General features: G+C 63.7%; 67 protein-coding genes, 2 pseudogenes and 1 riboswitch (1 of these 70 cut by a window edge). Of the genes and pseudogenes, 36 read left to right on the forward strand and 33 right to left on the reverse strand.

Annotated elements, in window-relative coordinates; all coding sequences use genetic code 11:
- Positions 1–296 precede the first annotated feature (296 nt).
- From CK230_RS03615 to CK230_RS03640, 7 genes and pseudogenes are all read right to left on the reverse strand, one after another.
- A complete protein-coding gene (locus CK230_RS03615; protein ID WP_095816393.1) occupies positions 297–2,270 on the reverse strand; it encodes a GGDEF domain-containing phosphodiesterase in 1,974 nt (657 codons plus the stop codon).
- Between the two features lie 153 nt (positions 2,271–2,423).
- A complete protein-coding gene (locus CK230_RS03620) occupies positions 2,424–3,329 on the reverse strand; it encodes an alpha/beta hydrolase (protein WP_095815857.1) in 906 nt (301 codons plus the stop codon).
- Positions 3,330–3,645: 316 nt separating this feature from the next.
- A pseudogene (locus tag CK230_RS32305) lies at positions 3,646–3,762 on the reverse strand (alpha/beta hydrolase); the annotation flags it as partial.
- Positions 3,763–3,772: 10 nt separating this feature from the next.
- Complete coding sequence (locus tag CK230_RS03625) at positions 3,773–4,456, reverse strand: alpha/beta hydrolase (RefSeq protein ID WP_095815858.1); 684 nt, start codon at positions 4,454–4,456, stop codon at positions 3,773–3,775.
- A 45-nt stretch (positions 4,457–4,501) separates the two neighbouring features.
- Complete coding sequence (locus CK230_RS03630) at positions 4,502–5,221, reverse strand: alpha/beta hydrolase (RefSeq protein ID WP_095816394.1); 720 nt, start codon at positions 5,219–5,221, stop codon at positions 4,502–4,504.
- A gap of 217 nt (positions 5,222–5,438) precedes the next feature.
- Positions 5,439–6,320 (reverse strand): AraC family transcriptional regulator, encoded by an 882-nt coding sequence (locus CK230_RS03635; RefSeq protein ID WP_095815859.1) that lies wholly within the window; start codon positions 6,318–6,320, stop codon positions 5,439–5,441.
- A 93-nt stretch (positions 6,321–6,413) separates the two neighbouring features.
- Entirely contained in the window at positions 6,414–7,292 is an 879-nt protein-coding gene (locus tag CK230_RS03640; RefSeq protein WP_095815860.1) for an AraC family transcriptional regulator, read from the reverse strand.
- A 221-nt stretch (positions 7,293–7,513) separates the two neighbouring features.
- Between CK230_RS03640 and CK230_RS03645 the strand changes: the two genes are divergently transcribed.
- The 5 genes from CK230_RS03645 to CK230_RS03665 all read left to right on the forward strand — a co-directional run bounded on the left by CK230_RS03645 (position 7,514) and on the right by CK230_RS03665 (position 10,467).
- Complete coding sequence (locus CK230_RS03645; protein WP_095815861.1) at positions 7,514–8,662, forward strand: amidohydrolase; 1,149 nt, start codon at positions 7,514–7,516, stop codon at positions 8,660–8,662.
- 76 nt (positions 8,663–8,738) lie between these two features.
- Positions 8,739–8,948 carry a hypothetical protein gene (locus CK230_RS03650; RefSeq protein ID WP_095815862.1) on the forward strand — a complete coding sequence of 70 codons (210 nt, stop codon included), beginning with the start codon at positions 8,739–8,741 and terminating at the stop codon, positions 8,946–8,948.
- 3 nt (positions 8,949–8,951) lie between these two features.
- Positions 8,952–9,383: a type II toxin-antitoxin system VapC family toxin gene (locus CK230_RS03655; protein ID WP_095815863.1), complete on the forward strand. Its 432-nt coding sequence runs from the start codon at positions 8,952–8,954 to the stop codon at positions 9,381–9,383.
- Positions 9,384–9,530: 147 nt separating this feature from the next.
- Entirely contained in the window at positions 9,531–10,082 is a 552-nt protein-coding gene (locus tag CK230_RS03660; RefSeq protein ID WP_095815864.1) for a DNA-3-methyladenine glycosylase, read from the forward strand.
- 85 nt (positions 10,083–10,167) lie between these two features.
- A complete protein-coding gene (locus tag CK230_RS03665; RefSeq protein WP_176479998.1) occupies positions 10,168–10,467 on the forward strand; it encodes a DUF2934 domain-containing protein in 300 nt (99 codons plus the stop codon).
- Positions 10,468–10,558: 91 nt separating this feature from the next.
- Here the strand turns inward: CK230_RS03665 and CK230_RS03670 are convergent, their stop codons facing one another.
- Positions 10,559–10,873, reverse strand: coding sequence for an EthD family reductase (locus tag CK230_RS03670; protein WP_095815866.1), 315 nt, complete (start codon positions 10,871–10,873; stop codon positions 10,559–10,561).
- 198 nt (positions 10,874–11,071) lie between these two features.
- Between CK230_RS03670 and CK230_RS03675 the strand changes: the two genes are divergently transcribed.
- Positions 11,072–11,431 (forward strand): hypothetical protein, encoded by a 360-nt coding sequence (locus CK230_RS03675; RefSeq protein WP_095815867.1) that lies wholly within the window; start codon positions 11,072–11,074, stop codon positions 11,429–11,431.
- A 16-nt stretch (positions 11,432–11,447) separates the two neighbouring features.
- On the opposite strand, the gene CK230_RS03680 is transcribed toward CK230_RS03675, so the two are convergent.
- Entirely contained in the window at positions 11,448–12,059 is a 612-nt protein-coding gene (locus tag CK230_RS03680; RefSeq protein WP_095815868.1) for a dihydrofolate reductase family protein, read from the reverse strand.
- Between the two features lie 7 nt (positions 12,060–12,066).
- Positions 12,067–12,591: a cupin gene (locus CK230_RS03685; protein ID WP_095815869.1), complete on the reverse strand. Its 525-nt coding sequence runs from the start codon at positions 12,589–12,591 to the stop codon at positions 12,067–12,069.
- Positions 12,592–12,670: 79 nt separating this feature from the next.
- Between CK230_RS03685 and CK230_RS03690 the strand changes: the two genes are divergently transcribed.
- A complete protein-coding gene (locus CK230_RS03690) occupies positions 12,671–13,192 on the forward strand; it encodes a hypothetical protein (RefSeq protein ID WP_141245980.1) in 522 nt (173 codons plus the stop codon).
- 160 nt (positions 13,193–13,352) lie between these two features.
- Here the strand turns inward: CK230_RS03690 and CK230_RS03695 are convergent, their stop codons facing one another.
- The 3 genes from CK230_RS03695 to CK230_RS03705 form a co-directional block, all read right to left on the reverse strand.
- The gene (locus tag CK230_RS03695) at positions 13,353–13,685 is read right to left on the reverse strand and encodes a hypothetical protein (RefSeq protein WP_141245981.1); all 333 of its coding nucleotides are present in this window, start codon (positions 13,683–13,685) and stop codon (positions 13,353–13,355) included.
- Positions 13,686–13,845: 160 nt separating this feature from the next.
- The gene (locus CK230_RS03700) at positions 13,846–14,577 is read right to left on the reverse strand and encodes an SDR family oxidoreductase (RefSeq protein ID WP_095815872.1); all 732 of its coding nucleotides are present in this window, start codon (positions 14,575–14,577) and stop codon (positions 13,846–13,848) included.
- A gap of 36 nt (positions 14,578–14,613) precedes the next feature.
- Positions 14,614–15,099: a VOC family protein gene (locus CK230_RS03705; protein ID WP_095816395.1), complete on the reverse strand. Its 486-nt coding sequence runs from the start codon at positions 15,097–15,099 to the stop codon at positions 14,614–14,616.
- 131 nt (positions 15,100–15,230) lie between these two features.
- Between CK230_RS03705 and CK230_RS03710 the strand changes: the two genes are divergently transcribed.
- The 3 genes from CK230_RS03710 to CK230_RS03720 all read left to right on the forward strand — a co-directional run bounded on the left by CK230_RS03710 (position 15,231) and on the right by CK230_RS03720 (position 17,045).
- A complete protein-coding gene (locus tag CK230_RS03710; RefSeq protein WP_095815873.1) occupies positions 15,231–16,118 on the forward strand; it encodes a transcriptional regulator GcvA in 888 nt (295 codons plus the stop codon).
- A gap of 203 nt (positions 16,119–16,321) precedes the next feature.
- Entirely contained in the window at positions 16,322–16,615 is a 294-nt protein-coding gene (locus CK230_RS03715) for a GYD domain-containing protein (protein ID WP_095815874.1), read from the forward strand.
- A gap of 229 nt (positions 16,616–16,844) precedes the next feature.
- Positions 16,845–17,045 (forward strand): hypothetical protein, encoded by a 201-nt coding sequence (locus CK230_RS03720; RefSeq protein WP_141245982.1) that lies wholly within the window; start codon positions 16,845–16,847, stop codon positions 17,043–17,045.
- Between the two features lie 45 nt (positions 17,046–17,090).
- Here CK230_RS03720 and CK230_RS03725 read toward each other — a convergent pair whose 3' ends face one another.
- Positions 17,091–17,441, reverse strand: coding sequence for a hypothetical protein (locus tag CK230_RS03725; RefSeq protein ID WP_245429811.1), 351 nt, complete (start codon positions 17,439–17,441; stop codon positions 17,091–17,093).
- Positions 17,442–17,506: 65 nt separating this feature from the next.
- Entirely contained in the window at positions 17,507–17,710 is a 204-nt protein-coding gene (locus CK230_RS03730) for a DUF768 domain-containing protein (protein ID WP_095815876.1), read from the reverse strand.
- Positions 17,711–17,899: 189 nt separating this feature from the next.
- Here CK230_RS03730 and CK230_RS03735 point away from each other — a divergent pair, with 189 nt between their 5' ends.
- The 6 genes from CK230_RS03735 to CK230_RS03760 all read left to right on the forward strand — a co-directional run bounded on the left by CK230_RS03735 (position 17,900) and on the right by CK230_RS03760 (position 22,233).
- Positions 17,900–19,240: a phospholipase D-like domain-containing protein gene (locus CK230_RS03735; protein ID WP_176479999.1), complete on the forward strand. Its 1,341-nt coding sequence runs from the start codon at positions 17,900–17,902 to the stop codon at positions 19,238–19,240.
- A gap of 168 nt (positions 19,241–19,408) precedes the next feature.
- The gene (locus CK230_RS32985) at positions 19,409–19,897 is read left to right on the forward strand and encodes a hypothetical protein (protein ID WP_176480000.1); all 489 of its coding nucleotides are present in this window, start codon (positions 19,409–19,411) and stop codon (positions 19,895–19,897) included.
- Between the two features lie 147 nt (positions 19,898–20,044).
- A complete protein-coding gene (locus CK230_RS03745) occupies positions 20,045–20,272 on the forward strand; it encodes a hypothetical protein (protein WP_095815877.1) in 228 nt (75 codons plus the stop codon).
- Between the two features lie 189 nt (positions 20,273–20,461).
- Positions 20,462–20,764, forward strand: a complete 303-nt coding sequence (locus tag CK230_RS03750; protein ID WP_095815878.1) for a DUF982 domain-containing protein — start codon at positions 20,462–20,464, stop codon at positions 20,762–20,764.
- Positions 20,765–20,790: 26 nt separating this feature from the next.
- Positions 20,791–21,075: a DUF982 domain-containing protein gene (locus tag CK230_RS03755; protein ID WP_095815879.1), complete on the forward strand. Its 285-nt coding sequence runs from the start codon at positions 20,791–20,793 to the stop codon at positions 21,073–21,075.
- A gap of 159 nt (positions 21,076–21,234) precedes the next feature.
- A complete protein-coding gene (locus CK230_RS03760) occupies positions 21,235–22,233 on the forward strand; it encodes a L,D-transpeptidase (RefSeq protein WP_095815880.1) in 999 nt (332 codons plus the stop codon).
- A gap of 41 nt (positions 22,234–22,274) precedes the next feature.
- Here the strand turns inward: CK230_RS03760 and CK230_RS03765 are convergent, their stop codons facing one another.
- Together CK230_RS03765 and CK230_RS03770 are read right to left on the reverse strand one after the other, a co-directional pair.
- The gene (locus CK230_RS03765) at positions 22,275–23,273 is read right to left on the reverse strand and encodes an NADP-dependent oxidoreductase (RefSeq protein ID WP_095816398.1); all 999 of its coding nucleotides are present in this window, start codon (positions 23,271–23,273) and stop codon (positions 22,275–22,277) included.
- Between the two features lie 78 nt (positions 23,274–23,351).
- Positions 23,352–24,167 carry an oxidoreductase gene (locus CK230_RS03770; RefSeq protein WP_095816399.1) on the reverse strand — a complete coding sequence of 272 codons (816 nt, stop codon included), beginning with the start codon at positions 24,165–24,167 and terminating at the stop codon, positions 23,352–23,354.
- A 98-nt stretch (positions 24,168–24,265) separates the two neighbouring features.
- On the opposite strand from CK230_RS03770, the gene CK230_RS03775 reads away from it, so the two are divergent.
- The 4 genes from CK230_RS03775 (at position 24,266) to CK230_RS03790 (ending at position 29,196) form a co-directional block, all read left to right on the forward strand.
- Entirely contained in the window at positions 24,266–24,832 is a 567-nt protein-coding gene (locus tag CK230_RS03775; RefSeq protein WP_095815881.1) for a TetR/AcrR family transcriptional regulator, read from the forward strand.
- A gap of 244 nt (positions 24,833–25,076) precedes the next feature.
- On the forward strand, positions 25,077–27,515 hold the full coding sequence (locus CK230_RS03780; RefSeq protein ID WP_095815882.1) for an FAD-dependent oxidoreductase: 2,439 nt from the start codon (positions 25,077–25,079) through the stop codon (positions 27,513–27,515).
- 55 nt (positions 27,516–27,570) lie between these two features.
- Positions 27,571–28,680 (forward strand): mandelate racemase/muconate lactonizing enzyme family protein, encoded by a 1,110-nt coding sequence (locus CK230_RS03785; protein ID WP_095816400.1) that lies wholly within the window; start codon positions 27,571–27,573, stop codon positions 28,678–28,680.
- A 192-nt stretch (positions 28,681–28,872) separates the two neighbouring features.
- Complete coding sequence (locus tag CK230_RS03790) at positions 28,873–29,196, forward strand: DUF2934 domain-containing protein (RefSeq protein WP_095815883.1); 324 nt, start codon at positions 28,873–28,875, stop codon at positions 29,194–29,196.
- Between the two features lie 16 nt (positions 29,197–29,212).
- On the opposite strand, the gene CK230_RS03795 is transcribed toward CK230_RS03790, so the two are convergent.
- A complete protein-coding gene (locus CK230_RS03795; RefSeq protein ID WP_245429812.1) occupies positions 29,213–30,193 on the reverse strand; it encodes a phosphodiester glycosidase family protein in 981 nt (326 codons plus the stop codon).
- A gap of 174 nt (positions 30,194–30,367) precedes the next feature.
- Here CK230_RS03795 and CK230_RS03800 point away from each other — a divergent pair, with 174 nt between their 5' ends.
- Positions 30,368–30,652, forward strand: a complete 285-nt coding sequence (locus CK230_RS03800) for a photosystem reaction center subunit H (RefSeq protein WP_095815885.1) — start codon at positions 30,368–30,370, stop codon at positions 30,650–30,652.
- 317 nt (positions 30,653–30,969) lie between these two features.
- Here CK230_RS03800 and arsC read toward each other — a convergent pair whose 3' ends face one another.
- Together arsC and CK230_RS03810 are read right to left on the reverse strand one after the other, a co-directional pair.
- Positions 30,970–31,383 (reverse strand): arsenate reductase (glutaredoxin), encoded by a 414-nt coding sequence (gene arsC, locus CK230_RS03805; protein WP_095815886.1) that lies wholly within the window; start codon positions 31,381–31,383, stop codon positions 30,970–30,972.
- Between the two features lie 100 nt (positions 31,384–31,483).
- Entirely contained in the window at positions 31,484–31,834 is a 351-nt protein-coding gene (locus tag CK230_RS03810) for a metalloregulator ArsR/SmtB family transcription factor (RefSeq protein WP_095815887.1), read from the reverse strand.
- Positions 31,835–31,876: 42 nt separating this feature from the next.
- On the opposite strand from CK230_RS03810, the gene CK230_RS03815 reads away from it, so the two are divergent.
- A complete protein-coding gene (locus tag CK230_RS03815) occupies positions 31,877–32,398 on the forward strand; it encodes a DUF6428 family protein (RefSeq protein ID WP_095815888.1) in 522 nt (173 codons plus the stop codon).
- 239 nt (positions 32,399–32,637) lie between these two features.
- Here CK230_RS03815 and CK230_RS03820 read toward each other — a convergent pair whose 3' ends face one another.
- Positions 32,638–32,910 carry a PilZ domain-containing protein gene (locus CK230_RS03820; protein WP_095815889.1) on the reverse strand — a complete coding sequence of 91 codons (273 nt, stop codon included), beginning with the start codon at positions 32,908–32,910 and terminating at the stop codon, positions 32,638–32,640.
- A gap of 363 nt (positions 32,911–33,273) precedes the next feature.
- Here CK230_RS03820 and CK230_RS32990 point away from each other — a divergent pair, with 363 nt between their 5' ends.
- Positions 33,274–33,642: a hypothetical protein gene (locus CK230_RS32990; RefSeq protein WP_176480001.1), complete on the forward strand. Its 369-nt coding sequence runs from the start codon at positions 33,274–33,276 to the stop codon at positions 33,640–33,642.
- 133 nt (positions 33,643–33,775) lie between these two features.
- Here the strand turns inward: CK230_RS32990 and CK230_RS03830 are convergent, their stop codons facing one another.
- Positions 33,776–34,348, reverse strand: a complete 573-nt coding sequence (locus tag CK230_RS03830) for a histidine phosphatase family protein (protein WP_095815890.1) — start codon at positions 34,346–34,348, stop codon at positions 33,776–33,778.
- A gap of 85 nt (positions 34,349–34,433) precedes the next feature.
- Positions 34,434–34,578: riboswitch (adenosylcobalamin (AdoCbl) riboswitch) on the forward strand.
- Between CK230_RS03830 and CK230_RS03835 the strand changes: the two genes are divergently transcribed.
- The 3 genes from CK230_RS03835 (at position 34,578) to CK230_RS03845 (ending at position 36,467) form a co-directional block, all read left to right on the forward strand.
- The gene (locus CK230_RS03835) at positions 34,578–34,787 is read left to right on the forward strand and encodes a CbtB-domain containing protein (protein WP_095815891.1); all 210 of its coding nucleotides are present in this window, start codon (positions 34,578–34,580) and stop codon (positions 34,785–34,787) included. It overlaps the preceding riboswitch by 1 nt.
- A 195-nt stretch (positions 34,788–34,982) precedes the next feature.
- Complete coding sequence (locus CK230_RS03840) at positions 34,983–35,723, forward strand: CbtA family protein (RefSeq protein ID WP_095815892.1); 741 nt, start codon at positions 34,983–34,985, stop codon at positions 35,721–35,723.
- Positions 35,724–35,873: 150 nt separating this feature from the next.
- Positions 35,874–36,467: a hypothetical protein gene (locus CK230_RS03845; protein ID WP_245429813.1), complete on the forward strand. Its 594-nt coding sequence runs from the start codon at positions 35,874–35,876 to the stop codon at positions 36,465–36,467.
- Between the two features lie 66 nt (positions 36,468–36,533).
- Here CK230_RS03845 and CK230_RS03850 read toward each other — a convergent pair whose 3' ends face one another.
- Complete coding sequence (locus tag CK230_RS03850; RefSeq protein ID WP_095815893.1) at positions 36,534–37,166, reverse strand: TetR/AcrR family transcriptional regulator; 633 nt, start codon at positions 37,164–37,166, stop codon at positions 36,534–36,536.
- 105 nt (positions 37,167–37,271) lie between these two features.
- Here CK230_RS03850 and CK230_RS03855 point away from each other — a divergent pair, with 105 nt between their 5' ends.
- Complete coding sequence (locus CK230_RS03855) at positions 37,272–37,676, forward strand: VOC family protein (protein ID WP_095815894.1); 405 nt, start codon at positions 37,272–37,274, stop codon at positions 37,674–37,676.
- 196 nt (positions 37,677–37,872) lie between these two features.
- Here the strand turns inward: CK230_RS03855 and CK230_RS03860 are convergent, their stop codons facing one another.
- From CK230_RS03860 to CK230_RS03875, 4 genes and pseudogenes are all read right to left on the reverse strand, one after another.
- Positions 37,873–39,198 (reverse strand): cation diffusion facilitator family transporter, encoded by a 1,326-nt coding sequence (locus tag CK230_RS03860; protein WP_095815895.1) that lies wholly within the window; start codon positions 39,196–39,198, stop codon positions 37,873–37,875.
- An 8-nt stretch (positions 39,199–39,206) separates the two neighbouring features.
- Complete coding sequence (locus tag CK230_RS03865) at positions 39,207–39,464, reverse strand: metal-sensing transcriptional repressor (protein WP_095815896.1); 258 nt, start codon at positions 39,462–39,464, stop codon at positions 39,207–39,209.
- 112 nt (positions 39,465–39,576) lie between these two features.
- Positions 39,577–40,401 (reverse strand): Ku protein, encoded by an 825-nt coding sequence (locus CK230_RS03870; protein ID WP_095815897.1) that lies wholly within the window; start codon positions 40,399–40,401, stop codon positions 39,577–39,579.
- A gap of 72 nt (positions 40,402–40,473) precedes the next feature.
- A pseudogene (locus CK230_RS03875) lies at positions 40,474–40,631 on the reverse strand (helix-turn-helix domain-containing protein); the annotation flags it as partial.
- A gap of 131 nt (positions 40,632–40,762) precedes the next feature.
- Here CK230_RS03875 and CK230_RS03880 point away from each other — a divergent pair.
- Complete coding sequence (locus tag CK230_RS03880) at positions 40,763–41,098, forward strand: hypothetical protein (protein ID WP_095815898.1); 336 nt, start codon at positions 40,763–40,765, stop codon at positions 41,096–41,098.
- A gap of 62 nt (positions 41,099–41,160) precedes the next feature.
- Here CK230_RS03880 and CK230_RS03885 read toward each other — a convergent pair whose 3' ends face one another.
- Positions 41,161–41,310: a hypothetical protein gene (locus CK230_RS03885; protein ID WP_095816402.1), complete on the reverse strand. Its 150-nt coding sequence runs from the start codon at positions 41,308–41,310 to the stop codon at positions 41,161–41,163.
- Positions 41,311–41,553: 243 nt separating this feature from the next.
- Between CK230_RS03885 and CK230_RS03890 the strand changes: the two genes are divergently transcribed.
- From CK230_RS03890 to CK230_RS32995, 3 genes are all read left to right on the forward strand, one after another.
- Positions 41,554–41,736: a hypothetical protein gene (locus tag CK230_RS03890; RefSeq protein WP_176480002.1), complete on the forward strand. Its 183-nt coding sequence runs from the start codon at positions 41,554–41,556 to the stop codon at positions 41,734–41,736.
- Between the two features lie 62 nt (positions 41,737–41,798).
- Positions 41,799–42,170, forward strand: coding sequence for a YkvA family protein (locus CK230_RS03895; protein ID WP_095815899.1), 372 nt, complete (start codon positions 41,799–41,801; stop codon positions 42,168–42,170).
- Between the two features lie 289 nt (positions 42,171–42,459).
- Positions 42,460–42,621: a hypothetical protein gene (locus CK230_RS32995; RefSeq protein WP_176479997.1), complete on the forward strand. Its 162-nt coding sequence runs from the start codon at positions 42,460–42,462 to the stop codon at positions 42,619–42,621.
- Positions 42,622–42,734: 113 nt separating this feature from the next.
- Here the strand turns inward: CK230_RS32995 and CK230_RS03900 are convergent, their stop codons facing one another.
- Positions 42,735–42,887 (reverse strand): hypothetical protein, encoded by a 153-nt coding sequence (locus CK230_RS03900; RefSeq protein ID WP_176480003.1) that lies wholly within the window; start codon positions 42,885–42,887, stop codon positions 42,735–42,737.
- 395 nt (positions 42,888–43,282) lie between these two features.
- Positions 43,283–43,468, reverse strand: coding sequence for a hypothetical protein (locus CK230_RS03905; RefSeq protein ID WP_095815901.1), 186 nt, complete (start codon positions 43,466–43,468; stop codon positions 43,283–43,285).
- A 533-nt stretch (positions 43,469–44,001) separates the two neighbouring features.
- Between CK230_RS03905 and CK230_RS03910 the strand changes: the two genes are divergently transcribed.
- Positions 44,002–45,399 (forward strand): sensor histidine kinase, encoded by a 1,398-nt coding sequence (locus tag CK230_RS03910; RefSeq protein WP_095815902.1) that lies wholly within the window; start codon positions 44,002–44,004, stop codon positions 45,397–45,399.
- Positions 45,396–46,040: a response regulator transcription factor gene (locus CK230_RS03915; protein ID WP_095815903.1), complete on the forward strand. Its 645-nt coding sequence runs from the start codon at positions 45,396–45,398 to the stop codon at positions 46,038–46,040. Before CK230_RS03910 ends, CK230_RS03915 begins: the two co-directional genes overlap by 4 nt.
- 228 nt (positions 46,041–46,268) lie before the next feature.
- Here CK230_RS03915 and CK230_RS33000 read toward each other — a convergent pair whose 3' ends face one another.
- From CK230_RS33000 to CK230_RS03925, 3 genes are all read right to left on the reverse strand, one after another.
- Positions 46,269–46,808 (reverse strand): hypothetical protein, encoded by a 540-nt coding sequence (locus CK230_RS33000; RefSeq protein ID WP_176480004.1) that lies wholly within the window; start codon positions 46,806–46,808, stop codon positions 46,269–46,271.
- 373 nt (positions 46,809–47,181) lie between these two features.
- Positions 47,182–47,736 carry a hypothetical protein gene (locus tag CK230_RS03920; protein WP_095815904.1) on the reverse strand — a complete coding sequence of 185 codons (555 nt, stop codon included), beginning with the start codon at positions 47,734–47,736 and terminating at the stop codon, positions 47,182–47,184.
- A gap of 283 nt (positions 47,737–48,019) precedes the next feature.
- Positions 48,020–48,907 carry a DMT family transporter gene (locus tag CK230_RS03925; RefSeq protein WP_095815905.1) on the reverse strand — a complete coding sequence of 296 codons (888 nt, stop codon included), beginning with the start codon at positions 48,905–48,907 and terminating at the stop codon, positions 48,020–48,022.
- Positions 48,908–49,505: 598 nt separating this feature from the next.
- On the opposite strand from CK230_RS03925, the gene CK230_RS03930 reads away from it, so the two are divergent.
- The 3 genes in view from CK230_RS03930 to CK230_RS03940 are tightly spaced (each overlapping or abutting the next) and all read left to right on the forward strand, a layout consistent with a single transcriptional unit that may run on beyond the window.
- Positions 49,506–50,651: an acyltransferase gene (locus tag CK230_RS03930; RefSeq protein WP_095815906.1), complete on the forward strand. Its 1,146-nt coding sequence runs from the start codon at positions 49,506–49,508 to the stop codon at positions 50,649–50,651.
- A complete protein-coding gene (locus CK230_RS03935) occupies positions 50,648–51,757 on the forward strand; it encodes a glycosyltransferase family A protein (protein ID WP_095815907.1) in 1,110 nt (369 codons plus the stop codon). Before CK230_RS03930 ends, CK230_RS03935 begins: the two co-directional genes overlap by 4 nt.
- Positions 51,754–52,504 carry the 5' portion of a glycosyltransferase gene (locus CK230_RS03940; protein ID WP_095815908.1) on the forward strand. The gene runs 281 nt beyond the window's last position, so 751 of the gene's 1,032 nt are visible here — the first part of the coding sequence; its start codon is at positions 51,754–51,756; its stop codon lies beyond the right edge, outside the window. Before CK230_RS03935 ends, CK230_RS03940 begins: the two co-directional genes overlap by 4 nt.

The following is a 52,504-nucleotide window of genomic DNA, read 5'->3' on the forward strand; positions in this document are numbered from 1 at the left end:
GCGGCGGACAGCAACTCAGGGGGAAAACTGTAACCCATGTATCCGGTTCAAAGTGTTACCCATCTATCGGCTGGACACAATCGCGAAGGGCGCGGCCTTGAAAAGCCTGGGTTCCTCGCCCCCGCCAAAGGCGGGGGAGAGGTGGCTCGGCGAAGCCGAGACGGAGAGGGGGAGCGCCCTACGCGATTGCGCACGACATCGGAGCGCTTCCCGCCGCCCGGGCGCTCCACGTCGGCTAACCCTGCCCTTTCGCCGCTGCTTGTCAGCCGAACTACGAAGAATGCTGCGCGGGCCGATCAGGCGGCGGTGCCGCTGCGGGGATTGCGAAGCGGCTCGAAAATAACCTCAGCGCTGGCCGCGTCGAAGGCGAGCGCGTCGCGCATCGGCAGTGCCGCCGAAAACAGATAGCCTTGCGCGATCTTGCAGCCCAGCGAGCGCAGGATCATGCGATCGGCGTCGGTCTCGACGCCCTCGGCCATCACCTCTATGCCGAGCGTACGGCCAAGGCCGATCACCGCCTCGACCACGGCCTGGTCCTCGACGGATTTCGCAAGGTCGCGCACGAAATCCTTGTCGATCTTGATCTTGCGGATGCGGCTGTCCTTCAGCGACACCAGGGTGGAGAAGCCGGTGCCGAAATCGTCGAGCACGATCGATATGCCCGCATCCGCCAGGCGCCCGACCTTTTCACCAACCCTGTCGCGGTCGACCGGCGCCTCTTCGGTGATCTCGATCTCGAGCATCGCGGCCGGCACGTTCTTCGCCTTCAGGCCGTCGAGGATCATGTCGTCGACATTGCCGGCCTCTAGCTCGCGCGGCGAAAGGTTCATCGCGACGCGAACATCCGGACGTCCCTGCCGCATCAGCTCGCCGATCATGGCGCAGCAATTCAAGAACACCGTCTCGGTCAAAAGCGAAAGCAGGCCGGTTTCGCGCGCGGCGGTTACGATCTCGGGCGGCGAGATGGCGCCGTGGACCTCGTGGGACCAGCGCAGCAGCGCCTCGAAGCCGACGACCGCGCTGGTGTCGAGCCGCACCAGCGGCTGGAACCAGGAAGAAAGAGCACCGTTTTCAATAGCCCCACGCAGGTCGCGCTCGATGCGGTTCTTGCGCTCCAGCGCGGCGTCGAGCCCGGCGTCGAAGAGGCAGTATTCGTTCCTGCCGCCGCGCTTGGCCGCGTAGAGCGCGAAGTCCGCCTTGAGCAGCATCTCCGTCAATCGCGGCTTCTCCGCCTGATAGATGCCGATCGAGGCGCCGACGCGCACCGAATTCAGCTCCGGGTCCGGATTGGCGATGGCCGCGATGATGGCGGATGCAAGCTCGCCGGCCGGCCGCGAGGATCCGCCGGCGGAAAAAAGCAGCACGAACTCGTCGCCGCCGATGCGCGCGATCGTAGCGCCTTGCGGCGCGCGGTCCTCGATCCCGCGCGCCACCTTGACCAGCAGGCCGTCGCCGATGTTGTGGCCGTAGGTGTCATTGACGGATTTGAAGCCGTCGAGGTCGATCAGCATGGCCACGAACGGGCCGTCGGAAGGACCGAGCTCGCCGATCGCCTGCTCCAGCCCGTACCGGTTGAGCAGGCCCGTGAGCGGGTCGCGCCTGGAGTTGCGCTCCATCTCGGCGGCGAACTCGCGCGCCTCGTATTTGAGGCGGCCGGTCTCGCGGAAGCGGGATTGTCCGATCAGCGCGCCCCTGACCATGCCGGCGAGGAACATCGCGATGGTGAAGGCAAGCACGTAATTTGCGACGCCGCCATGCGCCAGCACGCAGCCGGCGGCGATGAGAAGCGGCAAGGTAATGAAGTTGATCGAGGCCGGCGCGTAGGAGGTGCCGTAGGTGACCGAGCCGGCCGAAGCGCCGGCAAGCACGATCAGGTAGAGCGGCGCCTCAGCCGTGGCGTATCCGTCGCTGAGCAGTGCCAAAAACGACCAGGCGATGCCCGAGGCGAGCGCCAGCAGGCCATAGACCGACAGCCGGGCGCGGACCGCCTCCGGCCTGTCGTCGGCCGCGCCTGATTGCGCGACGGCCAGCACCAGGCGCGCGCCGTTGATCAGGGCGATCGCGACGAACCACAGAACCGCGCCAAGGCCGCCGCCGGAGATCAGCTGCACCACCAGGATCAGCGCCGACAGCACCGTGCCGACGGGCATCGAGATGAAGACGCATTTGCTCAGATCGGCGAGCTGGTCGCGCAGGATGCCGGCTTCCACGGCTTCGCTCCGTCCCTCCGAAGAGGGGCCCGCAGCCAGCCGCTCGTCATGCGTCGTCATGGCCATTCTGGTTAGGCGAGCGGGATGAAAATCGTGTTAAGGATTCCGGCGGTTAGGGCATATTTCCGCGGCGCAGCAATGCGCGCGTCCGCGGTCGGGAAGGCGAGCAACGACACGAAAACCGGGACGCTGTCCCGGGTTCCGTGGGCGAAGCTACAGTTGGTCGCGGACGAAGTTGCCGGCGCTCGCAAGCGCGCGGTGACCGGCATTCAATTGCGCATTCCAGACCGGCCACGCGTGGATCATGTGAGGCCAGATCTCGAGGCGAACCTTGACGTCGGCCGCGCCGGCGGCCTCGGCGAGCCGCGTCGCATCCGACAGCAGCGTCTCGGCCGAGCCGACCTGGATCAGCATTGGCGGAAAACCGCTCAGATCGGCAAACAACGGCGAGATCAGCGGATCGCGCCGGTCAACGTCATGAGGAACATAGGCGCTCGCCAATTCCTCCAGATAGGCGCGGTGAATGATGGGATCGACACCGTCCTTGGTCGCCAGCGTTGCGCCGGACATCGAGAGGTCCGTCCACGGCGAGACCAGCCAAAGACAGTACGGCAGCCGCTCGCCCGCCGCGCGCAGCCGGCCGACCAGCGACAGGCTGAGATTGCCGCCCGCGCTGTCTCCACCGACCACGATACGATCCGGCGCGACGCCTTGCCGAGCAAGGAAGCGCCATGCCGCGAGCGCGTCTTCGTGCTGCGCGGGAAATGGATGTTCCGGCGCGCGTCGATAGTCGATCGCCAGCGTGCGCATTCCCATTGCCCGGCCGGCCTCGGTCACCATACGTTGATGGCTCTTGATCGAGCCGGAGCAGTAACCGCCACCGTGGAAGAAGAGCAGCACCTTGTCCCCGTCGCTTCCGGGCGCCAGGGACCACTCCGCGGCGAGGCCGTCGAAGACCACCGCCTCGCATCGTATATCGCCCGCAACCGGCCATGACGAGCCGACCTCGTCGAGCCGCGCCCGCCGTTCGTCCCAGCCCACCGGACGCGGCCTCGACGCCAACAGGGCGCGGATGGCGCCAATCTCCGTCAGATCGAGCTGTTCTTCCGCATCGCTCATTTTTTCCCCGGTTCGAAGTCAGCTACCGCGGTGGAGCAGCTCACCACCCGCGAAAACTCCGCTCGATCTCTTTGTTTTTACGCAATTGCGGACGGAAAACCTATCGCGTTTCCTGGACCGTCGTCGAGTTGCCGGATGACGCAAGAGGTCTCCGCCGGCCCTTGCCCAATCGAGCGGTACCCGCTCGCGGGTCCATTCCTGCAGCGCGGCTTCGGCGGCGTCCGCCGCGCGGTGCCGGTTTCACGTCAGCCCTCCAGGCAGAGCAAAACCCGACCGCCGCAAGGCGTCCGGGTTTTTCTTGACGGCTATGCTTGGTTCACTTCGTCGCGGCGGCAGCCTTTTCGATGAGGTCGGCGACGGCCTTGGGGTTGGAGACGTAGACGGCGTGGCTGCCGGGCACTTCCACAGTCGTCGCCTTGGCGCGGCTGGCCATCTCCTCAACCCTAAAGAGCTGAAGCCGCCTTGGCGATGAAATCCGCAACGACGCCGGGCTGCGAGAGCATCGGCACATGCGAGCTTTTGAGCTCGAGGGTCTCGGCACCCATCCGGGCCGCGGAATCGCGCTCGACTGCAGGCGGGATGGTCTCGTCTTGCGTCGCGACGATGTACCAGCTGGGCCTGGATCGCCACGCCGCAGTGCTGATCTTGTCGCCGAAGCATTTCACCGCCAACGGACCCTGCGTCGCGTAGACGATGTCTGCCTCGTCCGTCGGGATGTCCTGCACGAAGTGCTTGCGCACTCCTTCTGGGGTCAGGGCGACATAGCCCTGGCCGTACGGCTTGATCTCGGCGGCGCCCGGCGCCGGTGTATAATCCTTCCACCAGTCCTGGAACGATTGACCGCTGTCAGGCGCGCCCGCCGCAATATAGACGAGGCCCTTCACATTCGGATGGTTGCCGGCCTCGGTGATCACGGCGCCGCCCCAGGAGTGCCCGCAGAGGAGCACGGGACCTTGCTGCATATCGATGACCCGGTGCGCGGCCGTCACGTCGTCGGCCAGCGCGCTAAGTGGATTCTGGACGGCGATCGCCTTCAGTCCGCGCTTGGTGAGCAGGGGAATGACCTTCGCCCAGCACGAACCGTCGGCAAAAGCGCCGTGCACGAGGACAATTGTGTTGATGGCCATGGATTTGTACCTCCTTTGTGTTGAACTTCGTCCAGATCCTGTCGGCTACCGCGATGCGCTTGCGGCGCTTTCGATGAAGGAGGCCACGTCTTGCGGGTGGGACAGCATCACGGCGTGGCTGCTGCCGATCTCAACCAGCTTGCCGCCGGTCCGCTTCGCCATCATCCGCTGCGTGCTCGGCGGGATCATGTGGTCCTGCGTCGTCAGCAGGTAATAGGTGGGCTTGCCCTTCCAGGCCGCCTTGGCGAGCTTCGCCTGCGGGGCCTGCAATCCCCAGGGCATCTGCGCCGCCGCCATGAACCGCGTCGTCGACAGGTCTACGTCGGCGGCGAAGGCAGTGGGGAATTTTGCCGGGTCCACCAGCAGATAGCCATCCGCCGGCGGCAGCAGCGGGGCGCTCGGCTCGCCTGGGGTAGGCTTTTCCGCGAGCTCAAGGACGGATTCGCCTTTGTCCGGCGCGAAGGCCGCCAGGTAGACGAGGCTCCGCACCTTCGGATCGTCACCCGCTTCGGAGATCACCGCGCCGCCATAGGAGTGCCCCACCAGGACGACCGGGTGCTTGGCCGACGCAATGACACGCGCGGTGGTCGCGACATCGTCTTCCAGCGTGCGCGTCGGGTTCTGCACGATAAGCACCTCGTATCCGTCCTTGGTCAGGATGTCGTAGACCGGCTTCCAGCCGGAACCATCGACGAAAGCGCCGTGAACCAGCACGATCGAGATCGGCTGCTCCGTCTGCGCCACTGCGCCGGCCGGCCAAGCCATCAGAAGAGCAGCGAGGAACGCGTAAGCCAGTCGTATCATGACGTTGGTCTCCCTGAAAAAAAGCTGCAGCGATGAGCGAGTATCTCCAGGCGCCCGATCGTGACGCCGTCTTCCATCAGTTCGGGACGCGGGCTGAACCAGTGCTTGCAGCAGATCAGCTCCCACCCATCCGAGAGGGCTTGGGCGATCGGGTCGGTGTTGGACCGCATCGGACGCTTCAACCATGGCGAACCGCACGATAGGCCCGCGGTGACAGGCCCGTCAGATTGCGGAACACCCGTGCGAAACCCGCCGACGACGCGAAACCCGTCATCGACGCAATCTCGGGCATTGGAAGTCGGCTCTTCTCCAGCCATTTCTGCGCCTCCTGCACGCGGCGGAAATTGACGTAGCGATGCGGCGGCACGCCGATTGTGGCGCGGAACAGCCGTCCAAGGTGGTATTCGCTGACGCTTGCTTGCGCCGCGAGCTCGGCCAAACCGATGTCGTCCGCGAAATGCGCCTCGATATAGTCGATGACCCGTTCGAGGCGATCGCCGTCGAGGTCAGGCAACCTTCCCGAGCGCACCCACCGGTCGACCGAATATTTTTCGATCAGGTAGGCCGCGAGCGCCGCCTGCATGCCGTCCAGGTAAAGCCGCTCTGCGGGCTCCATTGGCTGACCGAGTGCCTCACGGAAGGCCATGGCGATCCCATAGAGCTTCGGGTCTTCCAACGCGCCGGTGTAGGACAGTTCGGCCTTCGCCGGATCGACATCATAATCGGCCGCGGCACTTCTTTCGATCAAGTCTGGCGGCAGGTAGATATGCAGGCTTTCGAGCGGCGACGTGGTGCCGCTGGCTTTCTCGAAAGTGCCCGCCGGACAGACGCAGGATATGCCCGGCCGAATGAAGTTCCGATGCGTCATGCCGTTGGCGGATTGGAGTGCGTAGGTCCTGCCGGCAAGCACGAAGACAAGCTCATGGCACTGGCACACGCCGGGCTTGTGATGGCCGGGCTTCAGCCGGCGGCGGTCGATGCGCAGACTGGAAAAATGCAGCGACGCGATCAGGTCGGTCGTGCCTTGATACTTCCGATCGCTATGCGTGCTGAGCTTCATCCTCCGACTCTAAAGCGGGGAAGGATCGCTGTATTTACGCTTCCTGCGGAGCTATGCGCGAATCTTGCTATTGCCGGACGCGGGCGGGCCGGCTCAATGCTTGCGCAGCAGCCGATACTGCCCGGGCGTGAGCCCCGTCGCCTTGCGAAAAACCCGAATGAAGTTCGCCTGCGAGCCGAAACCGGTTTCGAGGGCGATCTCCACCAGCGAGGGTCGGCCAAGCAAGCGTTTTTGTGCCTCCTGCACCCGGCGGAAAGTCACGTAACGATGTGGCGAAAGGCCGGTCGCCTCGCGGAACAGCCGAGAGAAGTGGAACTCGCTGAGACACGCTTGCGCGGCCAGATCGGCCAGTCTGATCTCGCCGGACAGATAGGTTTCGATATAATCGAGCACGCGCTTGAATCGCTTGGCGTCGAAATCCGGTAATCGGGCGGGCGGCCGCCAACGATCGATGGCGTAGGCGCCGAGCAGGTATCCGGCAAGCGCCGCCTGCATACCATCCAGGAACAGCCGATCCGTCGGCTCAGAAGGCCGTCCAAGCACATCATTGAATCCCATGGCGATCTGATAGAGCTTCGGGTCCCTGAGGCCGCCGACATAGGACAACTCCGCCTTCGCCGGATCGATGTCATAGTCGGCAAGCGCGCTTTGCGCGATAAACGTGTCCGGGAGATAGATGTGCAGGCATTCGAGCGGCGAAGTGTTTGCGCTTTCGGTCTCGTCGACACCCCGGGGCAGAATGCAAGCGATGCCGGGCTGGATGAAATATCGGCCGGTGGCGCCGTTGGTATTCTGCTGCGCAAAAGCACGGCCGGCGATGACAAAGGCCAGTTCGGTGCACGATCGCACGCCGGGCGTATGGTGGCCCGCTTCCAGAAGCCGTTGCTCGACGCGCAGGTGGGGAAGCTCGATAGCTGTCCTGAGCTGGCTGCTGGCGTGATACTTGTGCTCGCTATGCGAATTCAGCGCCATGATCGCCTCCGCTGAAAGCGCTGGCAGGTGGACTTGTCGGTGAGCAAGGCCCAAATCTGTAGACCAAATGCTTGCCGCCGGCAACGGCGCCAGGCCGCAGCGGCCACCCTTGGCCGATCCTGGCGATGTTCTGTTCCAAGAGCGCACGGCTTGCCATCAGGTGCCGACGCGCTAAGACAGCAGGGCTCACCGAGATAGTCATTCAAGCGGAGCGCCAACCCATGACCCTGACAAATCGCGACCTCATCGAACTCACCGAATGGCGCCGCAAGCTGCACCGGCAGCCCGAGATTTCGAATGAGGAAGAAAAGACCGCCAGGGAGGTGGTGAACTTCCTCGCCGATACCGGGCCGGACAAGGTGCTGACGGGGCTCGGCGGGCACGGCGTGGCGGCGGTCTATGACAGCGGCAAGGCCGGGCCGACCGTGCTGTTCCGCTCCGAGCTCGACGCGCTGCCGATCGAGGAGCTTTCGGGCGTCGAGCATGCCTCGCAGGTGCCGGGCAAGTCGCATATGTGCGGGCATGACGGGCACAGCGCGATCCTGGCCTCGCTTGGCCGCCAGTTCGGCCGAGAGCGGCCGGCGCGCGGGCGTGTCGTGCTGATGTTCCAGCCAGCCGAGGAAACCGGCAATGGCGCCGCCGGCGTCGTCGCCGATCCGCGCTTCGCCGAGATCGCGCCGGACTTCGCCTTCTCGCTGCACAACCTGCCCGGCGTGCCGTTCGGCGAGGTGCGGCTCAAGTCCGGTACCGTCAACTGCGCCTCGCGCAGCATGCGCATCGTGCTCGAGGGCAAGACCGCGCATTCCTCGATGCCGGAAACCGGCACCTCGCCGATGCCGGCGGTGAGCGAGCTGATGCCGGCGCTGCCCGCGCTCGGGCGCGGCACTTTCGCGGACGATGATTTCAGCATGGTGACCGTCACTCATTGTTCGATGGGCGAAGCCGTGTTCGGCATCGCGCCGGGCTATGCCGAAGTGTGGGCGACGCTGCGCACAAGGCGCGACGAGCGCATGGCCGAACTCGTCGCCTCGGCCGAAGCCCTTGCGGCAAAAATCGCCGCCGCGCATGGTCTCTCGGTGCGCTTCGACTATCACGAGATCTTCGTCGCCAGCGTCAACGCGCCGGACGCGGTCGCCCATCTCGCCCGCGCGCTCGACGAGGAAGGCGTTTTACGCAGCGAGGCGGCGCTGCCGATGCGCGCCTCGGAGGATTTCGGCATTTTCGGCCACAGCGCCAAATCGGCGATGTTCTTCCTTGGCGCGGGCGAGCGCCATCCGTCGCTGCACAATCCCGACTATGATTTCCCCGACGATCTGATCCCGATCGGCTCGCGTATCTTCATGCGCGCGGCGCGAAATCTGCTGGGGTGAGCGTCACTGCAGCCAAGGAGCGGCCACCGCGCATCGAAAGCTCGCATTATGGGCAATTTGTCGTTATATTTGGCTTATGACCAAAGCACAGATCAAACAGGAAGCAACAGGCAAATGGGCGGTGCGTGATTCACGCAGCGGTCGCTTCGTGGAGGTGCGCGGGGCAGACTCCTTGAAGGCGTCGCAATTGCCGCTGAAGAAAGGCCTGGATCTTACAAAGCCGATAGCAGAGCAAGCACTCAAAGACGACTCCGACAAGGTCCGTAAACCCACCGTCAAGAACTGACGTTTGCCAGGCGCCCTGCTCGACACCCATACACTTTATTGGCTGGTGACGGCGGCCGGCACGCTTTCCGAAGAAGCCCTTGTCGCGATTGCCGATGGCCAATCCTCCGGAACGCTTTACGTGTCACCGATCACGGCATGGGAATTGACGATCGCCTCCCGCAAGCCTGCGCATAAGGACCCGCCGAATCTCGGCACGGGAACCCCGTCGAAGTGGTTCTCGGCGGCGGTGGCTGCCACAGGAGCGAAGATTGTCCCCATCAAGCAGCGTATTGCCTGCGAGGCAGCTGCTGTAATAGCCGATACCGGCCACAAGGACCCAGGTGATTGTTATCTGATCGCGACGGCGCGCGTGAGAAGGGTCCCGATCATCACGCGCGACGCACTCGTGCTCGGCCTCGCTTCACCCAACTACCTAGAGGTGATTGTCTGCTAGAGCCAGCAAGAAGCGCGATGGATGTTGTTGCGCCAGCCACACTAGGTCCGGTGTCAGCATCATCACAGCCGGCATCAACACGAACAAGGCAATCACGGCAGCGCGCCGGCAGGATGATCATGGCCTATCTGACCAGCGCGGGCCGCCATGCCGCCTGATCGGGACTTCTTCGCCCGCGACGCGCTCGTGGTCGCCCGGGCGCTGATCGGCGCCACGCTTGGGCTCTCCGGTGTCGGCGGCATCATCGTCGAGACCGAGGCCTACCGGCCCGACGATCCAGCCTCGCATGCCTATCGCGGCCGCACGCCGCGCAACGCGCCGATGTATGGCGCGCCCGGCACGGCCTATGTGTATCGTTCCTACGGCCTGCACTGGTGCCTGAACGCGGTATGCCTGCCGGGCAGCGCCGTGCTGATCCGCGCGATCCAGCCGCAATCAGGTATCGCCGAGATGCGCGGCCGGCGCGGCGTGGACGACGAGCGGCTGCTCTGCTCCGGGCCCGGCAAGCTCTGCCAGGCGCTGGGCATCGACGGCTCGCACAATCGGCTGCCGCTCACCGCGCCGCCCTTCGAGTTCGCCCCATTGCGGACCGATCCGGCCGCGATCGTCAGCGGCCGCCGGATCGGCCTGACCAAGGCGATGGAATTCGAGTGGCGGTTCGGGCTTGGCGGGTCGGCCTATCTCAGCCGGAAATTCTGAGCGGGGCCATATCCGTTTCCGATCCCGCGTGATGGATCATTCGCGGCGAGCGCGCGTTTCGAGACAGATATCGGAGGAACGGACGATGGCGAATGACAAATACGAACGCATCCAACGCCGCGCCTATGAAATCTGGCAACGCAGCGGCGAAGCGGATGGCCAGCACGAGGAACACTGGCATCGGGCTTGCGAGGAAATCGAGCGCGAGGACAAGGGACTGGGCGAACAGCCTGGCGCCGCGATGCCCGGAGCGGTGACGATACCGGCCGGCCAACCAGACCCGCTGGCAGCCGAAGCGCTGGCGCGCAAGGCGATGGAAAACCGGCCAGAAGGGCCGGCTGCCGATAATCCAGCGCCGACGAAGCGTAGCCGGCGCAAAGGCTGAAGCCGATCACATTCAATGTCGAACAGGCCGTCGACGAGACTTTCTCGGGACGCGAGCCGGCGGACGGAGCAGCCCGCGTCAGCCGCGGGTTCTAGACCTCCCGGCTGTCGAAAAGGAAAATCTGCACGCCTGACTCATCAGGCGCGTAGAGCCGGCGATCCGCGCCGGCCGCTTTTCCCTGCGGGCTGGCGAAGCCCTTTTTCATCGCGTCGAGATCGTCGAAATGCAGCGTCCCGATCAGGTAGACGTCGGACGGTCCGGCCAGCACCGTGATCGGCCCTTGGCTGACCTCGTATTTCCTCAAGCCCGGTATCTTCTTGGCCAGCGGTATGTGCGTCTCGAAATAGTGCTTGTCGAACGCCTGCGCGTCGTCCGGCTGCTTGTAGATGACGACCATTCCAGCCATTGCGGCTCTCCTTTTCGTTGCGGATGACCGAAGGACGAAACGGCGGGAGAAAACGGAACGGGGTCTCGGAAAATTTCTGGAAAGCGCAGAAGGACGGCGATTGTGGCTTCCGGGCCTCCATCCGGCTTTTGCCGCCATCTCGCTTGTGCGAAGAAGCATTCTGTGGTCTCTCCGGCCTAAATTAGCGAGGACTCAAGGATGAGAAATGCGGTGATCGCCGCGCTCTGCGCGGGTGTGGCTGGATGCGTGTCCTCGCCGGCCAACTATGGCGCCTCGCTATCGCAGCAGGATCCGAAATGGGCATCGCCGGGATGCCAGCAGGCCCGCGCCGCTGCCGCTGACTACGCGCAGCGCGAGAAAGACCATCCCGGCTGGGGTTTTGGCGTCCTACTTGGGCCTTACAGCATGGGAATGGTGGCGGCGGTGAAAGACCATGAGCAGCAGCAGCGGCGGCTGCTCGCGCGCCAGATGCATCTGCAGTGCTCGAGCCAGAAGCTGCCGAAGGAACTGGATTTCGATCCGGCAATCTACGCGCCGAAAAAGCAGCATTATCCGTAGGGCGGCGGCGTGGTTTCTACTGCGGCCGCTCCGCCGCTCTGTTGCCGTCAAATACGTAGCTGAGGATCGCCACGCCCGTCGCGGTCGAGACTTGGTCCGACAGCTTCAGCGCCGCAGGCGCCTGTCCCGGCTCGAAAAGGCGCGAGCCATCCCCGAGAACCAGGGGGTGGACCATCAGCACCAGCTCGTCGACAAGCCCGTGTCGCATCAGCGCGCGCAGCAGCTTGCCGCTGCCGAACATGACCAGCGTCTTGTCATGGCTTTGCCTGAGCTTGCGCACTGCCTCCCCGGCATCGCCGGCAAGCAGCGTCGAATTCTCCCAGCCTGGCTCATAGCCGCCGTCATGCGAGGCGACGAATTTCCGCGCGCCGGTCAGCGCCCTGGTCATCGGACTGCCCGGCTCGCGGACAGCCCAGGCTTCGTATAGATCCTCATAGGTCGTCCGGCCGGCGAGCAGCGACCAGCCACCGGCCATGGCGCGGCCGATGACCTCCTGCATCTTCGGATCATTGCCCGGATTGCTCCAGCCGCCATGCGCAAAACCATTGCGCGTGTCTTCGTCCGCCCGCGCCGGCGCCTGGAAGACACCGTCCAGCGTCAGATGCTCGATGGCGATGATCCTTGCCATTTCAGCCTTAGCTCCATGCTTTCAGCAGCGGCCCGTCGCTGCCATGGATCGGGTCCTTGTCGGGACGGCGGACCTCCGGGATCGTGCGCAGCGCCTCGGCATGCTGCTCCGGGCTCCGGCACAGATCGTATGTGCCGAAGGGCGGATAGGCGCCGATCACGAGCAGATCCGCGGAGGCGGACAGGCGTTGATGGCCCGTGCCGGCCGGCAGGACCGCCACGTCACCCGCCTTGACCTCGATCACCTTGCCCTTGTCGCCGCCGAAGCGCACCTCGGCGGAGCCGCGCGCGATGCCCAAAACCTCATGAATGCGCGAGTGATAATGGACGAAGCCGTAGATGCCGTCGCGCCAGCTGTCGCCCCAGCCATTCGCGCCGAAAATATCCTCGAAGACCGCGGCCGGATCGACGTCGTCCGGCAGCGGCACCGCGCCGGGATAGACAAGCATGGGCCAGCGCGGATGATTGGGCACCAGCCCGTCATCGGCGAAGCGAAAGGCGAGAGGCTCCTGCTTTTTGACTTGTTGCGCCATCCTTGCCACTCCTGCAACCTGCACTATTGGGTCTAACGGTTTGCAGCGCGCTTTGCTCCGGTCGACCGAGGAGGTCACGATGACCGCGTTTTCGACAATCGGCTTTCTCGCCCCAGCGCTGCTTTCGGCCTTTGTCGCTGCCGCCAGCGCCGCGCCGGCGCCGACTGCCGCGGCGCAGGATCTTTACAGCTTCTGCCGCCAGGTGAAGAACGACGACACGGTCCGCCCCTATTCGCATGAGCTTTACAACGGCACGGTCAAGGCGTTCAAAAAACTGTTTCCCGACGCCATGAGCGCGCCGCAGGAGCAGGAACTACAGACGCAGGCCAACTATCGCTGCATGAACGGCAAGGTGCTGGCCTGCTTCGTCGGCGCCAACCTGCCCTGCGCCAAGATGAATGCCGCGCGCGACAATCCGGGCGCCGACGAATTCTGCAAGACCAACCCGAATGCCGATGTCGTGCCGGCCTTCGCTACAGGCCACGACGCCGTCTATTTCTACAAATGCGCCAGTGGCAAGGCGGTGGTTGCCGGGCGTTCGTGGGCGCTCGACAAGCGCGGCTTTGCCAGGAAGCTGTGGACCGTGATTTCGGAACACTGAGACGATTCAGCGCCACAGCAGCTAGACCCCAAGTGCAGTCGAGAAGCGACCGTTTGCGCGGGGGCGGGTCGGAAAGCAGCGGCACCAGAAGCGGCGGCCCGCGCGGACGCATGGTTCTGCAAGAATAGGACGTACGGTGCGGGAATCGAGCGGCCGGCGGTTACTGCGGAAGCAGCCGCGAGACCTTGAGCCGCGGCGCGAAGAAGCAGCGCAGATAGGGCTGGTTGGTGATGACGTATCTGTTCTCGCAGATATGGTATCGGCCGTCGGGCGATTCCTGCACGCGGTCGCGCGGGATGTTGAAGCCATCGGGCAGATAGACATAGCCGCCGTCCGTCCTGGACTGCACCGAGGATTCCGGTATCGGGCGGCAATCCGTGCCGCCGCAGCATTTGAAGTTCGTTACCGGATCGACCTTGTTCTGGTACCAGTCATGGGCGTCGACGCCTGTCGCGGCGGCAAGGCAGATGGCGGTGACAACGACCCTTCGCATGGCATTCCTCGACGAGGCGGAGGCGCTGCTCATTCGAACGTCATGTATATAGCCTTGCGCCGGAAATGCCATCGACCGGCGAAGTCCGGAACGCGAGGCCTGGCCCTTGTGGCAGCGATGGACGGAGCCGGATCTCAGAGATTGGTCCGGCCCTTTCCGATCACACCAGCCGCTGGCCGCCGTCGATATGGATGGTCTCGCCGGTCATGAAAGCGTTCTGCATCAGATAGAGATAGGCCGGCGCGATGTCGGCGGGCCTGGCGATCCTGCCGGCCGGAATGCGACGGCCCATCTGCTCGAAATAGCCTGTCTTGGCCTCGCCGACGATCTCGTCCCACATCTCAGTGTCGACCCAGCCAGGCGAGACGATGTTGACGCGGGTCGGCGCCAGCTCCAGCGCCAGAGCGCGGGCGAAATAGGTGAAGGAACCGGCGACCGCCGAGACCACGGAGCCGCCGGGGACCGGCGGGCGGTCCTTGTTGATGCCCGAGGTGAAGATCATCGAGCCGCCTTTGTTCAATTTGCGCACCGCATACTTGGCCAGCATCACCGCGCCGACCAGCTTGCCGTCAGCGAACTGGCGCACGAAATCCATGTCGGTTTCCCCAATCGGATCATTAGGCGGCGGCGTGCCGGCGGTCGCCACCAGATGATCGAAGGCGCCGCCCGTATCGAACAGGCGGGCAACGTCCGCCTCGCTGGCCATGTCGGCGGCGATGCGCGTCACGCGCCCTGCCCCGCCGAGCCTCTTCGCTGCGGCCTTCAGGTTGTCCTCGGAGCGGCCGACGATCACGACTTCCGCACCGTGTTCCAGTGCAGCGGCCGCGACGCCGAAACCAATGCCGGAGCTGCCGCCGACGACGATGATCTTCTTTCCCGTGAGAGTGGTCATGGGTCTTCTCCGTTCTTCAACTGCGGGATGTTTTGTTCAGGCGCGGCCGGCGTGGGCTGCTTCAAGGTCGGCGAGGATGATCTTCCTCATCGAGTACATCGCCTGGTGTGCCCGATCGGCCTTTTCGCGGTCGGGGTCGTTCATCAGGCGCAAGGCATCGCTGGGGATGACTTGCCAGTAGACGCCGAACTTGTCCTTCAGCCAGCCGCAGGGTTGTTCCGAGCCGCCGTCGGCGGTGAGCGCGTTCCAGAAATAATCGGTCTCGGCCTGGTCCATCGTCTCGATGTAGAGCGAGATGCGCTCGTTGAAGGGCGGCACCCCGCCGGCGTTGAGCGCGGTGAAGCGTTGCCCTTCGAGCTCGAAGTCGAAGATCGCGTGCGGCACGGTTTTGTTGGTGCCGCCGACATGGTCGGTGAAGGTGATGGTGTTCAGCGCCCGGCTGTTCTTGAAGACCGACAGATAGAAATCCCGCGCGGCTTCGGCATCGAGGTTGAACCAGAGGAAGGGATGAACGGTGGCCATGGTGTCCTCGCAGGTTTTGAAGTGAGTGTTGATCACAAATTCTGTGAGGATTTCTGACTGGAAAAAGCTCGACGGACAAACCAAAGTTTGGCAAGGATTTGTTACCAGATTTCACAAATGGCTTTGTCGTCATGGTCCGCAGACTGCCGCCGCTCAACGCCTTGCCGGCCTTCGAGGCCGCCGCCCGGCACCTGAATTTTTCCAGGGCCGCCGGCGAACTCAACCTCACCCATGGCGCGATCAGCCGGGCGGTGAAACATCTGGAGGACCAGCTCGGCGTGCAGCTCTTCGAGCGCGCGACGCGCTCGGTGCGGCTCACCCCTGTCGGCGAGCCCTATGCGATTGCGGTGCGCGAGGCGCTCGACCAGCTCGCGCTCGCCACACAGACGGCGACCTCGCGCCATTCCGGCTCGACTTTGAATGTCAGCACCTCCGACGGCTTCGCCGGCAAATGGCTGGTGCCGCGGCTCTACCGGTTTCACCGCGCGCATGGCGACATCGACGTGCGCGTCTCGACCACCGGCCGGCTGACCAATTTCCGCGGCGACGGCATCGACGTCGCCATCCGCTATGGCGGCGGCCACTATCACGGCCTGACGTCGGAATTCCTCACCGGCGAGGAGGTGTTTCCCGTCTGCAGCCCGACGCTGCTCGAGGGTCCGCATCCACTGAGGCGGCCAGAGGACCTCAAGCACCATACGCTGATCCGCGACGGCTACCGTATCGACTGGGCGGCGTGGCTGGCCAGCGCCGGCGTCGAAGGCGTCGATCCGAACAGCGGCCTCACCTTCGATTCCGCCACCTTCGCGGTGGAATCCGCCGTCCAGGGCGAAGGCGTGGTGCTTGGACGCACCATGCTGGTTTCCGCCGACCTCGCCACCGGCAGGCTGGTGCGGCCCTTCGACCACGCGCTGAAGGCGGTTTCCAGCTTCTATCTGGTCTATCCGCCGGAAGCGATCCGCCAGCGCAAGGTGAAAGCATTTCGCGACTGGCTGTTTGAGCAGATCAAGCCGGACTGACGAGCAGCAACCATCTACACACCGCCTTGCGCGCGCGTGCTGCCTTCGAGACATGACACTCAGCTCGCGCCTCTTGCGGCAATCCAACCTGTACGCCGATATATTAGCAATTGCTTCTTCATGGGATGGGCACGTGCTATTGTGGTTCCGGGAACGGCGGACGCGCCGTGAGCGCCCCGCGTTTCCCTTGTGGGAGGAAACCAATGGCTCACTACGTATTGCTGTCGAATTTCACCGACCAGGGTATCAGGACCATCAAGGATACTCAGAAGCGTGCCGAGGCCTTCAAGGCAATGGCCAGCAAAAGCGGGGTCAAGATTCACACCTTGTTGTGGACGCTGGGCAAGCATGATGTCGTGGCGGTTGCCGAAGCGGAGGACGACATCGCCGCGACCGCGCTGAGCCTATCAATCGCATCGATGGGCAACATCAGAACCGAGACCCTGAGGGCGTTCGATACGGCGGATATGGCCAAGATACTGGCAAAGATGGCCTGACCGTTACTTTACCAACGCACTTGGCGGATCGAAGCCGGCGCCGGGCCGGTGCCCGGCGCGGCCCGCTGACGAATTCATCTCACCCATGGCGGAGCAGCTCGGTGTGCAGCTCTTCGCGCGCGACGCTGTCGGTGCGGCTCACCCCTGTCGGCGAGGCCTATGCATCGGGCCTGGCTGACGCGTGGGCTCAGGAAACCTTCCTTCGGCTCCGCGGTTGATACCGACATCCATGCCGAGACGAAATGGAGAGACGGCCAGACACAGCAAGCGGTCGCGCTCGCGTCCGCTGAAGGGCGAAGAGACGGAAGTGAAGCACGTCGTCGAGACGCAGGGTCTGTCACCTGCGCAGGCACGGGAACTTGTGCGGCGCTACGGCAACGATTGGCGCAAGATCGAGGAAGCCGCGAGAACCTACAAGAGCGACGACTAGCCCCGTGACGGCCTGAAGCAATCGCGATGGCCCGGTTGCCAGGTCTCAACCTGAGCGCAACACACCAGGCTCACCGGCCTCGTCCGTCTCACCGGGTCGCTGTGCTTCCGACACCAGATCCTGGAATTCGATGGTCGTCATCAGATAGCCGGCCTCGTCGTAGATCTTGGTCACCCAGGATGTCGGGTCCGATCCCGCAGCAATGCCATCGAGCATGGCTTCCTTCGCAGCACGTTTGGCCTCGGCTTTCGCGGTTTCGAGATTTTCCATCTCGAGTTGGATCGGCGGCCGCGCCGCGGATTCGAGGAACTCAAAGCGGAATTTCGGCATTCGGCTCTCCGTTTCCAGCGCCGGGCGGCGTAGGCGCAATCGATCCGTGATAATCGCCGCCGCCATCGCGTGGCTCCTCCAGCACGGTCTCGGCGATGTATTGCTTGAGGTCGCCCACTTCCTCGCTGATCTCATTCAGGCTCTATGCCTTGGCTTTCGGCGTCAGCGATACATTGGTCGGCCAATTCGGCGGCGACAATCTCGGTCGGCATCGGGACCCGAGGTTCGGCCTTGTGCTCATTGATCCATTCTTCCACGAAACGGGCGGTTTTATTGACGAGCATGTCGGCCTCCGGCGAGGCTTCGGCTACGGGCTGTTCCAGCTTGATGTCCATGCAAGACCATCCTTGAATGATTTTCTTCAACGCCGATTGTCGCAAAGGATGCAGCGCTCGATCGAGGTTGAGCGGCGGGGCTGGGATCGGCGGACGAAGCGCGGTCGGGGCCCGCGCAGGCCCAGCCGGGAACCTGAACCACGGTCGAACATTCTTGCTGTTGGGAAAAACCGACCGCAGGCGAAAGACGTGAAAGCTGAGGGCTTTAGAGCGCTACTGGCCAGCAAGACACTCGCTGCCGGGCGCAACGCCGGTTATTGGCTCGACATCCTCAAATATGTGGCCGTAGCTGTCGCCGCCGCCGTTGTCACGCTGGCCGCGGTTAACCTGACCCCGGAGCCCCATGTCATTCGCACGATCGTTTCACACCGTTTCGACGCGGCGGATCCGCAATTTGTGCAAAGCATGAGCAGCTATTCGCAAGGTCAGATGTTCGAGCGCAACGCCGTGCAGACCCTCGTCAACGGCGACGAAATTTTTCCGGCGATGCTGCAAGCGATCGGCGCGGCCCGATCCAGCATCGACATGGAAACCTACATTTATTGGTCGGGCTCGGTCGGTTATCAATTCGCCACGGCCCTGGCCGAGAAGTCCCGCGAAGGCGTCGAGGTTCGAGTGCTGGTCGATTGGCTCGGCAGCCTGCCCTTCGACGAGAACCTCATTCACATCATGACGGGCGCTGGGGTGCGGTTCCAGCGCTACCGGCCCGTCTACTGGTACACGCTGGACCGGGTGAACAACCGGACGCACCGCAAACTGCTCATCGTGGACGGGCAGGTTGCGTTCACAGGCGGGGTCGGCATCGCCGACAACTGGCTGGGCGATGCGCGCAATCCGAACGAGTGGCGTGACACCCATTATCGGATTGAAGGGCCTACGGTAGCCGCGTTCCAGGCAGCCTTCGCCGAGAACTGGCTGGAGACCGTAGGCGAAACACTGCAAGGAGAGAAGTTCTATCCGCCACCCGAACCCGCAGGCGCGCTTAGCACCCAGTTGGTCCTTTCATCGCAACCGAACGGCTCCGAGGACCTGGAGCTGATGATGCTGGCTGCCATCGCCGCGGCCAAGGATCATCTACGCATCGGCATGGCCTATTTCGTGCCGGACGAAATCGCGCTGCAGCAGATACTCGACGCCAGGAAGAGAGGCGTGGCCGTCGACGTCATCGTGCCCAATTCGCTGACCGACGTGCCCATCGTGCGAAAAGGCTCGCGCCACTTCTGGGGAGAATTGCTGGAAGCGGGCGTGCGTATCTACGAGTTTCAGCCGACGATGTATCACCCCAAACTGCTCATCGTCGACGACGTCTGGGCAAGCTTCGGCTCCACCAACCTGGACGAGCGCTCGTTGCGCCTGAATGACGAAGCCAGCCTCAATGTCTACGGCAGGGATTTTGCGCAGACGCAAATCGACTTGTTCAACGAGGACCTGAAACGGTCGCGGCAGATCAGCCTGGCGGAGTGGCAGGCGCGCCCGCTGACCGAGAAAGTCACCGACTGGCTTGCGAGCAAGCTGCACACCCAGCTCTAGGTTCGGCGCGAAGAGTTTCGCGCTACGATTCACCTGGGTTAGGGCGAAATCATCAACAAACATGCAGGATGGTCGTGCCTGAACGTTGGGGTTGGCAGGCCCGGTCGGCGGTCGTTGTGTCACGAGCATGTCCGGGCATCCTTTGGGCTGGTGGACGGAGGAGGAGACATGCCGATTACGAGACTGTCGAAAGGCGCGTTCCTGCCGGACGAGGTGACCTTTCTTGGCCGCGTCCTTGAAGTCAGCGCCGGCGCCGACGAAACCGCGGAGCAGCGCGAGCGGCGGGCCTTGCGCATCATCGCGAACTATATGGCGGGGATCACCGACGAGCGGGAACTGGCCGAGCTATCGCGAAGACCGCTGGCGGATAACGCGCAGCGGAGCGGCCAGGCAAAGCAAGACCGTGATGAAACTTTCGACGGGTTTTCCAGTTCGGTTGTGAGGAGGATCTTCGATATGACTGAACCCGGCGAAGGCAGTTCCCCTGGCCGAATTGACGACAAGCAGCTTGTCATTCTGCTTAAGCAAAAAACCGGCATTTCCGATGCGCAAGCCAGGAGGCTGATAAAGGCCGTCGGACGCGACCGCCCCTCGCTTCTGCGAGAAGCCCGGATCATAAGGGCGCGTGTTCAAACGTCCACGTCAGGGCGCATGTGAACGGCGGAGTGCGGCGCGTGTTCTCCCGGACTTCGCGACCGTGAAGGCGCTCCGCGGCTTACGGTTTCGCAGACCAGGCCGAAGGCAGCGGCTCGTCCAAGTCCGCCGACTTGCACGGGGGTGCCGTTTGCGCGATGCTCAACGGTGATGACCACCCAGTATCTGGACCACAAATTGGAATGCCCGTTTTGCGGCGTCATCCGTTTGAACATTCCAGCCGATGCCCAACCCACAACGCCGATCCATTGCGCCGAGTGCGGCGAATATCTCGGCACGTGGGATGAGCTTCAAACCGACTTCGAGCAGCAAGGCGGCACGGACGGTGTGTTCCGGCTGGATAAGGGGCGTATCCAAAAGCTCAATTCCAGTGGGTAAGAAGGCCGCCGACGGCGGCCCGGATGCCGGCTGATCGGCGCGCAGAACATCAGGCTTGAGCAATCGGAGTTGAGCGCATCCGCCAAGTCCTTGACGGTTCAAACTCATAAACCCATATCGCATTCGGCGCGGGCCGCCGCGGTCCCGCCGCTATCAAACTCAAATTGTTCGTTCGACTTGGAGGATCTTATGAACGATCGGATGTTCGACAGCCCCGTTTTCGTCAAGAGCGGAAACAGCCTCATCCAGGAAATCGCTTGCCTCGAGGACGCCCTGGAATTCCTCTATGAATGGCCCAAGAACCGGCGCGGGCCGATCTATGAAACGGCGCTGCGCGCCTGCCAGAGGGCCTTCGACAGCGGCTTTCCGCTGACGGCCGCCAGAGAGGCATTTTGCGGTTTCGCGAAATCCGCCCGAATCCATGAAGACGTGAGCACCACCCTGCCCTGGATGATCGGCAAAGGCCGCAAGGGCGGCGGGCTGACCGCCTAGCAGCGCCGCGGATCGAGGAGGTTGCGATGTTCGCCAAACCGTTCGAAAAACCAATCCGGGTTTGGGTAGGACTTGGATTTCCGCGTCAGTTGAACACCGTCGTGGACGCCTATCAATTCGCCATCGACTGGTGCGGCAACAGCCCCGAGCAGAAGGCGGCCATCCGTGCCTGCAGGGCTGCGCTCGCCGGGGATGTCGATGCGGAAACAGCGCGGGGCGTTTTCGTCGCCTTCGCGCGCAAGAAGGACATCCTCATCGAGGATGGCGCCATTCCCCCCATCCTGGGAAGTGCTCACCCAAAACATGCCTGACTTTATGAGGCGGCGGCCAGCGCCGCCTCACTCGTTTCAGGCGCGATCGCCGGTGGCGAAGCACCCGCGACGATCTTCACATTGTCCCCGAATAGGAACCAGATCGAGGCTGCCGCGTCATAGAGGCAGAGTCATTGTCGCGGTTCCGGAGTGACGTCGATGGTCAGGTTCCTAGTTGTCGTCGCGGTGGCGCTCGGCATTGCGTGCGGCGTCGCGCAGGCAGCGAGGCTGGAACCCGATGGCGTCAATCAAGCGCAATTCAGCGAGGGCGAACCCAAAGGCGTCAGCCCCATGCTGCTCAAGGCCCAGGTGCTTCTGGATCGCGCGCGCTTCTCACCCGGCCTGATCGACGGCCGTCTGTCGCAGAACTTCACCAAGGCGGTCGCGGCCTTCCAGGCGGCGAACGGACTGCCGTCCGACGGCAAGCTCACGCGGGAAACCTGGGACAAGCTCGCGTCCACTTTTGCCGGTCCGGTGATGAGGAGCTATGAGACGACCGCGAAGGATGCGCGCGGCCCCTTCACAAGGCGCATCCCCACCCGCATGGAGAGCATGGCGCATCTCAAGCGCCTCGGCTACCGTAACGCGCGGGAGAAGCTGGCCGAGCGGTTCCATATCAGCGAACAATTGCTGAGAATGCTCAATCCCAAAGCCGGGTTCAACAAGGCTGGCACGACCCTGGTGGTGCCCGATGTCGGCCGAAACGATCCGCCTTCACAGCTAGCCAGCGTCGAGATCGACAAGGCATCCCGCCAGGTGCGCGCGCTCGATGCGTCGGGCAAGGCGATCGCCGTCTACCCCGCCTCGATCGGCAGTGAGGAAAAGCCGGCGCCGAGCGGTGCGGCGGAGGTCAGGCGCGTGGTGCACAATCCGACCTATCACTACAATCCGAAATTCGCCTTCAAGGGGGTGAAGACCAAGCATCCCTTCACCATCGCCAAGGGACCAAACAATCCCGTCGGATCGGTGTGGATCGACCTCTCGATCGAGAGCTACGGCATCCACGGCACGCCAGACCCGGGCAAGATCGGCACCACCTTCTCGCATGGCTGCATCCGGATGACCAACTGGGACGCCGAAGACCTTGCCGCGATGGTCAAGCCGGGAACGAAGGTCGACTTCAAGGACGAGACGGCGCAGGACGGGCAAGCCCAGTGATTGCCTGCAGCTGATCCCGCCCACCGAAATCAGATGCTACGCTATTTCACCTTGATAACGACCTTGCCTTTCGCACGCCCCGTTTGGACGAAGGCCAATGCATCGCTCGTTTCCTCGAATGGGAATATCCGATCGATCACGGGGCGAATCGTCCCGGATTCGAGCAGAGGCGTCATCTTGCTCAGCTGATCGCCCTGCGCCCACATGAAAAGAAACGAATATTCGACGCCGGCGCGTTCGGCCTTCTTCCTGATGCCCCGGCTCAAGGCCCGCATGACCAGATTAAGCACCATGTTCAGGCCCAGCTTCCTGGCGAATTCGGCGTCCGGCGGACCCGAGATCGATATGAGCTTGCCGCCGGGTTTCAGGACACCCAGCGATTTTTCAAGCGTTTTGGCGTCCTGGCTGTTGATGACGACATCATAGCCCTTCAGAAGCTTCTCGAAGTCGTCTTTCCGGTAATCGACCACGATATCGGCGCCAAGGCTCTTCACCAGCGCCGTACTTGCGCCCGCGGTTGTCGCGATCATCGCGCCGAGATGCTTCGCCAGTTGGATGGCGAATGTGCCCACACCGCCCGACCCCGCCTGGATAAAGACCTTCTGGCCTCTCTTCAGACCGGCCTTTTCGACGAGCACCTGCCAGGCGGTCAGGGCAACGAGCGGAATCGAGGCGGCTTCCTCCATGCTGAGATTCTTCGGCTTCAGGGCGACGTCGGCTTCATTGATCGCGATGAACTCGGCGAATGTTCCCACACGGCCGTCGCGTGGCCGGGCATAGATCTCGTCGCCGGGTTTGAACTTGCGGACTTTCGATCCCACGCGAACGACGATCCCGGCAACGTCGTGCCCCAGGACGAAAGGTGGGCGGTAGCGTAGAAAGGGTTTGAACTCCCCGTCCCTGATCTTGGCGTCGAGAAGATTCACGCCCGCAGCGTGGATTTCGACCAGGACATCTTCGTCCTGCAGGGCCGGCGCCGGCACCTCGGCAAGCCGCAGAGCCGCCTTCTTCCCATATTTGTCGACAACAAAGGCTTTCATCATATTCGCTTTCTGAAACGGGTTCTTGATGTCCGGCAGACCGGATAGGTGCTGGATCCGGCGCGACGCCTGGTCTGTTCAGACCGGCAAGCGGAACTGCTTGCGCAAGGCCTTGTCGAACAGTTCGGCCGGCGCGTAGCGGCGCAGCAGGCTGACTTGCCGCGCCGCCTTGCCGGCCGTATAGCGCCGCTTCGGGCGCCTTTCGGTGGCTACCTTGACAACGACCTCCGCCACCACCTCCGGCGGGTCCGCCTTGGGCATCACCTCTCGCAGGAGCGCGTCGACGCCAGCCCTGGCCTGATCGTATTCTCTCATCACCGAATCCGGCTCGATCCCGTTCTGGTCGAACACGGTGCGGACGAATGCCGGTTCGATGACCGACACGCGAATGTTGAAGGCACGAATTTCATGGTCGAGCGATTCCGAATAGCCCTCGACGGCGTGCTTGACGGCTGAATAGTGCGCGGAGTACGGCGCGGGGACTACCCCCAGGATCGAGCCGATGTTGATGATGCGGCCGCCGCCTTGCCGCCGCATCGCCGGCAACACTGCATTCGTCATCCGCAAGACCCCAAACAGGTTTACATCGAACAGGGCCTGAACCTGCTCGATCGACGACTCCTCCGCGCCGGCCTGCAGTCCGATGCCGGCATTGTTGACCAGCAGGTCGATCCGGCCGGCCTTTGCGAGCACGGTCGAAACGAGTGCGTTGACGGACTCGGCGTCGGTCACATCGCAGCTCAGCATGGTCACCCGGTCGGGACTGTTGCTTATCGCCCGCCGGCTCGTTCCGAAAACGGTGAACCCCGCCCGCGCCAAGGCCTCGGCGCTTGCGCGACCAATGCCCGATGATGCGCCGGTCACAATGGCGGTCTTTCCAGAATGTTCGTTCACGTGATGCTCCAACTCGTCTAGCCTTTTTCCATTGAATAGATTATGATCATAATATCACATTACGATCATAATGCAATACTCGACTTGAAGGAGAGATCATGCGTTACGAAAAGGGCCGCAAGGACGCATCGCGCAGCCGCATCATGGAGGTTGCCGCCGATCGTTTTCGGGGCGACGGCATAGCAGCGACCGGACTTGCAAGCATCATGAGCGACGCCGGGCTGACGAACGGGGCCTTCTATCCGCATTTTCAATCCAAGGCGGCGCTTGTCCGGGAATGCGTGGCAACTGCTCTGGAGGGTCAGTCAGGCCAGATCGCGGAGGCATTGGCTTCCGGGGGCCTGACAACCGCCATAGATGCGTATCTGTCGGCGCCTCATCGAGACAATCCCGACAAAGGCTGCGCATCGGCGGCGCTTCTGCCGGAAATAGCGCGCGAGGCATCTGAAACACGCCAAGTCTATACCGAGCGCTTCATGACATTGGTCCGCCAGGTGTCGGCGGCACTTCCGCCGCAGACCGGGAATCCGGAGGCTGTAGCGCTGGGCATTTTCGCAACCCTCATCGGCGCCCTTCAACTGGCACGCGCCGTGGACGGGACAGAATTGTCGGACCGCATACTCGCGGCAGGAGCAGACGCCGCGCGGACGCTGATCCAGCCGTGATGGAGCGGCGATTGCAGACGGCGAAGGAGTTCGAAACGGATACTGAAGGCTCCGCAGCGCTAAGCCGAGAACGAAAGGCGAGACTGCCAGAACTGGTGCGCAATGGAGCCGACCATTGCGAGTTGGAGCCGCTGCATAAGCCCGATTTATCGTGACCCCTAATTTTTGAAGACGTTACAGCGCCAATCACCGCCTGTAGCTTCGACTACGGTTGTTCTCGGCTCGGTCGAAAATCGGTGGTTTGATGCAGACACATGCGCGGGTGGTGATCGTCGGCGGCGGGTGCGTCGGCGCGGGAATTCTCTACGGCCTGGCCAAGCGCGGCTGGACCGACGTGGCGCTGCTGGAGCGCACGCAGCTGACCGCCGGCTCGACCTGGCACGCGGCGGGGCTGATCCCGTCCTATGCCCGCAACATCAATGTCGGGCGCATGATCAACAAGACGATCGAGATCTATGAAGGACTGGAGGCCGAGACCGGGCAGCCGGTGGGCTGGCACAAATGCGGGCAGCTGCGCATCGCCAATTCGCGGGACCGGCTCGACGAGTTCAAGAGCTATATGAGCGTCGCCGAGGTGCAAGGCATGCGGGCGCAGTTGCTCACGCCCGACGAAGCGCGAAAACTCTGGCCGCTGCTCGACAACAAGGAGATGCTCGGCGCGCTCTACCACCCCGACGACGGCCATATCGCGCCGGCGGACGTCACACACGCCATGGCCAAGGGCGCGCGGGATCTCGGCGCCAAGGTCTATCTCAACACCGAAGCCAGCGGCTTCAAGCGGACCGCCAGCGGTGAGTGGCTGGTCGAGACCAACAAGGGCGAGATCACTTGCGAGCATGTGATTTGCGCCACCGGCAATTACGCGCGCCAGACCGGCGCGCTGCTCGGCATCGACATTCCGGCAATCCCGATCCTGCACCAGTACTGGATCACCGAAGCGGTGCCGGAGGTGGTGGAGCGCAAGCGCTCGGGCCGGCCCGAAATGCCGATCCTGCGCGACGAAGGGTTTGAGGGCTATCTGCGCGAGGAAGGCGATGGCCTGATGTTCGGGCCTTATGAGCGCACCGAGCATCTCAAGCTGTTCGCCGAGGACGGCGTTCCCGCCTGGTTCGGCGCCGACCTTCTCGAAGAGGATTTCGAGGCGGTGTCCTGGAACTGGGAACAGGCCTTGCGGCTGGTTCCGGCGCTGGGACGCGTCGGCATCAAGGCCAATGTGCGCGGGCCCTTCCAGATGACGGCCGACGAGCTGCCCTTGATGGGACCGGCCTGGGGCCTGCCCAATGTCTGGCTTGCCGAAGGCGTGCCCGGCGGCATCCTGTGGGGCGGGACAATAGGCTATTACCTGTCGGAGCGGATCGTCGAGGGCTCCAACAGCATCGACACCTCCGACCTCGACCCGCGCCGCTTCGGCGACTATGCCAACAAGGAATGGACGCGCCAGAAGGTGCGCGAGGCCTGGGGCACGCATGCGGAGCAGAAATATCCCGGACAGGACATGCCCGCCGCGCGGCCGCAGAAGACGGCGCCCTCCTATGACCGATTGACAGAACTCGGCGCTGTCTGGGGCGTGCTCAACGGCTGGGAGATGCCGAACTGGTTCGCGCGCGACGGCGTCGAGGCCAAGGACCAGTATAGCTGGCGGTGGACGCCCAAGGGGAACCTCGTCGGCGAGGAGGTGCTGGCGGTGCGCAACGCCGTCGGCCTGGTCGAGATGACGCCGATGACCAAGTTCGAGGTGTCCGGCCCGAAAGCCGCCCAATGGCTGGACCGGATCATTGCCAACCGCTTGCCCTCAGTCGGCAAGGTGACGCTGGCGCATCACCTGACGGCCAACGGTGGCGTGCAGGCGGAATATATGGTGGCGCGTCTCGGCGAGGACTTGTTCTACCTGATCTCGACGCCGCGGGCCGAGCGCTGGAACTTCGACGACCTGTCCAGGCCGCTGCCCGCCGACGGCAGCGTGGACTTGAAGAACGTCACCAACAATCGCGGCTGCTTCACGGTCGTCGGCCCCAAGGCTCGCGAGGTGCTGCAGCCGCTGACGGAGATCGATCTTTCCAACGAAAGCTTTCCGTGGTTCGGCGTCAAGACCGGCAGCGTGGCTCTGGCCAGCGACGTGCGGCTGCTGCGCGTCAACTATGAAGGCGAGCTCGGCTGGGAGCTCTATCACCCCCTGCCCTACCAACGGCAGTTGCTCGACGCGATCCTGAGAGAAGGCGAAAAACACGGCATGCGGCCGGTCGGACTGCACGCGCTGGAGTCGCTCAGACTCGAGAAATCCTATCGCGCCATGTATCGCGACATGAACCCGGAGCTCAACGCGCTGGAGAGCGGGCTGGAACGCTTCATCCGCCTCGACAAGGGCGACTTCGTCGGCCGCGAGGCGGTGCTGAGATACAAGGAGCGCAACGACCAGCGCCGGTCGGTCACGCTCAGGATCGATACGGACGGCGCCAGCACTTCAGCCAATGAGGGGCTCTACAGCGACGGCAAGTTGGTCGGGCGCATCACGTCGGGCGGCTATGGCTATGCGCTTGGGCATGATGTGGCGCTGGCGCTGCTGCCGGAGCGCTTTTCAAGGCCCGGCACGAAGCTCGACGTCGCGATCCTGGGCGACTGGAATGTCGCCGAGGTGATTGCGGACTCGCCTTACGATCCGACTTCGGCGAGGGCGCGGATGTAACAGGCGGGGCTTGCAAAGGCCCCGTTGCCGACGTGTCCTTCGGATGGAAACCCATATGCGCATCGAGCGGATCAACGTCTATTCGGCCCAATTGCCGGTCAAGAACGGCGTCTACCGCATGGCCAGCGCCGATGTGGAGGCGCTGGACTCCACACTGGTCGAGATCGTCACCGATGACGGCTTTGCCGGCTGGGGCGAGACCTGCCCGATCGGCCCGGTCTACCAGCCGCATCACGCGCTGGGCGCCCGCGCCGCCATCGCCGAGATCGCGCCCGGCCTCATCGGCGCGGAGGTCGCCTCGATCAGGCTGCTGGCGAAGCAGATGGACGAGCGGCTGAACGGACACGGCTATGCCAAGGCGGCCTTCGACATGGCGTTCCTCGACCTGCTCGGCCAAAAGCTTGGCGTGCCGGTCTCGACGCTGTTGGGCGGCGCGCTGACCGACCGCGTGCCGGCCTATTATTCGCTGATCGTCGGGGCGCCGGAGGAGACGGCACGCATCGCCGCCGACGAGGTGAAGGCCGGCTATCCGCGCCTGCAGGTGAAGATCGGCGGGCGCAATCTGGAAGAGGACGTCGCCGTCGTCCACAAGGTTTGGGAAGCGGTCGGCTACAGAGCGCGCATCGCGGTCGACGGCAACCGCGGCCTGACCGTGGCTGCGGCGATCCATCTCGACCGTCTCTGCCAGGCAATCCCCTTCGTCTTCGAGCAACTCTGCAACACGATGGACGAGATCGCGACGCTGAAGGGTCGCGTCACGCATCCGGTCTATCTCGACGAAAGCACCGAGGATCAGAACGCGGTGCTGCGGGCGATCTCGATGGGCATCGCCGACGGCTTCGGCTTCAAGGTGACGCGGCTCGGCGGCCTGACCAAGATGACGACGGTGCGAGACCTCTGCGCCATCCGCTCGCTGCCGCACAGTTGCGACGACGCCTGGGGCGGCGACATCATCGCGGCGGCCTGCGTGCATCTGGCCGCCACCGTCGAGCCCCGCCGCATGGAAGGCGCCTGGATCGCGCAGGAATACATCAAAGGCCATTTCGACCAGAAGCACCCGGTCGTCATCAAGCAAGGCCACATCGCCGTGCCGCAACGGCCGGGGCTCGGCGTGAAGCCGGAGCCCGGCATGTTCGGCAAGCCGGTGGCAATATATGGGCGGTAAGCAAAAGCGGCGCGGCCAGGTTCGCGGTTTCGGATTGCCGCGGGTGTAGCCGATAATTTTCAGCGCCGTCCCCCACTCCGTCTCGGCTCCGCCGAGCCACCTCTCCCCCCTCCGGAGGGAGAGGAAATAGTCAACGAAGAGGATCGTTCCGCCCTGTCCTGCGTTCTTGTGACACGCAACGGAGGAACGGCGATGGACGACGATCGGACCGAGAAGATCAGGCAGCGCGCCTATGAGATCTTTCAGCGCGAGGGCGGCATCCTCGGCAATCATGAACGGCACTGGCAACAGGCCGAATTGGAGATCGACCGCGAGGCGGCGCTGCCGCTGACGGCAGACGACGCGCTGCCGGAAACCCGCGAGATCGACAGCGCGGATGTGCTGACAGTGGAGGCGCTGGCCATGCGCACCGGCATTTCCGGCGACGAGGCGCAGGAACTGCTCGACCGGCTTGGCAACGATCGCGCGGCGATCGAGCAAGCGGCACGAGATCTGAGCGCGAAGCGGCGCAGCTGACAGATCTTCGGCGCGCTTATCTGCGCTCGACTGTGAGCACCACCGGCATGCCCCAGGGCACGTCCCGCGCTGCCTGCAGCAGCGAGACCTTGCCGTCCGTCACCTGGGCTTCCCACCGCGCACAGTGCTTCAGCCTATAGCTCCTGGAGCGAACGCTGAGACCGGCGATCGGACCGCCATCGAGGTTGAGCGCGGTCTTGATGTCGAGCCCGGCGCTGAGCAGGAAGGCCGCCAGCCTGTCGAGCGAGAAGAAGGCATCCCTGGTCGAGCCGACGATGATGCGGCCCTGGCGATCCTCGGCGATGAAGGTGCGGTTCGCCAGCCAGTTGCTCTTGGCGCGCACGGTATCGCGGCCATCCTCGGCAACGAGCAGAGGATAGGACACCATGGCGTTTTCGGCGCCGTCCAGCACCTGCCGCCAATCGCGACCGGCGAGGTCGACGACATGCGTGCCCGACGCATTGGCGACCCAGGCGCCGGCCTTGGCGTCATAGTCACGCGGACCGAGCCTTTCGCCCATGCTGACCAGGGGCGTATCGGCCTCGCCCTTGAGCCCGAAATAGCTGCCGTTGACGATCAGCACCGTGCCGCCCGGACCTTCGGAACTAAGGGCCGCTTCCCACTGGTCGATGTTCCTGGCGCCGTTCGGCTGGTTGCGGGCGACGAAGCGGAATTTGGCCGGGTCGAAGCGATTGAGATAGAGGCGGTCGACCTCCTGGCTTCCCGCGACAACCGGGATTTCGCTGACCTCGAAGCCCGGCTCCACGTCTTTCCAGGCGCTCTGCCCGGCGGCCACCGCGGGGATCGCCGGCTGCAAGGCAAGGCGCATCGCCGGCGAGAGCCGCACATCATCAGCCGCGACGTCAATCCAATAGCTGCCGCCCCGGCGAAGCAGGACATTCAGGCCATAGGCGCCATTCCTCTGCCAGACGAACCAGGCGCCCGAAATAAGGACGAGCATCAATATGACAGCGGCAATCGAAATGGCTTTACGCAATGAATTCTCCCCCATGCCCGTGGCGGCAAGCTGGCCGGCATTGTCGTCCGGATGATGTCGGATATGTGCAGGAACCGCGCAATAAGGCTGGCGATCACAGAGCCCCTGCCGCAATTCGGACGGAACCCGGGGTCGCATCGGCGGTTTCCTCTTTACACCACAGGAGATTCCGTCATGGACCACACCAGCCACGTAAGACTGACCAATGCCGAGCTCACGCCCGCCATCCTCGAAGGCGCCACCATCTACGGGCCGGATGACGAGAAGATCGGCTCGGTCGACCATCTGCACGGCAGCCAGGTCGTCATCGATGTCGGCGGCTTTCTCGGCATCGGCGCCAAGCCGGTGGCCGTTACCGCCAGCCAGCTCGATTTCATGCGCGACGAGGACGGCGACGTGCATGCCGTCACCAGCTGGACGAAGGACCAGCTGAAGGCGATGCCGGAGCATCGCGACTGACGCGTTGCGGTTTGTCAATGAATGAAGAAATCCGGGCCGGCGTTGTCGGCCCGTTTTTTTGCGCGCGGCAATATGTATCGTCGGCCTGACGAGCTTAAACGCAGATTCCGTTGAGCCGGTTCACACAAATCTCGCCTGCGTGAGACCGTTCAAGTCCGCGTCACAAGGTTCTGTTGTAGTTGCATCGCTCGGCGGCCTGCATCTGGCCGCGATGCGCAACGCGACGCTGGCCATAGCAGGACGATCCGCAGGCGATGATCCGGGTGATGCCGAGAGACATAACGGCGGTTGCGAGCGATGGGCCCTGCGGCTTCCAATCAGGCTTGCCCCGGTTCGTAGGCGACCTTCTCGCCATCCTCCTTGACGAACTCCCGCACCGGATTGTCGAGCAGCGGCAGCACCGCCTCCGACGGCCGGCACAGTCTTGTCCCCTTCGGCGTCTCGACGATCGGCCGGTTGATGAGGATCGGATGGGCAAGCATGAAATCGATCAGCTCGTCGTCACTCCATTTCGGATCGGCGAGACCGAGCTCGGCATAGGGCGTTCCCTTCTCCCGCAACAACTGGCGGGGTACGATCCGCATCGCCGCGATCAGTTCGAGCAGCCGCTCGCGGCTCGGCGGCGTCTTCAGATATTCGATCACCACCGGTTCCTCGCCGCTGGCGCGGATCATGGCGAGCGTGTTGCGCGATGTGCCGCAAGCGGGATTGTGGTAGATCGTGACCGTCATGGCTCTGCTTTCAGTGGGCGGGTTGCTGCACGGTTTCGGGCTTGAGCAGCCAGCCCATCAGCGCAAGCGCGATCAGGGCGCTGGGCGAAGGGCGCGACAGTCATTGCCGGGTCCCCTCGCCCGGCCGGCAGCAAGATGCGGCAAGCGCCGGCGCGCAGATTTCCGGGCGGCCCGAGCAGCAATCCTCCATCAGGAACCGGATCAGGCCGGACAGCGCGTCGTACTCGGCGCTGTAGACTATCGAGCGGGCATCACGCCGCGCGGTGACGAGGCCGGACCGTTCCAGTTCCTTGAGGTGGAAGCTGACATTGGAGGGCGAGACCTCGACCTGTTCGGCGAGCAAACCGGCGGCGATGCCGTCCGGTCCGGCAACGACCAACAGGCGAAGCAGGCGCAGGCGGGTTTCCTGCGACAGCGCGCCAAAGGCGATCAGGGCTTGACGTTCATCCACGTTTCAATAATCCTTGAAATATTGAAATGAGGAATAGCCGACATGCTGTCTTCTGACAATCACAAAAACGCCAACCCGATCGACCCCTCCGACCTGACCATCGGCGACCTGCTGAGCGCGCTGGCCGATTACAAGGACAGGCCGCTGGTGTTCCGCTATGACGGGCGGCCGGTTAAACCGGGCTATCATGTCACCGAGGTGAAGGCGGGGCAGTTCGCGGCGTTGGATTGCGAGGCCAATCCGGAATCCTGGTCGGAGATCTTCGTCCAGCTATGGGATGTGGACGAAGGCGGGCCGATCCATATGCCGGCCGGCAAGTTCGCGGCGATCATCCGCAAGGTCTCGGATCACGTGGCCCTCGACCAGTCGGCGAAACTGACTTTCGAGGTCAGCGACGGCGTCCGCCCGATGGAACTGCACCGGGCGGCCCAGCCAAGCGTCGTTGGCGGCGCCATCGAGGTCGAGCTTTCGCCGCGGCCGGCGAGTTGCAAGCCGCGTGACCGCTGGCTGAAGGAACAGGCGGCCGCGGGCAAGCCGTGCTGCGGAGAAAGCCGCTGCTGCTGACCCGGCGAACAGCGCCGCGCCCCGTCGCATCAGAATTTGATCAGGCCATTGGCCTGCAACAAATAGAGGCCCCCGAGAACGATAGCGATCAGCGCCACCCAAACGGCTGTCCTGCTCATGCGCGAAGTCCCAGTTGATCGGCCACATGAACGCACGCGCCACGGTTGCGTTCCCTATGTGCCGGGTTGCATGCCGCGCGGCAGGATCAAGTCACGAATTGCTGAGCGGCGGGCCGCGCGTCAGTCCTTCGGCGCATTGCTGTAGAGCGCCACGCCGATGCGATCATTGCGCCGCCACCGCACCAAGGCGCGATAGGTCGTATCGTCGGCTGGGACCTCGAGCAGGAAGCGCTCCGGGATCTGCGTATCGGCGGCAACGCGCAACTCCGCGCCCTGCTCGTGCTGATTTCTGACCGAGCAGCCGATCCTGACCGCACCGGCAATGATCGTGGCTTCCTTGAGCACGAATTCGCGCGCATGAAGACGGCGCTCGGTCTCGGGATAATTGGCCATATCCGACGGGCTCCTAAGACGAGGCTCTCCTCGCCACGGAGCGGCACCATAACAGCGAGGCGTTTCCGTTCCGTTAGCGATCGCTGAAACGACGGAGCAGCTCGATTTCCTACCCAACGGCCGTTGCGATTTGGCGGGGCGGCTTCGGGTTGCTTTGTTCGATCCGCTCGTTGTTTCCTTGCAAGAACCGAACAAGCGCAGCAGCGCGCGGCATAACTGCTCAATCTATCGATTGGGGCAGATGATCGCCGGCGCGACGCGAAAATCTAAGCCGCCTGTGGATATGGAACACAAAGGCTCGCCTTCGGCTATTAACAGGGGCTCAAACGTGCTTCGCTCAGTTAAAGCTTGGGAAGAAGAATAATGAAACTTAGGCTCGCTTTCGCGACAATCGTAGTAATTTCATTCTCGCCTTCGGCTGCTTGGGCCGCGAAGTCAAATATCGAGTATCTGGCTGGGCTGCCCGACGCCAAGTTAAATTTGGCCGCTACAATCGCCGGCAACCTCGTCGGTGTGATGAAAAAGTGCCCGGCGCTGAGGCTAAATGAGGATGGAAAAGCTATGATAGCTGTTCCCGTCCTTTTGTATGACGGGATAGACAAACACCTGACGTCGAATCCCCCCAAGTTCAAGAGGGCTGTACGTACCTATGAAAGAGCTTTCGCGATGGCGGCCCAGAGAGGGGACAATTGCCAGACCGAGAAGGCTAGGTACCCAAAGCTTTACCGGTAGATGCATGGCAATGAAGATGTACGCGATCATGAGGATGCATGCCCCGCCATTCTGCGGCGCCTCGCCATCGCATCGACTGCTTCCTTGATCGTCTGCTGGCCGCCCGCATGCGGGATCAGTTGTGCCTGAATGTCTAGCCGCGGGCGATCACCCCGCTCGCATGCAGCACCCAGCGGCGGCCGTCGCTGCGGAACTCGGTGAGCGACAGCGGCTCGATGTCGATCTTCCAAACCGAGGAGAGCGACGCGCCCAGCACATGCACGATGGCGGCGCGGATCGGTACGGCATGGGTGAAAGCGATGGTGTGGCCGCCCTCGCCGGCCAGCCGCTCCATCAGCGCAGCGCCGCGCCTGGCGACGGCGGCAAGCGATTCGCCGCCATGGGGCGCGGCATCCGGATTGGCAAACCAGGCCGCCATGGCTTCCGGGTCTTCGGCCTGCATCGCCTCGAAGCTTTTGCCGGCCCAGCGGCCAAAATCCTGCTCGGCAAGCAGCGGCTCGACCGTCGCATTAAGGCCAAGCGCCTCGGCCGTCCTGCGCGCGGCAAGCGCCGGACTTGTCCAGACGCGGTCGGCCCGGCGCAGCGACGAAGCGAGCGCGCCGGCGCGGTCGAAGGCGCTCGGCTCCGGCGCCTCGTCCATTGGGAAGCGGCCCTTGCGCGTGGCCTGCGTCGCGCCGCTTGCGATCATCGTCAGGCGGGCGAACATCCCAAAACTCCTTGGTCCAGTGAAATTTCGGCCGCGCGAAGCCGCGTTGGCCATTACATGTCGTTGACAGGCGAACGAAGTGCTGACAAGTGTTTTAGCGCTATACGGGATTGGAAGCCGGTGCGAGTCCGGCACGGTCGCGCCACTGTGATCGGCACCCGCCGAAAGTCAGGCCTTATTCCGCAGCATAGTTGGATCAACGGGACGCAGCATCCCACAGGAGGTCAAATTGTCCGACACCACCTTCGCCCCGACCTACGGCCCGGTTGCGATTCCCGTCCGCGAGCTTCTGCCCTGGGCCATCTTCGCCGGCCTGATGCTGATGCTGGCGATCTATTTCGTCGGCGCGGAAGAAGGCGCGACGTCGCTGATCCGTGGCACGGCGGTGCACGAATTCGTGCATGACGGCCGCCACCTGCTCGGCTTTCCCTGCCACTAGGAACGGTTCAGCGAAGGCTGAACCGTTCTAGGTTTTGGTCTAACGCAATTCCGGACGGAAAACCGTTGCACACTTTTCCTGGAATTGCTCTGGAGCAGTTCGGCATCGCTGAGCCGTTCTGAGTTTTGGTCTAACGCAATTCCGAACGGAAAAACGCTTCGAATTTTTCCGGGAATTGCTTGAAGGGACTCTGACATGGTCGGAAAACTCTTGCTGCGCGGCATGCTTGTCGGGCTGGTGGCGGGGATTCTGGCGTTTGCTTTCGCCCGCGTCTATGGCGAGCCGCAGGTCGACAAGGCGATCGCCTTCGAGGAACAGCAGGCCCAGGCGGCCGGCGAGGCGCCGGAGCCCGAGATGGTCAGCCGCGCCACGCAGGCAGGCATCGGTCTTGCAACCGGCGTGCTGGTCTATGGCGCGGCGCTCGGCGGGCTGTTCTCGCTGGTCTTTGCCTATGCCTATGGCCGGTTGGGCTCGCTCGGTCCGCGCAGCACTTCGGCGCTGCTGGCGCTGCTCGGCTTCCTTGCCGTTATCGTGGTTCCGAGCCTCAAATACCCGGCGAACCCGCCCGCGGTCGGCAATCCCGAAACCATCGCCTACCGCACCGAATTGTTCTTCATCATGATCGTCATCTCGATCGCGGCGATGGTGGCGGCGGTCGGCCTGGCTCAGCGGCTGTGGAGCAGGCTCGGCGCCTGGAACGCCTCGATCGTGGCCGGGCTCGCTTTCCTGGTCGTCTTCGCGCTGGTGAAGGCGGCCCTGCCCGACATCAACGAAGTGCCGGAAAACTTCTCGGCGACGGTGCTCTGGCAATTCCGCGTCGCCTCGCTCGGCATCCAGCTGGTGCTGTGGGCCGTCGTCGGCCTCGGCTTCGGCGCGGCTGCCGAGCGCGTGGTCGCGGCGCGCGACCAGCGCGGCCCTGCCCGCCGCTACGCTTGAACTCCCATGCGTTGGCCGCCACGGTTTTTCGCCCTGGCGGCCAAAGCGGCTCAACGGTCGACACGACCGCTGAGCCGCTTTGGTCTTTTGTTTTCTCGCAATTCCGGACGGAAAACCGCGGCACACTTTTCCTGGAATTGCTCGGTTGCAATGCTGCTCGCCCTGCTGGCGGCGGCATCGGCGCAGGCGCATAGCGGCTCGTCGGCTCCGCCTTCCCCGGGCATCCAGATCCCCAGCCTGACCCATGGCCAGATGGCGGTGATCGCGCGCTATCGCGGCGACATCCTCGACCTTGCCCAGCGCCAGACCGTGACCGACCCGACCTTCAGGCGGCTCTACAATCACGGCAATCTGCAATTCACCTACTGCCTGTGGGGCCTTATGCCGGGAAGCCTCGGCGACGAGGAAAGCCCCTTCAACGAATGCAGCCACGCTTATCTCGCCACCGCCAAGGCGCTGCTTGCCCATATGGCGACGATGCCAGCGGCCGAACGCGAGGCGAAGGCGCTGATCTCCGACATCGACGCCGACATGGTGCGCAGCGGCGCGTCCTGGATCCTTTGCCAGTATAGCGGCGAGGCCTTCAGCACCGGCGCGGTGATCGAGCCGAGATGGCGGGATATGGTCTTCCATCTGCCGAGCCTGGCGGTGTTCCTTGCAACCATTGCCGCGCTGATCGGGGCCGGCTGGTCGATCTTCGGCGCGCAACGGGTACGCGCTGTTTCACCGACTCGGGCCGGCTAACCGCGTCGAGATACCAGGCGAGTAACGCGGCTTGTTGCGCTGCGCGGATCGCGCCAGGCAGCGCGGCTACTTCGAGCGCACCCCATAAGCGGCAAGGAACGCTTCGACCGAGGCATCGGCGTGGCGCTCAAGGTCGGCTTTCGAGCGCGGGTTGCTTCCGGTGAACATCGCTTCGTTCATCGGGATCCAAAGCAGCATTCCAAAGAAATGGCTGGCCGCCAAACGGGGATCGCCGGTCTGCAACAGGCCTCGGCTGGTGAGCTTTTGAAAGCACTCCGCCACCGAGGCAAGCATGCGCTCAAAGCCTTTGTCGTACCAGCTGCGGCCAAGCTGCGGCATCCGATCGGCATTGGCGATAATCAACCGCCGGAGCTTCAGCAACTCGTCGTTCATCAGCGTCGTGGTCAATCGCCGGGCAAGCTGCTGCAGGCCGCCCTCCAGGAATTTTGCCTCGGAAAGCAATATCGTAACGGACTCGACTACGTCGTTGACCTGAGAAGCGGTTGACTCAACGACTTCGCTGAAAAGCGTCTCCTTGTCCGTGAAATGCTTGTAGACAGTCTGCTTGGAAGCGCTCGCCCTCGTGGCGATCTCCTCCATGCTGGTCCCATCATAGCCCTTGGCGATGAACGCGGCGGTCGCCGCCTCGATGATCTCACGATCCTTGCGGGCCGATCTGGTCTCAACAGCAATTTTCATAGCGCCCCTCTATCAGTACTAGACGGTACCGTTCCCGCATGATAGCCATCGCTCTACAGTACTAGACTGACTAGTACCCGTAATTGAAACGGAGGTTTCAACCCGATGACCCAGATGCTCTTCCTCAATCTGCCAGTGCGCAATCTACAGGCAGCAACCAAGTTTTATCTCGCGATCGGCGGCACGCTCAACCCGCAGTTCTCAAGCGACCAGGCCAGCTCGATCATGTTCTCCGAATCGATCGGGGTCATGTTGCTGACGCACCAGCACTACAGCCAGTTCACGGCCCGGCCGATCGGCGACGCCAAGCGCGAGAGCCAGGTGCTGATTGCGCTGACCGTCGACAGCAAGGACGCGGTCAATACGGTCATCGAGAAAGGCGTTGCGGCAGGCGGCCGCGCCGATCCCAACCCGCTGCAGGACCTCGGTTTCATGTTCAACCGCCACATCGAAGACCCGGACGGCAATGTCTGGGAGTTCCTGTGGATGAACCCCGCAGCCATGCAATAGACCGTCCGTATCGCCCTATGCCCGAATGACGCCCTGGAAGCGGCGGGGCACCCGCTCGGTCGCTCCCGTGTTCGGACCAAGCCCGACGCCGTCCTCGACTTGATATCTCGGTGCATGCGCCAATGCGGTCGCCGGTCCGGCTAGCGCATTGCGGCGAGCCGGCGAAACCATCAGCCGTTGGCAGGCGCTGGGCGTCTCACCCATGCGCGTGCTCGTGGTGATGCCCTTCCGGCTCGGCCATGGCGAAAGGCAGGTCCTCGCTGTCCTGACCGGCCGCCAGTTGCAGCCTGGCGCTGAACTCGTGCGGCTCGGCCGGCGCGACAAGGCTTTGCAGATAATGATGGTCGCCGCCGACCGGCGACAGCGGCAGGCTTTCGACGGCCCCGCCGGCGCGTTCGATGGCGACGTTCGCCCGCAAGCCCTCGGCATGGCGCGAGAGGCGCAGCCGCATGCGCTCGCCCTGCGGCGTGTCGACAATCTCGAGCAGCCCGCTGGCCAGCTTGCCCGACACCAGGAACGGGTCAGGCGCGTGGTGGCCACCCTCGGCCTCGGGCGCGGCAAAGCGCACCGTGGCGACGTCGAGCGCGGGAATGTACGCGAAGAGCTCGGCCTTGAGCGAAGCGGCGATGTTGTTGGCGGCGGCGAGCAGCAGCCCGTCATTGACCGCGATCTCCACATCGACATGCAGCTTATGGCCGAGCCAGCGGGCCTTCGCGTCGACCACCCTGTCGATCCCGGCGACATGTGCGGCGGCGTGATGAACCTCGTCGACCAGCCCCGGCTCCACGCCGTCGAGCATGCGCGTCAGCACGGAACGCGCCGACTGCCAGACGATGCCGAAAATGGCGATGGTGATGACGAGGCCAATGATCGGATCGGCGAGCGGGTAGCCAAGCCAGACGCCGATCGCGCCGGCAACGACGGCAAGACTGGTCAGCCCGTCGGTGCGCGCGTGGTAGCCATCGGCGATCAGGGCCGCGCTGTTGATCTGACGGCCGACGCGGATGCGGAAGACGGCCACCGCCTCATTGCCGAGGAAGCCGATGATGCCGGCAGCGGCCAGCCAGCCCAGGAACCGCACCGGCTGCGGATCGAGCAGGCGATCGATCGCTTCGTAACCGGCCACGAGCGCGCTCGCCAGGATGATCAGCACGATGACGATCCCGGCAAGATCCTCGACGCGACCGAGGCCGTAGGTGAACGTTCGGGTCGGCCTGCGTCGCGCCAGCACGAAGGCAATCCAGAGCGGAATGGCGGTCGTCGCGTCGGCGATGTTGTGGATGGTGTCGGCAAGCAGCGCCACGCTGCCCGAAAAGACGACGACGGCGAGCTGCAGCGCGGCCGTTATCGCCAGGATGACGAACGACCATTTGATCGCCCAGATGCCGCGCTCCGTCGTGGCGATCGTGGCGTCGATCACGCCATGCGTGTGCCCATGCGGCCCGTGATGGTCATGCAGCTGTTCGCCATGGTCATGCCCGTGCGAGCCGAAGCCGAACCAGTCGAGAATCTTCGTCAACATGAGCCGCCTCACAGATATTTGGTGAGCTGCTTCAGCTCTTTCAGCATGTCCCGGGTCGGCTCGCCGCCCTCGACAAGGCAATGCTCCATATGGTCGTGGATCAGCTCTCGCTTGGCGTTGCCGACGGCGCTTTCGACGGCATGGAGTTGTTGCGCGAGATCCAGGCAGGAACGGCCCTGCTCGAACATGGTGAGCACCGCGGCGAGATGGCCCTGCGCGCGCTTGAGCCGGGCGATGATGTCGGGATGGGAGCTGTGTATCGTCATGGCCAGATCCTATCCCCCAGGGTAGGATACGGCAACCAAGGAAAGGACTACGTCCCACCGAGTGGGCGGATGCGCCGATCCCGAAATTCAATGATGATATCGGTCGGGCCGATCAGGCCGACTTGCGGGCAGGCCTGGCTTTCGAGGGCGCCTTGATGCCTTCCCTGGCGAGGCTCTTCCTCAGCACCGAGGCGAGGTCGACGACATTTTCCTTTGGCGGCGGCGCGGCCTTCGGCGGTTTCTTACCCTTGCGCTTGGCATCGATCATCGCGATCAGCGCATCCTCGTAAGTGTCCTCGAATTTCGAAGGATCGAACTTCGTCACCTTCTTGTCGATCAAAAGCTCGGCAATCTCGAGCAGGTCCTTGTCGTATTTCGGTGACGTCAGGTCTTCGAAGACGCTCTTTTCCGAGACCATCTCGTTGCGGGTGCGCAGTTCGGTGAGCAGCATGCCCTTGCCGAAAGGCTGGATGACAACCTCGCGGCCGCGCTGATAGAGCACCACGCAGGATCTTGCGGCGACGCGCTTCTTCTTCATCGCCTCGCGCAGCACACTGAAGGCCTCGAGCGCGGCGCCATCGGCGGGGATGAGGTAATAGGGCTTTTCCAGATAGCGGGTGTCGATGTCGTCAAGGGCGACGAACTCGTCCACCTCCAATGTATGCGCCGAGGTGAGTTTCAGCTTCTTGATCTCATCCGGCTCGATCTCGATGAAATCGTCCTTCTCCAGCTCGAAGCCCTTGGTCTGGCCCTGGGTCTCGACGACATCGCCGGTCTGCTCGTCGACATAGGCGCTTTTCACCGGCAAGCCGTCCTTACGGTTCAGGATCTTGAAATGAACTTTTCCGGTTTCGCTGGTCGCGCCGACCAGCTTCACGCCGCATGAGACCGACCCGACCTTCAGAAAACCCTTCCAGACCGCGCGTGGCGCAACCATGTGCCATTCCCGTTGTCGTTGCGATCAACAGGAACATCTGGCTAGCCGTGTGGTTCCGCGGGCCGGGCGCCGCTAGTGCGCGGCCGCCCTGGCGTAGCGTCCGGGCGGCTGGCCGACATGGCGGCTGAAGGCGGTGCTGAAGGTGCTGGCCGAGCCATAGCCGATGCGCTCGGCCTCCTGCCGGCGCAGCAGGCCTTTGCCAGCGCCATGCGCCAAGCCAGCAGATAATCCTTCGCCTCTCGACACGCAGTCGGGCGGCAACCAAATCCTTGTTTTCCCGTTTATTTCAGCGGCTGCCGATGCTCATCGTGCCGTCAGCCGGCTCCGGCGGCCAAAACCGCGGAGCGGAAAGGAGGCGTCCATGACACGGCCGGCAGTAGAGATCGGCGACAGGGTGGCCGTGATCGCCACCGTGATCGAGCGCGTAAACGACCGCGTGACGCTGAGCCTCGACGGCAACGGCCATCGCTATTCGATGGTCGAGCCAAACGCCAAGGCAGGCGACAAGCTGAGGCTGGAGGGCGAGGTCGTCCATGTCGACGAGGATCTCGGACGCACGACGGTGCAGGTGCTGGGGCGGGTGACCGTCGATACCGGGTCGGTCGAGATGGTGACGAGACGCTGCGACCTCGACCATATCGGCTCGAACGTGCCTGGCCACCCTCGCCCGCGCACGCAACCGATACCGCACGGGTGAACCTTCCCGGTGCAACGGCGGTCGCTCCTGGGGCGTTTCCGTCACCGACACTCATCGTTGTCCTAGTGGCGCTTAAAATACTGCACTTCGCGCTCGTGCTTTTCGGCCGCCTCGCGCGACTTGAAGGTGCCGAGATTGCGGCGCTTGCCGGTTCTCGGGTCGACCTTGCGCGAATAGAGCCGGTATTCGCCGGTTTTCAGTTTGCGGATCATGGAAACCTCCTGTGTACGGGGCCATGGCACCAACCCGCGCGGGGCCGACTCGGTTCCGATCACCATGGAGCCCGCGCGGCCGGCGGCAAAAACGCATCTGTCGGTGAACCATTTCACGGACGAAAACGACCCAATGTCGGAATCGACATCGCAACGACACGATTAAGTCGAATTATTTGTATTCAAATGACTTTCGCGACGTTATGCGGATGTTGCGAGCGTGCCGGATCTGAGGAGGGTGAGATGGTGGCGGCGAAGCTTCACGGTGTTGAACTCGTCAGGGGACAGAAGTGGACGGTGCGCGTCACCGCCTACGGCACGACGCTGATCTTTCCCTTCGAAGCCGAGCAATATGCGCGTTCCTACGCGGATGGCCAGGCTTTCCGCCTCGGCGTCGAGGTTGTCGAGTTGAAGGACTGCGCCTGAGAGGCCAGGTCCGGTGTTCGTCCGTTGGCCCGAAGACCCGCGCGGCCGTATACAATAGCCTCATGTCAGCTCTCGACTCGGCAAAGCAATGGGCGCGCGCCATCAAGCGCGATGTGGTGGCGCTGTGGATAGCGGCCCTTGATTCGCGCGTGCCCTGGTACGCAAAAGCCACCGCGGGCGCCGTCGCGGCCTACGCGCTGAGCCCGATCGATCTCATCCCGGATTTCATCCCGATCATCGGCTATCTGGACGACCTGCTGATCGTGCCTCTCGGCATCATGCTCGCGGTCAGGCTGGTGCCGCCCAACCTGATGCGGGAATTCCGCGAGGAGGCCACGCGGCGCGAGAAGCCGGTCAGCAAAGCAGGTCTCGCCTTCATGATCGCGGTTTGGGTGCTGGCGGCGCTGGCGCTCACCTGGCTGTTCCTGGCCTAAGCCGGCCTAAAGCGCGTCGCGATCTTTCAGATTCGCTCCACGCGCTTTAGTTTTTGGTTTTACGCATGTCTTTATCCCGAAACCGGTTCCCACTTTCGGGAGACATGCTTTAAGCTCGCCTGTTTGGGCTCGAACCGGACAGCATCGATTGAAGTCTAACTGGCCGTTCTTGCGCCAGCAGCGGCGCCTCCAGTTGAATTAGCGACCTCTTGTATTCGATGTAAATCAGGATCAAGCTGAAGGGTGCGCGGATTAACGTGCGCTGCGGGTGGGTCAAAAGGGGTAAGGCGTGATGGAGTTTGCAGTGTGCTACGACCACAGCGGGTTCGATCTGGCGCGGTCGATCTTCCTCGATGTCACTGCTTTCCTTGCGCTGATGACGCCATGGGCGATCGCGCGGCTGATCGAGATCGCGCGCGAGGATGCCGCGGCCGGACTGCAGGTCGCGTGACGGGCTGAAAGCCGCGTTCCTGGAATTGCGCTAAAGCGCGTCGCGATCCTTTGGATTCGCTCCATGCGCTTTAGGCTTTTGATTTACGCATGTCTTTGTCCCGAAACCGGTTCCTAACCGTCGCGGCCGACCTTTCGGATCGGCAGGTCGCCGAACAGCGCCGAACAGTCGATCTCCTCCTGGAAACGCGCCTGCGGATCGAGCACCAGCCAGGAAGCGTGGGTGCGAAGCTTCTTCAGCCTGGCGTTCTTTTCCTCACGCGCCAAGCGCTCCGCCTCGTCTGTTGAGGCTTGAACCGGCCTTTCGGCCTTGTGATGGTGAGGAGTCCTCGGCATCGCGGCCTAGAACGCGCCCGACCTGCTTTCGTTCCGCCGCATTGCGATGGCCACGGCCATAGGTTTCGACGACGGACCAGTCTTGGAGCATTGAGGGAGTGAGGTAGCCCGGCTTGCCTTGGCGTAAAAGAGCTCTCTTACAGGCAAGCCGGGCTAAAGCGCCGACCATTGGGTTTCCTTGGGGGGAGCCGGCGCACGGACACAGTGTCCGTTTCCACCTGCGCCCGCAATTGTCGCTGAGGTCCTATGCGTCGGCGCAAAGGTCCGAGCGGCCAGGGCCGAAACGTTCCTCCCTGGAATCGTCCGGCTTCGGGACGCCTGAACGCTCAGGCCCGCGTCAGCGGGCTGCCTTTTTGGAGCGCTCTCTTGACGAAATGCTCGGCGTGCCGCGCCCATTCGGCTTCGGTGACGTCGTTCTCACGAACAGACCGCCTGAATGCTTCGCGCAATGCCTCGAGCTCAAAAATCGACAGCCGCTGATTGGTTTTGTGGTTTTTTGTGCCGACGTCCATACTGCGTTGCCACGAATAGCAAGGTACCGTCCATCGTATAGGCGGCGCGTGTCCGGCCGATCAAGGCCCTGGACTTGACTTCTTTTGGGGGCAAATGCCGTCGCGAATTCCCGCGTCTTATGCAAGGACCGAGCGGCCCGGCCGAGGGGCTCGGGCATCCGACAGACATCGCTATATATTCATATCCACAACGCCCGATGACAGGATCGCGCCAGGCCGAGATGGCCGCGCCGCGGCGCTATATTCTGCGGGGCATATGTCTTTTGGTCTGGACCTGGGGCGGGATTGGTGGTTGTGTCGACGCTACAAGAAATTCAGGTGGCAGCCGGCCCGCGTCTTCCCCGTCAACAGGAGTGGCGCGGGCATTTGCCATTCGGGGTATGGGCGATATTGCCACTTGCGAATCGGAGCTGCCCCGCCGGCGCGGCGGCAACGGCCGGCCATTAACCTTCCGCATCGGCACGGACCAAGGTCGGTGTCGCAATTGCATCCCCTCGCCTATACTGTCGCGAACGGGTGGGTGAACGGTGCCGATGTTTGGGAGGTATCTGAAACGACTTGCACGAATCTGGAGCGGGCTCTCGCTTGCCTGGCAGTTCGTGATCGCGGGCGGCATTGGCCTTCTGGCAGTGATGCTCGTGGTCGGGCTGTGGGTGACATCGCAGATCCGTGACGGCGTCCTGCACAATTCCGCCGCCACCACCGCGCTCTATGTCGACAGCGTGATCGCGCCGCTGCTGCCCGACATGCGCAAGAGCCAGGAGTTGGACGACACCGTCAAGCGGGCGCTGGACGAGACGCTCGGCCAGGGGGCGCTCGGGAAAAGGCTGGTCTCGTTCAAGCTATGGCGGCGCGACGGCACGATACTCTATTCGAAGGACGCCGACCTCATCGGCAGGCAGATCAAGCCCAACGCCAACCTCATCGCCGCCTTCGCCGGCAACGTCATGGTCAAATACAACACGCTCCAAGACGAGGAAGACGACAAGGAACGGTCGCTGGGGGTGCCGCTGCTCGAGATCTACAACCCGGTGCGCGAACCCTGGTCGGGCGAGGTCGTGGCCGTGACCGAATTCTACGAATTGTCCGGCGATTTCGAGGAATCGCTGCACTCGGCCCTGTTGTGGAGCTGGCTGGTGGTGGCGGGCGCCACGGCGGCGGCGCTTGCCCTGCTCTCGGGCATCGTTTTCCGCGGCAGCCGCACCATCGTCACGCAGCAGGCGGCACTCGAGGCCAAGGTCTCCGAATTGCAGGCGGCGCTGGCGCAGAACTCGTCGCTGCGCCAGCGCGTTCAGCGCGCCTCGCGCCGCGCCACCGCCATCAATGAGCGCTATCTGAGACGAATCGGCGCCGACTTGCATGACGGGCCGGCGCAACTGGTGGCACTCGCCGCGCTCAGGATGGACAGCCCGGCGCTGGTCGATCCGGCCACGTCGAGCACGCTGCGCGAAGCCGAGATCGCCGGTATCCACAAGACGCTCGGCGAAGCGATGCGCGAGATACGTGGCATCTGCAACGGGCTGGTGCTGCCGCAGGTCGAAACCCAGGCCATCGCCGACATCCTGCGGCTGGCGGTGGCCGAGCATGAGCGCCGAACCAGCACCAATGTGTTACTAACCCTGCCAGAGCGCTTGCCGGAACTCGGCACCTCGGAAAAGATCAGCATCTATCGCTTCGTGCAGGAAGGCCTGAACAACGCCTTCCGGCACGGCAAGGGCAAGGGCCAGCAGGTCAGGGCCACGACGAAAGGCGGTAAGCTTCTCGTCGAGGTCGTAGACACCGGCCCCGGCTTCGACCCGGCCCGAAGCGAGGGACTTGGGCTTGCGGGCCTGAGGGAACGTATCGAAAGCATAGGCGGTCAGTTCGAGACACTGACAGGGCCCGGAGGAACAAGACTGGTGATCACCCTGTCTGTCGAGGAGCAACCGTGAGCACATCCATCCGCATCGCAATAGTCGACGACCATCCCCTGTTTCGCGAGGGCGTGGCGCGCAGCCTCGGCGAGATAGGCGGCTTCGAACTCGTGGGCGAAGGCGCAAGCGCCGAGGACGCCGAAAGGCTGGTGCGCGCCAGCACGCCCGATATCCTTCTGCTCGACATCAGCATGCCGGGCGGCGGCCTCAGCGCGCTCGCCAGCATCCTTTCAGCGACGCCCGAGCAGAAGATCGTCATGCTGACGGTGTCGGAGACCAATGCCGACGTCGCCCAGGCGCTGAAGGCCGGCGCGCGCGGCTATGTGCTGAAAGGCGTCGGCTCCAAGGCGCTGGCCGAAATCCTGCGCGATGTCGCCAACGGCCAAAGCTATGTTTCGCCGAGCCTTTCGGCCAGGCTGCTTTCCGACCTTCTGCAGCCCACCGGCAGCAAGCCGGACCCGCTCGCCCAGCTCACCGGCCGCGAGGCCGAGATCCTGAAGCTGGTCGCGGAGGGGCTGAGCAACAAGGAAGTGGCCGCCCGGCTGTCATTGCAGGAAAAGACGGTCAAGCACCACATGACCAGGGTGCTCGCCAAGCTCAACGTGCGCAACCGCACCGAAGCGGCGCTGCTGATGCATGAGGCGAGGGAGAGGAATTAGGGGAATTGGGGAATTGGGGAATTGGGGAACTGAAGAATTGAGGAATTGAGGAATTGAGGAATTGAGGAATTGAGGAAAAGTTAGGCTAAGCTTCCTTTTTCTTCAATTCTTCAATTCTTCAATTCCTCGGTTCCCAGTTCCCCTCCCCGAAAACGCAATCACCCCCGCCTCAAGGGACGGGGGTGACATGCGAGGGTGCCGGAAAAAGGGGGTAGCCTTTCCCGGCCATCACAGGCTCAGCAGACGATTCAGATCCTCCTCCGTCGCCTGCCGCTCGATGATGGTGCGGCCTTGCGCGTCGGTCATCTCGAAACGGCCGTCCTGGACTTCCTCCTTCATGCCGTTGCGATGGACGACGGTGACCTTGTTGCCGTCGATCGAGATCGTGTCACCGGTTGCCGTGTTGGTATAGCTGCTCCTGCCGCCGGGATTGGCATTGCCCTTGCCGTTGTTGTTGCCAGGTCCCGCATTGGGGTTGCCCCCGCCGGCATTGCTGTTGTTGGAATTGCCACCGGCATTGCTGTTGCCGCTGTTACCGGAATTCGACCCCCCGGCCGAGCCCGAATTGCCGCCGTTTCCGGCACCGCCATTACCGCCGCTACCGCCATTGCCCCCGTTACCGCCATTGCCGCCGCTGCCGGCGTAGGCGGTTGACACGAGCTTTGTCACGTTGGCCGGCGCCAACAGGCAGGGCGCGACCACAACCGCCACCGCGACAGAGAGGCGCAGCGAGAGGTCGACTAGCCTTTTGCAGGCGGGTTGGCGCATTCTTTTCCTTCTTGCCGGTTCCACCTCGGTTTGCCGAAGTTCCGCTCACGGCGCAGGCGAAGCGGAACCGGTCTCTTGACGGAGGCTAGGATCACATTCCGGCAGCGCGACGAAAGCGGCCCACGACCCATGCTCCGGCCGATCAGACCATTTCCGCCGCCATGAGTGACCAATGTCGCAACAGCAACCATCGCCACAGCTTGAAAAAATTACCCCCGCACGGAGGCGGGGGTAAGGTGAGTAGCCAGATTCCATCGCAAGACGATCAGGACCGCAGAGACGAAGCAAAAGGTGGCAACCTGATTTTGCAGCGCTGACCTTCGGTCCCTTAAGATCTAATCCGGATAAAACCTCGCTCCCACAAACTCTGCTTTCACAAACTGTTCAGGCGATTGAGATCGGCCATGGTGGCCTTGCGGTCGATGATGGTGCGTCCGTATTTGTCTTCCATCCTGAACCGGCCCTTCTCGATCGTCTCCTTCATTCCATTGCGGTGCGTGACCTGGATGCTGCCGGCGGTGGCCTCGACCTTGTCGCCGGTCGCCGCGTTCACGTGGCTGTCGACATCGGCGGCGCTTGCCGCGCCGGCACTGTTGCTCGAGCTGTTGTTCCCGCTGCTGTTGCCGTTACTGTTCCCGCTGTTGCCGTTTCCGTTATTCCCGCCGCTATTGCCGTTTCCGTTCCCGTTGTTGCCGCCGTTTCCGCTATTCCCGCCGCTATTGCCGCCGCCGTTCCCGCCGCTGTTTCCACCACCGTTGCCGCCGCCGTTGCCGCCGCCATTGCCGCCGCCATTGCCGCCTTTGGCATAGGCTTTGGTCACAACGACACCAACGACACCATCGACGGAGAGACTGAAAGGCGCGACAACGAGCGCCAACGCAGTCAGCGCTCGCAAGACCAGCCTGCAGCCCCTGCGCGATGCGCGCATCCCGCTCTCCCCACGCCAGCCCTTCAGCCCGTCGGCCGAACTACCCCACCGGCAATGTCGCAGCATAAGCATCCCCAATCAGCCCATGATTAGGAAGTGGCCCACGACCCTTGTCTTGTCCACTCGGACTTATCGCCATTTTCGATAGGACCTAAGTCTTATTTCAACCACCGGATGTGGTCGGATATCGCCGCCGCAGACATCGATTTCTCCAAGCCGGGCAGCGCTTTGGAGCGCGCCGCTCAGAAATGGATACGGGTGCGCGCGACCGGCTTGCAGAGAGTCAGGCCGGCGAAGGCGCCGGCCGCCGCGCCGCGACCGCCGTGCCGAAGGCGGCTGCAATGACGGCGGCGATGCCGGCGCATTGCAACAGGTTGAGCTTCTCTGCCAAAAACAGGAAGCCGGTCAGCGCGGCGCCAGCCGGCTCCAGGCACACGAGCATGCCGTAGACCTTGGCCGGCATGCGGGCCAGCACCAGCATTTCCAGGTAGAAGGGCAGCGCGCTGGAGAACAGGCCGACCACGGCCGCGCCAGCCATGACGTGGGGGTCGGCGAGATGGGCTTGAGCCGCGCCGAAGCCGAAAGGCAGCGCCAGCACCGCGGCGATCGCCATGCCATAGGCGGAGGTGCGCGCGCCGAGTTCGGCGCCGGCCTTCTGCGCGAAGATGATGTAGAGCCCCCAGCAGACGCCGGCCGCCAGCGCCAGCGCCACGCCCAGCGGATCGAGCCCGCGGCTGATGCCGGCAAAGGGCGACAGCAGCGCGATGCCGGCTATCGCCAGCGCCACCCAGACGAGGTCGAGCAGGCGCCTGGAGCCGAGGGTCGCGACGAACAGCGGCCCGGTGAATTCCAGCGCCACGCAGATACCCAGCGGAATGCGCTGGAGCGCGGCATAGAACAACATGTTCATGGCGCAGACGGTGATGCCGTAGGCGGCGAGCCAGGGCAGGTTTTTCCGCGAGGGCAACACCTTCCATGGCCTCAGCACCGCGGCCAGCATCAGCGCGCCAATGGCAAGCCTGAGCATGGTCGTGCCCTCGGGCCCCAGCACAGGGAACAGGCTCTTGGCAAAGGCGGCGCCAACCTGCACCGACAGCATGGAGCCGAGCAGGCCGAGGATGGGCATGGCGCCGACATGCGCCTGCGGTTTTGCAATCGGCGTCGACGTCACCTGCTCTCCGTTCCCCCTGCCCCGGTCGAGATCGGAGATAAGGCTTTTGCGGCAGCGCCGTCATGAGGCAGCGGGCGGCGGATGGTGGGACAAGGCGCCCCTTCCCCGGGCGGCAGGCCTGCTGCACCGCACAAGAACTTGAAATTCAAGATGTTTTCACAGACCTTCACTGTAGAATTTGCCACCCCGATCAAGCTTCTTTCCCAATATTTCCATCATACTCGCTTTAGTTGCGGGGATAATTCGTCAGCATCCCTGACGATTGATTACTTTCACACATCGGACCAATTGCCCATGACCTCATAGGACCATTGGATGGTCCGTACGGATATTTTCACAACACAACCATTTACGTCTCACAACGGCATCACATCTTGTTTCAGAGCCGTAAGCATTTTGTGTTGCACCGCAACATCCGCCGCGACAATCGTGAAGCGGGGGCATGCCTGTTGGAGGATGCCATTATTGTGACTCGGATGGGCATTCCGCCGGCCGGCTGGAATTGCGCCCCCGGCCCGGACGGTGAGCGGTTGGCCCGCGGCGGCGAGATTCGCTCGCCCGTTGCCGCGTGGCGTGACCAAGCTTGCGAATACCGCTGATGGCCAACGCGCGCGACATCCAACTCGACTCCTTGCGGGCAGTTGCCGTGACGCTGGTGCTCTACGCGCATTTCCTTGCGCCAAACGGTACCTCCTTCCTCGGCCATCTCGGGGTCAGGCTGTTCTTCGTTCTCTCCGGCTTCCTGATCACACGGCTTTTGCTGGACGCGCGTGATGCCGATGCATTCGCCACCGGACCGGCGCTGCGCTCCTTCTATGCGCGGCGCGTGATCCGTATCTTCCCGCCCTACTTCGCAGTGCTGGCGCTCGTCTGGTTCACCGATCTGGAACAGTCGAGGTCCTCGCTCGCCTGGCATGCGCTCTACCTCTCGAATTTCTGGTACGCGCTGCACAACGACTGGAACCCCTGGCTGCTCTGCCATTTCTGGAGCCTCAGCATCGAGGAGCAGTTTTATCTCGCCTGGCCGCTGATCGTGCTTCTGGCGCCGCGCCGGCGCATCGAGGCGATCGCAATCGGCGTCATCGCTTTTTCGCTCGCCTACCGGTTCTACTGGCCGATCGCCGCCAGCCCGGCGCTCGCCCGCGACCTGCTGCCGCCGGCCTCGATGGACGCGCTTGGCTGCGGCGCCCTGCTTGCCGTGCGCCGCGCCAGGGGCGCCGATGCGCCGCAATGGATGCGGCTCTGCTGGCCGGCCCTGGCGGTGGTGTTCCTGTTCGTGGTCCGATCCGATCCGGGGCCGGCGAATTCGGCCTGGGAGTGGCCGCGCTGGATGCTGGTGCAAGTGCTGCCGCTGGTGCCGCTGACGGTGATCGTCGCCGCCTGCTCGAACGGCCTCGGCGGCACGCTCGGCAGGCTGGCCGAACTGCCGCCGCTGCTCGGGCTCGGCCGCATCAGCTACGGCGTCTATCTCTACCATCCGATCCTACTTGCCTATGCCGTCAAGGCGCAGCCATGGATCCCGGTCAACGTCTCGGAACAGGGGCCAGGCCGCTTCCTCGTCGCGGGCGCCGCGACGCTGGCCGTCGCCTCGCTTTCCTGGGTGTTTTTCGAGAAGCCGCTCAACGGTCTCAAGCGCTATTTTCCGTATGTCGCGCCCGCTCGTCCGCGCGGCGCAAGCGAGGCCCTCCGGTTCGGCGCCGCCCCGGCGCTCGATCTGCAGCCGACGGACCGGAGCCGACCATGACCGCCGCGCCGCTCATCTCCGTGCTGTTGCCAGTCTACAATGCCGAGCCCTACGTGGCCGCCGCGATGCAGTCGATCCTGCGGCAGGACTACAACCGGCTCGAAATCATCGCCATCGATGACGGATCGACCGACAGGTCGCTTAAGATCCTCGAACGCTGCCGCCGGGACGACAGCCGCGTATCGATCATCTCGCGCGAAAACCGTGGCCTCGTTGCCAGCCTCAATGAAGGACTGGCGATCGCGCGGGGCGAACTCGTCGCGCGCATGGACGCCGACGACTTCGCCTATCCCTGGCGGCTGTCGCGCCAGGCGGCGCTGTTTGCCGCGCGGCCGGAGCTCGGCTTCTGCGGCGCGCTCGTCGATACGCTGCTGCACGGCCGCGTCCTTAAGGGGCGGCTCGACCCGGTGTTCCGTCTCAGCCTCCCGGAGCTGTCGAAATTCTTCACGATCTTCCTGCACCCGACGGTGGTCTATAACCGCAAGGTCATCTCCGAGGCCGACCTCCACTATGACGGCGCTTATCGGCATGCCGAGGATTTCGACCTCTTCCGGCGGCTGGCCGACCGCTATCCGGCGGCGCTGATGCCGGAGAGCCTGCTGGTCTACCGCGTCCATCCCGGCAGCGTGACCAGCCGGCACGGCAAGGAGATGCGACGCACGCATCTCAAGATTGTCGGCGAGAACCTCGAGCGCCTGGGTTTGGCGCAGGACTGCGAGGACCTGCGCGCCATCGGCGATCGCGTCTGCCTCGACACCGTGCGCCGGGCGGCCGCTTTCATCCGGGCGCTTGAAGAGCGGATCTCGGCATTGCCCGACCCGACGCGGCCGAGCTTCGAGGCCGGCGCGCTCAACCTGTTCTATTTCCTCTACCAGCTCGTCAACGACGAGGAGCGGCCGGCGCTGTCGCATGAACTGCTGACGCTGACCGGGAAATGGAACGCGATCCGCCGCCGCGAGAAATACGCGCTCGGCCCCGGCGCCTGGGCGCCCTGGCTGAGCCAGGCCTCGATGTGGGCGGGCAAGCGCGCGGACTGGATGGCCTACCGCTTCAAATCCGCGCCGGCAGCGTCAGTGCTGGCGCCCTACAGGATGGGGGCGGCATGAACGCCGAGCGCCATCCGTTGCTGCGGCACCTGCGCCCCGCACTGCCCGCTCCTCCGTGGCCCAGGCAGCGGCCACAGGTTTCCTTCATCGTCTGCACGCGCGACCGGCTGGACGTGCTCGAAGCCTGCATCGACTCGATCTGCGCCGCCTGCCGGGCGCATCCGGCCTTCGCGGCCGAGCTGGTGGTGGTCGACAACGGCTCGCGCGACGGCACGGCCAGTTATCTTTTGGCGGCCGCCGCGACCTCGGACATCCCCCTGACCGCAATCTCGGAGCCCCGCCCCGGACTGGCGGCGGCGCGCAATGCGGGACTGGCGCAGGCGCGCGGCCGGGTGCTGGTGTTCGTTGACGACGACTGCAGGCTCGACCGCAACTATCTCGCCGACCTCGAGCGGCATTATGCGAGCGGCGAGAAGTGGCTGATCCGCGGCGGCCGCGTCGAGATCGGCGACGCGCTCGACCTGCCCTTCACGATAAAGCGCTGCGACCAACGCGAAGTGCTGACGCATGCCGTCCACCCGGGCGGCTTCGTGCTAGGCTGCAACATGACCATGCACCGCGACGTCGCCGCCCGCATCGGCCCCTTCGACGAGCGCTTCGGCGCCGGCGGCGCGCTGCGCTCGGCCGAGGACACGGACTATCTGGTGCGGGCGATGCTTGCCGGCATGGCGGTGGAATACGTGCCCGACATGACGATCTTCCACCATCACGGACGGCGCGACCGCATGGCGATCGACCGGCTGCACC

This window comes from Mesorhizobium sp. WSM3859, assembly GCF_002295065.1.
Classification (GTDB): domain Bacteria; phylum Pseudomonadota; class Alphaproteobacteria; order Rhizobiales; family Rhizobiaceae; genus Mesorhizobium.

Excerpts from the sequence above, each read along its gene's own strand:
- CK230_RS03860 (WP_095815895.1), bottom strand. The coding sequence starts at position 39,198 with ATGTTGACGAAGATTCTCGACTGGTTCGGCTTCGGCTCGCACGGGCAT.
- CK230_RS03910 (WP_095815902.1), top strand. The coding sequence starts at position 44,002 with ATGTTTGGGAGGTATCTGAAACGACTTGCACGAATCTGGAGCGGGCTC.
- CK230_RS03845 (WP_245429813.1), top strand. The coding sequence starts at position 35,874 with ATGCTGCTCGCCCTGCTGGCGGCGGCATCGGCGCAGGCGCATAGCGGC.
- CK230_RS03765 (WP_095816398.1), bottom strand. The coding sequence starts at position 23,273 with ATGAAAGCCTTTGTTGTCGACAAATATGGGAAGAAGGCGGCTCTGCGG.
- CK230_RS03680 (WP_095815868.1), bottom strand. The coding sequence starts at position 12,059 with ATGGCAAGGATCATCGCCATCGAGCATCTGACGCTGGACGGTGTCTTC.
- CK230_RS03620 (WP_095815857.1), bottom strand. The coding sequence starts at position 3,329 with ATGAGCGATGCGGAAGAACAGCTCGATCTGACGGAGATTGGCGCCATC.
- CK230_RS03690 (WP_141245980.1), top strand. The coding sequence starts at position 12,671 with ATGACCGCGTTTTCGACAATCGGCTTTCTCGCCCCAGCGCTGCTTTCG.
- CK230_RS03850 (WP_095815893.1), bottom strand. The coding sequence starts at position 37,166 with ATGAAAATTGCTGTTGAGACCAGATCGGCCCGCAAGGATCGTGAGATC.
- CK230_RS03885 (WP_095816402.1), bottom strand. The coding sequence starts at position 41,310 with ATGATCCGCAAACTGAAAACCGGCGAATACCGGCTCTATTCGCGCAAG.
- CK230_RS03880 (WP_095815898.1), top strand. The coding sequence starts at position 40,763 with ATGACACGGCCGGCAGTAGAGATCGGCGACAGGGTGGCCGTGATCGCC.
- CK230_RS03625 (WP_095815858.1), bottom strand. The coding sequence starts at position 4,456 with ATGGCCATCAACACAATTGTCCTCGTGCACGGCGCTTTTGCCGACGGT.
- CK230_RS03830 (WP_095815890.1), bottom strand. The coding sequence starts at position 34,348 with ATGTTCGCCCGCCTGACGATGATCGCAAGCGGCGCGACGCAGGCCACG.
- CK230_RS03660 (WP_095815864.1), top strand. The coding sequence starts at position 9,531 with ATGCCGCCTGATCGGGACTTCTTCGCCCGCGACGCGCTCGTGGTCGCC.
- CK230_RS03700 (WP_095815872.1), bottom strand. The coding sequence starts at position 14,577 with ATGACCACTCTCACGGGAAAGAAGATCATCGTCGTCGGCGGCAGCTCC.
- CK230_RS03815 (WP_095815888.1), top strand. The coding sequence starts at position 31,877 with ATGCTGTCTTCTGACAATCACAAAAACGCCAACCCGATCGACCCCTCC.
- CK230_RS03895 (WP_095815899.1), top strand. The coding sequence starts at position 41,799 with ATGTCAGCTCTCGACTCGGCAAAGCAATGGGCGCGCGCCATCAAGCGC.
- CK230_RS03905 (WP_095815901.1), bottom strand. The coding sequence starts at position 43,468 with ATGGACGTCGGCACAAAAAACCACAAAACCAATCAGCGGCTGTCGATT.
- CK230_RS03635 (WP_095815859.1), bottom strand. The coding sequence starts at position 6,320 with ATGAAGCTCAGCACGCATAGCGATCGGAAGTATCAAGGCACGACCGAC.
- CK230_RS03870 (WP_095815897.1), bottom strand. The coding sequence starts at position 40,401 with ATGGTTGCGCCACGCGCGGTCTGGAAGGGTTTTCTGAAGGTCGGGTCG.
- CK230_RS03855 (WP_095815894.1), top strand. The coding sequence starts at position 37,272 with ATGACCCAGATGCTCTTCCTCAATCTGCCAGTGCGCAATCTACAGGCA.
- CK230_RS03785 (WP_095816400.1), top strand. The coding sequence starts at position 27,571 with ATGCGCATCGAGCGGATCAACGTCTATTCGGCCCAATTGCCGGTCAAG.
- CK230_RS03675 (WP_095815867.1), top strand. The coding sequence starts at position 11,072 with ATGAGAAATGCGGTGATCGCCGCGCTCTGCGCGGGTGTGGCTGGATGC.
- CK230_RS03720 (WP_141245982.1), top strand. The coding sequence starts at position 16,845 with ATGCCGAGACGAAATGGAGAGACGGCCAGACACAGCAAGCGGTCGCGC.
- CK230_RS03920 (WP_095815904.1), bottom strand. The coding sequence starts at position 47,736 with ATGCGCGCATCGCGCAGGGGCTGCAGGCTGGTCTTGCGAGCGCTGACT.
- CK230_RS03695 (WP_141245981.1), bottom strand. The coding sequence starts at position 13,685 with ATGCGAAGGGTCGTTGTCACCGCCATCTGCCTTGCCGCCGCGACAGGC.
- CK230_RS03755 (WP_095815879.1), top strand. The coding sequence starts at position 20,791 with ATGTTCGCCAAACCGTTCGAAAAACCAATCCGGGTTTGGGTAGGACTT.
- CK230_RS03630 (WP_095816394.1), bottom strand. The coding sequence starts at position 5,221 with ATGGCTTGGCCGGCCGGCGCAGTGGCGCAGACGGAGCAGCCGATCTCG.
- CK230_RS03730 (WP_095815876.1), bottom strand. The coding sequence starts at position 17,710 with ATGGACATCAAGCTGGAACAGCCCGTAGCCGAAGCCTCGCCGGAGGCC.
- CK230_RS03820 (WP_095815889.1), bottom strand. The coding sequence starts at position 32,910 with ATGGCCAATTATCCCGAGACCGAGCGCCGTCTTCATGCGCGCGAATTC.
- CK230_RS03745 (WP_095815877.1), top strand. The coding sequence starts at position 20,045 with ATGACCACCCAGTATCTGGACCACAAATTGGAATGCCCGTTTTGCGGC.
- CK230_RS03890 (WP_176480002.1), top strand. The coding sequence starts at position 41,554 with ATGGTGGCGGCGAAGCTTCACGGTGTTGAACTCGTCAGGGGACAGAAG.
- CK230_RS03650 (WP_095815862.1), top strand. The coding sequence starts at position 8,739 with ATGACCAAAGCACAGATCAAACAGGAAGCAACAGGCAAATGGGCGGTG.
- CK230_RS03930 (WP_095815906.1), top strand. The coding sequence starts at position 49,506 with ATGGCCAACGCGCGCGACATCCAACTCGACTCCTTGCGGGCAGTTGCC.
- CK230_RS32985 (WP_176480000.1), top strand. The coding sequence starts at position 19,409 with ATGCCGATTACGAGACTGTCGAAAGGCGCGTTCCTGCCGGACGAGGTG.
- CK230_RS03790 (WP_095815883.1), top strand. The coding sequence starts at position 28,873 with ATGGACGACGATCGGACCGAGAAGATCAGGCAGCGCGCCTATGAGATC.
- CK230_RS03665 (WP_176479998.1), top strand. The coding sequence starts at position 10,168 with ATGGCGAATGACAAATACGAACGCATCCAACGCCGCGCCTATGAAATC.
- CK230_RS03640 (WP_095815860.1), bottom strand. The coding sequence starts at position 7,292 with ATGGCGCTGAATTCGCATAGCGAGCACAAGTATCACGCCAGCAGCCAG.
- CK230_RS03935 (WP_095815907.1), top strand. The coding sequence starts at position 50,648 with ATGACCGCCGCGCCGCTCATCTCCGTGCTGTTGCCAGTCTACAATGCC.
- CK230_RS32990 (WP_176480001.1), top strand. The coding sequence starts at position 33,274 with ATGAAACTTAGGCTCGCTTTCGCGACAATCGTAGTAATTTCATTCTCG.
- CK230_RS03780 (WP_095815882.1), top strand. The coding sequence starts at position 25,077 with ATGCAGACACATGCGCGGGTGGTGATCGTCGGCGGCGGGTGCGTCGGC.
- CK230_RS03710 (WP_095815873.1), top strand. The coding sequence starts at position 15,231 with ATGGTCCGCAGACTGCCGCCGCTCAACGCCTTGCCGGCCTTCGAGGCC.
- CK230_RS03725 (WP_245429811.1), bottom strand. The coding sequence starts at position 17,441 with ATGGCGGCGGCGATTATCACGGATCGATTGCGCCTACGCCGCCCGGCG.
- CK230_RS03840 (WP_095815892.1), top strand. The coding sequence starts at position 34,983 with ATGGTCGGAAAACTCTTGCTGCGCGGCATGCTTGTCGGGCTGGTGGCG.
- CK230_RS03645 (WP_095815861.1), top strand. The coding sequence starts at position 7,514 with ATGACCCTGACAAATCGCGACCTCATCGAACTCACCGAATGGCGCCGC.
- CK230_RS03775 (WP_095815881.1), top strand. The coding sequence starts at position 24,266 with ATGCGTTACGAAAAGGGCCGCAAGGACGCATCGCGCAGCCGCATCATG.
- CK230_RS03615 (WP_095816393.1), bottom strand. The coding sequence starts at position 2,270 with ATGACGACGCATGACGAGCGGCTGGCTGCGGGCCCCTCTTCGGAGGGA.
- CK230_RS03670 (WP_095815866.1), bottom strand. The coding sequence starts at position 10,873 with ATGGCTGGAATGGTCGTCATCTACAAGCAGCCGGACGACGCGCAGGCG.
- CK230_RS33000 (WP_176480004.1), bottom strand. The coding sequence starts at position 46,808 with ATGCGCCAACCCGCCTGCAAAAGGCTAGTCGACCTCTCGCTGCGCCTC.
- CK230_RS03685 (WP_095815869.1), bottom strand. The coding sequence starts at position 12,591 with ATGGCGCAACAAGTCAAAAAGCAGGAGCCTCTCGCCTTTCGCTTCGCC.
- CK230_RS03705 (WP_095816395.1), bottom strand. The coding sequence starts at position 15,099 with ATGGCCACCGTTCATCCCTTCCTCTGGTTCAACCTCGATGCCGAAGCC.
- CK230_RS03715 (WP_095815874.1), top strand. The coding sequence starts at position 16,322 with ATGGCTCACTACGTATTGCTGTCGAATTTCACCGACCAGGGTATCAGG.
- CK230_RS03800 (WP_095815885.1), top strand. The coding sequence starts at position 30,368 with ATGGACCACACCAGCCACGTAAGACTGACCAATGCCGAGCTCACGCCC.
- arsC (WP_095815886.1), bottom strand. The coding sequence starts at position 31,383 with ATGACGGTCACGATCTACCACAATCCCGCTTGCGGCACATCGCGCAAC.
- CK230_RS03865 (WP_095815896.1), bottom strand. The coding sequence starts at position 39,464 with ATGACGATACACAGCTCCCATCCCGACATCATCGCCCGGCTCAAGCGC.
- CK230_RS03750 (WP_095815878.1), top strand. The coding sequence starts at position 20,462 with ATGAACGATCGGATGTTCGACAGCCCCGTTTTCGTCAAGAGCGGAAAC.
- CK230_RS03760 (WP_095815880.1), top strand. The coding sequence starts at position 21,235 with ATGGTCAGGTTCCTAGTTGTCGTCGCGGTGGCGCTCGGCATTGCGTGC.